Origin of the sequence: Vibrio marinisediminis, assembly GCF_014050145.1 — a bacterium.
Taxonomy (GTDB): domain Bacteria; phylum Pseudomonadota; class Gammaproteobacteria; order Enterobacterales; family Vibrionaceae; genus Vibrio; species Vibrio marinisediminis.
The window spans coordinates 230,687-288,357 of sequence record NZ_JACFYF010000002.1 but is presented as its reverse complement, the minus strand read 5'-3'; the positions used below and the strand labels follow the sequence as shown (position 1 = coordinate 288,357).

Annotated in this window: 39 protein-coding genes and 1 other RNA gene; 26 read left to right on the top strand and 14 right to left on the bottom strand. The window is 43.7% G+C overall.

The features are described 5' to 3' along the window. Positions 1-105: 105 nt before the first annotated feature. Complete coding sequence (locus H2O73_RS05480) at positions 106-1,173, bottom strand: PLP-dependent cysteine synthase family protein (protein ID WP_182107422.1); 1,068 nt, start codon at positions 1,171-1,173, stop codon at positions 106-108. Positions 1,174-1,372: 199 nt separating this feature from the next. Next, positions 1,373-2,233, bottom strand: coding sequence for an acyl-CoA thioesterase II (tesB, locus tag H2O73_RS05475; protein WP_182107420.1), 861 nt, complete (start codon positions 2,231-2,233; stop codon positions 1,373-1,375). A 185-nt stretch (positions 2,234-2,418) separates the two neighbouring features. On the opposite strand from tesB, the gene H2O73_RS05470 reads away from it, so the two are divergent. Then, complete coding sequence (locus tag H2O73_RS05470) at positions 2,419-2,844, top strand: YbaY family lipoprotein (protein WP_182107418.1); 426 nt, start codon at positions 2,419-2,421, stop codon at positions 2,842-2,844. Positions 2,845-2,871: 27 nt separating this feature from the next. Here the strand turns inward: H2O73_RS05470 and H2O73_RS05465 are convergent, their stop codons facing one another. Next, positions 2,872-3,174: an MGMT family protein gene (locus tag H2O73_RS05465; protein ID WP_182107872.1), complete on the bottom strand. Its 303-nt coding sequence runs from the start codon at positions 3,172-3,174 to the stop codon at positions 2,872-2,874. 127 nt (positions 3,175-3,301) lie between these two features. Between H2O73_RS05465 and H2O73_RS05460 the strand changes: the two genes are divergently transcribed. The 3 genes from H2O73_RS05460 to ffs all read left to right on the top strand — a co-directional run bounded on the left by H2O73_RS05460 (position 3,302) and on the right by ffs (position 6,479). Next, positions 3,302-4,042, top strand: coding sequence for a VP0952 family biofilm-associated protein (locus tag H2O73_RS05460; protein ID WP_182107416.1), 741 nt, complete (start codon positions 3,302-3,304; stop codon positions 4,040-4,042). 142 nt (positions 4,043-4,184) lie between these two features. Continuing rightward, complete coding sequence (locus H2O73_RS05455; protein ID WP_182107414.1) at positions 4,185-6,209, top strand: diguanylate cyclase; 2,025 nt, start codon at positions 4,185-4,187, stop codon at positions 6,207-6,209. Positions 6,210-6,382: 173 nt separating this feature from the next. Further along, an RNA gene (ffs, locus tag H2O73_RS05450) (signal recognition particle sRNA small type) lies at positions 6,383-6,479 on the top strand. A gap of 76 nt (positions 6,480-6,555) precedes the next feature. Here ffs and H2O73_RS05445 read toward each other — a convergent pair. Then, positions 6,556-7,647: a substrate-binding periplasmic protein gene (locus H2O73_RS05445; protein WP_182107412.1), complete on the bottom strand. Its 1,092-nt coding sequence runs from the start codon at positions 7,645-7,647 to the stop codon at positions 6,556-6,558. A 249-nt stretch (positions 7,648-7,896) separates the two neighbouring features. On the opposite strand from H2O73_RS05445, the gene H2O73_RS05440 reads away from it, so the two are divergent. After that, the gene (locus tag H2O73_RS05440; protein ID WP_182107410.1) at positions 7,897-8,523 is read left to right on the top strand and encodes an HD domain-containing protein; all 627 of its coding nucleotides are present in this window, start codon (positions 7,897-7,899) and stop codon (positions 8,521-8,523) included. 650 nt (positions 8,524-9,173) lie between these two features. Beyond that, positions 9,174-13,592 carry an SslE/AcfD family lipoprotein zinc metalloprotease gene (locus tag H2O73_RS05435; RefSeq protein WP_182107408.1) on the top strand — a complete coding sequence of 1,473 codons (4,419 nt, stop codon included), beginning with the start codon at positions 9,174-9,176 and terminating at the stop codon, positions 13,590-13,592. Positions 13,593-13,766: 174 nt separating this feature from the next. Here H2O73_RS05435 and H2O73_RS05430 read toward each other — a convergent pair whose 3' ends face one another. From H2O73_RS05430 to H2O73_RS05415, 4 genes are all read right to left on the bottom strand, one after another. Continuing rightward, positions 13,767-15,392 carry a response regulator gene (locus tag H2O73_RS05430; protein ID WP_182107400.1) on the bottom strand — a complete coding sequence of 542 codons (1,626 nt, stop codon included), beginning with the start codon at positions 15,390-15,392 and terminating at the stop codon, positions 13,767-13,769. Further along, on the bottom strand, positions 15,392-17,131 hold the full coding sequence (locus H2O73_RS05425; RefSeq protein ID WP_182107398.1) for an EAL domain-containing protein: 1,740 nt from the start codon (positions 17,129-17,131) through the stop codon (positions 15,392-15,394). The genes H2O73_RS05430 and H2O73_RS05425 overlap by 1 nt, the downstream gene beginning before the upstream one ends. A gap of 2 nt (positions 17,132-17,133) precedes the next feature. Further along, positions 17,134-20,589, bottom strand: a complete 3,456-nt coding sequence (locus tag H2O73_RS05420; protein ID WP_182107396.1) for an ATP-binding protein — start codon at positions 20,587-20,589, stop codon at positions 17,134-17,136. Between the two features lie 280 nt (positions 20,590-20,869). Then, the gene (locus H2O73_RS05415; RefSeq protein WP_182107394.1) at positions 20,870-21,781 is read right to left on the bottom strand and encodes a LysR family transcriptional regulator; all 912 of its coding nucleotides are present in this window, start codon (positions 21,779-21,781) and stop codon (positions 20,870-20,872) included. A gap of 157 nt (positions 21,782-21,938) precedes the next feature. Between H2O73_RS05415 and H2O73_RS05410 the strand changes: the two genes are divergently transcribed. From H2O73_RS05410 to H2O73_RS05345, 14 genes are all read left to right on the top strand, one after another. Further along, the gene (locus H2O73_RS05410; protein ID WP_182107392.1) at positions 21,939-22,658 is read left to right on the top strand and encodes an SDR family oxidoreductase; all 720 of its coding nucleotides are present in this window, start codon (positions 21,939-21,941) and stop codon (positions 22,656-22,658) included. A gap of 532 nt (positions 22,659-23,190) precedes the next feature. Continuing rightward, entirely contained in the window at positions 23,191-24,813 is a 1,623-nt protein-coding gene (locus H2O73_RS05405) for an ABC transporter substrate-binding protein (protein WP_182107390.1), read from the top strand. Positions 24,814-24,915: 102 nt separating this feature from the next. Further along, positions 24,916-25,836, top strand: coding sequence for an oligopeptide ABC transporter permease OppB (oppB, locus tag H2O73_RS05400; protein ID WP_182107388.1), 921 nt, complete (start codon positions 24,916-24,918; stop codon positions 25,834-25,836). A gap of 15 nt (positions 25,837-25,851) precedes the next feature. Then, positions 25,852-26,754, top strand: coding sequence for an oligopeptide ABC transporter permease OppC (gene oppC, locus H2O73_RS05395; protein WP_182107386.1), 903 nt, complete (start codon positions 25,852-25,854; stop codon positions 26,752-26,754). A gap of 28 nt (positions 26,755-26,782) precedes the next feature. Continuing rightward, a complete protein-coding gene (locus H2O73_RS05390) occupies positions 26,783-27,754 on the top strand; it encodes an ABC transporter ATP-binding protein (protein ID WP_182107384.1) in 972 nt (323 codons plus the stop codon). Then, on the top strand, positions 27,751-28,743 hold the full coding sequence (gene oppF / locus H2O73_RS05385) for a murein tripeptide/oligopeptide ABC transporter ATP binding protein OppF (protein WP_281364211.1): 993 nt from the start codon (positions 27,751-27,753) through the stop codon (positions 28,741-28,743). Before H2O73_RS05390 ends, oppF begins: the two co-directional genes overlap by 4 nt. A 222-nt stretch (positions 28,744-28,965) precedes the next feature. Beyond that, complete coding sequence (locus tag H2O73_RS05380) at positions 28,966-29,994, top strand: ABC transporter substrate-binding protein (RefSeq protein WP_182107382.1); 1,029 nt, start codon at positions 28,966-28,968, stop codon at positions 29,992-29,994. Further along, positions 29,994-31,028 (top strand): histone deacetylase family protein, encoded by a 1,035-nt coding sequence (locus tag H2O73_RS05375; RefSeq protein ID WP_182107380.1) that lies wholly within the window; start codon positions 29,994-29,996, stop codon positions 31,026-31,028. The genes H2O73_RS05380 and H2O73_RS05375 overlap by 1 nt, the downstream gene beginning before the upstream one ends. A gap of 169 nt (positions 31,029-31,197) precedes the next feature. Next, positions 31,198-32,142 (top strand): glutathione S-transferase family protein, encoded by a 945-nt coding sequence (locus tag H2O73_RS05370; RefSeq protein WP_182107378.1) that lies wholly within the window; start codon positions 31,198-31,200, stop codon positions 32,140-32,142. A gap of 253 nt (positions 32,143-32,395) precedes the next feature. Beyond that, positions 32,396-32,896: a pilus assembly FimT family protein gene (locus H2O73_RS05365; RefSeq protein WP_182107376.1), complete on the top strand. Its 501-nt coding sequence runs from the start codon at positions 32,396-32,398 to the stop codon at positions 32,894-32,896. Further along, entirely contained in the window at positions 32,883-33,410 is a 528-nt protein-coding gene (locus H2O73_RS05360; protein ID WP_182107374.1) for a type IV pilus modification PilV family protein, read from the top strand. Before H2O73_RS05365 ends, H2O73_RS05360 begins: the two co-directional genes overlap by 14 nt. Beyond that, positions 33,410-34,210, top strand: coding sequence for a PilW family protein (locus H2O73_RS05355; RefSeq protein ID WP_182107373.1), 801 nt, complete (start codon positions 33,410-33,412; stop codon positions 34,208-34,210). Before H2O73_RS05360 ends, H2O73_RS05355 begins: the two co-directional genes overlap by 1 nt. Continuing rightward, on the top strand, positions 34,185-34,574 hold the full coding sequence (locus H2O73_RS05350; RefSeq protein ID WP_182107371.1) for an MSHA biogenesis protein MshP: 390 nt from the start codon (positions 34,185-34,187) through the stop codon (positions 34,572-34,574). The genes H2O73_RS05355 and H2O73_RS05350 overlap by 26 nt, the downstream gene beginning before the upstream one ends. Beyond that, a complete protein-coding gene (locus H2O73_RS05345; protein ID WP_182107369.1) occupies positions 34,571-41,482 on the top strand; it encodes a GEVED domain-containing protein in 6,912 nt (2,303 codons plus the stop codon). The genes H2O73_RS05350 and H2O73_RS05345 overlap by 4 nt, the downstream gene beginning before the upstream one ends. 60 nt (positions 41,483-41,542) lie before the next feature. Here the strand turns inward: H2O73_RS05345 and H2O73_RS05340 are convergent, their stop codons facing one another. Further along, a complete protein-coding gene (locus H2O73_RS05340) occupies positions 41,543-42,136 on the bottom strand; it encodes a TetR/AcrR family transcriptional regulator (protein WP_182107367.1) in 594 nt (197 codons plus the stop codon). A 190-nt stretch (positions 42,137-42,326) separates the two neighbouring features. Between H2O73_RS05340 and H2O73_RS05335 the strand changes: the two genes are divergently transcribed. Together H2O73_RS05335 and H2O73_RS05330 are read left to right on the top strand one after the other, a co-directional pair. Then, positions 42,327-43,415, top strand: coding sequence for an efflux RND transporter periplasmic adaptor subunit (locus H2O73_RS05335; protein WP_182107365.1), 1,089 nt, complete (start codon positions 42,327-42,329; stop codon positions 43,413-43,415). Continuing rightward, positions 43,415-46,465, top strand: a complete 3,051-nt coding sequence (locus H2O73_RS05330; RefSeq protein ID WP_182107363.1) for an efflux RND transporter permease subunit — start codon at positions 43,415-43,417, stop codon at positions 46,463-46,465. Before H2O73_RS05335 ends, H2O73_RS05330 begins: the two co-directional genes overlap by 1 nt. Positions 46,466-46,585: 120 nt before the next feature. Here H2O73_RS05330 and H2O73_RS05325 read toward each other — a convergent pair whose 3' ends face one another. After that, positions 46,586-47,125, bottom strand: a complete 540-nt coding sequence (locus tag H2O73_RS05325; protein ID WP_182107361.1) for a ferredoxin-type protein NapF — start codon at positions 47,123-47,125, stop codon at positions 46,586-46,588. Further along, complete coding sequence (locus H2O73_RS05320) at positions 47,125-47,709, bottom strand: molecular chaperone TorD family protein (RefSeq protein WP_182107359.1); 585 nt, start codon at positions 47,707-47,709, stop codon at positions 47,125-47,127. The genes H2O73_RS05325 and H2O73_RS05320 overlap by 1 nt, the downstream gene beginning before the upstream one ends. Positions 47,710-48,016: 307 nt before the next feature. On the opposite strand from H2O73_RS05320, the gene H2O73_RS05315 reads away from it, so the two are divergent. Genes H2O73_RS05315 through H2O73_RS05305 form a run of 3 tightly spaced genes read left to right on the top strand, consistent with a single transcriptional unit; the run spans position 48,017 to position 51,935 of the window. After that, positions 48,017-50,464 (top strand): DmsA/YnfE/YnfF family dimethyl sulfoxide reductase, encoded by a 2,448-nt coding sequence (locus H2O73_RS05315; RefSeq protein WP_182107357.1) that lies wholly within the window; start codon positions 48,017-48,019, stop codon positions 50,462-50,464. Positions 50,465-50,473: 9 nt separating this feature from the next. Then, on the top strand, positions 50,474-51,088 hold the full coding sequence (locus H2O73_RS05310) for a DMSO/selenate family reductase complex B subunit (protein WP_182107355.1): 615 nt from the start codon (positions 50,474-50,476) through the stop codon (positions 51,086-51,088). A 1-nt stretch (position 51,089) separates the two neighbouring features. Further along, positions 51,090-51,935, top strand: coding sequence for a DmsC/YnfH family molybdoenzyme membrane anchor subunit (locus tag H2O73_RS05305; RefSeq protein WP_182107354.1), 846 nt, complete (start codon positions 51,090-51,092; stop codon positions 51,933-51,935). Positions 51,936-52,073: 138 nt separating this feature from the next. Here the strand turns inward: H2O73_RS05305 and H2O73_RS05300 are convergent, their stop codons facing one another. After that, positions 52,074-52,325, bottom strand: coding sequence for a DUF3081 domain-containing protein (locus tag H2O73_RS05300; RefSeq protein WP_182107352.1), 252 nt, complete (start codon positions 52,323-52,325; stop codon positions 52,074-52,076). Between the two features lie 193 nt (positions 52,326-52,518). On the opposite strand from H2O73_RS05300, the gene H2O73_RS05295 reads away from it, so the two are divergent. Next, the gene (locus H2O73_RS05295; RefSeq protein ID WP_182107351.1) at positions 52,519-53,793 is read left to right on the top strand and encodes an MgtC/SapB family protein; all 1,275 of its coding nucleotides are present in this window, start codon (positions 52,519-52,521) and stop codon (positions 53,791-53,793) included. 135 nt (positions 53,794-53,928) lie between these two features. On the opposite strand, the gene pta is transcribed toward H2O73_RS05295, so the two are convergent. Together pta and H2O73_RS05285 are read right to left on the bottom strand one after the other, a co-directional pair. Continuing rightward, positions 53,929-56,091, bottom strand: coding sequence for a phosphate acetyltransferase (gene pta, locus H2O73_RS05290; RefSeq protein WP_182107349.1), 2,163 nt, complete (start codon positions 56,089-56,091; stop codon positions 53,929-53,931). Between the two features lie 141 nt (positions 56,092-56,232). Beyond that, positions 56,233-57,429 carry an acetate kinase gene (locus tag H2O73_RS05285; protein ID WP_182107347.1) on the bottom strand — a complete coding sequence of 399 codons (1,197 nt, stop codon included), beginning with the start codon at positions 57,427-57,429 and terminating at the stop codon, positions 56,233-56,235. Between the last annotated feature and the right edge of the window lie 242 nt (positions 57,430-57,671).

The window sequence follows — 57,671 nt, the reverse complement described above, 5'->3', positions numbered from 1 at the left end:
TCTAATGTGAGCAAAGAGACAACATTAGAAAATGTGGCGGTGAATATAGGAAATGGGCATCAATTGATGCCCATTGTGTTATTTGATTATCAGATGGCGCAAATATTAATCAATAGACCCTGTGCTTTCAAAAGCTTCTAGTTGCGCTAGGTGTGACTGTAAGTCACCAATGTTGTTTGCGACCCATTCAGGGTTGTAATAGGTATCTAAATAGCGCTCGCCGCTGTCGCAAAGTAATGTGACGATTGAGCCACTCTCACCACGCAGCTTCATTTCGCTGGCAAGCTTTAGTGCGCCGTATACATTCGTACCGGTTGATGCTCCAACTCTACGACCTAATACCTTCTCCAGCCAATGAGCGGTTGCAACGGATGCCGTATCGGCAACCTTTCGCATTTCATCAACCACTCCTGGAATAAAGCTTGGCTCTACGCGAGGGCGCCCAATCCCTTCTATTTTACTGCCCAATTCACTCGTTAACTCAGTGTTTCCGGTGTGGTAGAAGTCGTAGAAAACGGAATTGTTAGGGTCGACTACGCATAACTTTGTGTTGTGTTTTTGGTAGCGAATAAAGCGACCAATCGTGGCTGATGTACCACCAGTGCCTGCACTCATAACTACCCATGTTGGTACCGGGTGCTCTTCTAGCTTCATTTGGCTAAAAATTGAGTTAGCAATGTTGTTATTACCGCGCCAGTCAGTTGCACGTTCTGCGTAGGTGAACTGATCCATATAGTGGCCATTGAGTTCTCGCGCTAAGCGATGTGACTCTGCATAGATTTGGTCAGTATGGTCAACTAGATGTGCTTTACCACCGTAAAATTCAATCTGCTCTATTTTTTTGCGTGCGGTCGATTTTGGCATTACTGCAACAAAAGGTAAGCCAAGTAGGCGAGCAAAATAGGCTTCAGATACGGCTGTACTACCTGAGGATGATTCAATGATAGTTGTTTTTGGTCCGACCCAGCCATTACAAATTGCGTATAGAAAAAGAGAGCGAGCTAGGCGGTGTTTGAGAGAACCTGTTGGATGAGTGCTTTCATCTTTAAGATAGATATCAATACCGTTTATGCACGGCAAATCAAGCTTGATTAAATGTGTGTCGGCTGAGCGTTGGTAATCGGCTTCAATCTTGCCAATAGCATTGTTGATCCAGTCATGATCAGTGCACATAGATTATCTCCTAACATGTCTTATGGTAATAATTTACCTATAAAACGGGAGAAAACCTTCACTAAATTGGCGCTAATTTGCGCTGATAGGAGAATTATTTTCTATAGCTGATGGGTGTGATGGGGTATGACTGAATAAGTTTACTATGTGAGGAGCATTGAAATGCTCCTCTTAAAAAGTGCGGAGAAAAGGCTGGAGGTTAATCAGTAAAGCGCATCACGCCTTCTTGTATCGCACTTGCAACGAGATCACCTTGGCGGTTATAAATTTCGCCCCGTACTAATCCGCGTGTATTACTGGCGGTAGGACTTTCAATCACGTAAAGCAACCATTCATCCATTTTAAACGGGCGATGGAACCAAATTGAGTGGTCAATTGTGGCGACTTGCAGTTTCGGAGTCAGCAGTGATACCCCATGTGGGTGCAAGGCGGTAACCAAGAAACCCCAGTCCGATGCGTAGCCAAGTAGATATTGGTGAATCAGTTGGTTGTCTGGCAATTCACCGTTGGCTTTAATCCACAGATATTGCTTTGCTTCAACTTTCTCAGGCTTCAATGGATTTACGACAGTGACAGGGCGCATTTCTATTGGTTTTTCACCACAAAAGATTTTTTGTATCTTCTCAGGCAGGAAGTGGGCAATTTTGGCAGCTAATTCAGATTCCGAGGCAAAATTTTCTGGTCCGGGAATGGTTGGCATGCTGTTTTGATGCTCAAACCCTGGAGCTTCGCCATGGTAAGAAGCGGTGAGATAAAAAATAGGTCGACCATTTTGTATCGCTTTCACTCGGCGAGTACTGAAACTTCTACCGTCGCGCAGGTTCTCTACATCGTAAATGATTGGCTTCTCAGGATCGCCAGGGTAGAGGAAGTAGCTGTGGAATGAGTGAACTGTGCGATCTGGGTCAACGGTATAGCGGGCAGCCGAAAGAGCTTGTCCAATGACTTGACCGCCGTACACTTGCGGCAAGCCAAGGTTTTCACTTTGCCCTCTGAATAAGCCTTCTTCTAGCTTCTCCAATTGCAGCAAGCTAAGTAGCTCATTTAATGGTTTGCTCATAGTGTTGTTATCCAATAAAAAAATCTGAGTCTATTCTACAAAAATAATCTTCAGTGTAGATCAGTTATTAACAAAAACTAACATAGTCAAGAATCGGTTAAGAATGGACGAATCACAATGACACTATGCATGAACGCGATTATAATTTCACAGAACACCGTTTTTTATTCTCATAGAGAGGCAATATGAAAAAAGCACTGATGTTAATGGCGTCGGTTGTATTTGGGACAGTACTAATGGGTTGCCAAAGTGAACCAACTTCTCAACAGCAAATGCAACAGTCGGTGACTGGTACCGTGGCTTACCGTGAGCGCATTCTTCTACCTGACAACGCAGTGGTTACTGTTCGTTTACAAGATATTTCACTGGCAGATGCACCTGCAACCTTGATTGCAGAACAAGCTATGGAAACACAAGGCTCTCAAGTTCCATTTGCATATAACCTTAGTTACGATGCAAATACGATCAAGCCAGGGCACACTTATGCAGTGAGCGCTCGTATTGAAGTGAATGGTAAATTACGCTTTATCACAGACACGGTTTACGCAGTGATTACTGATGAAAATCAAACTCAACACCGTGATCTGATGTTGGTTGGTGTTGGTCAATAATTGACGACTTAACACTTAATGGCAGTCTTAGGGCTGCCATTTGTATTTTTTAAGGTTAACTTTCCCCAACTCACTACATTCGACTCCTTCCTGTGTGAGTTTTTTACGCTGTCTTTGTAAGTCATCGCCTTTTAATGAGATTTTTCCTTGGCTGTTTAGCACACGATACCAAGGCAATTTTGAACCTTCAGGTAAACGGCTCAGCGCTTTACCTACTTGGCGTGCATAGCCTGGGTAGCCAGCCATTTTGGCAACTTCGCCATAACTAGTTACTTTTCCAAAGGGAATTTGGTGAATTACTGCAAAGATTTGTGGTAAAAACTGGTCCATACTTGTCAATAATGTTGAATATAAAGTGTCGGAAAAAGCAAAGGGATGCTTCGATACTATTTTGCAACGATTGCAAAGTAAATCAATATCCGATTTCGACAATTCCAGGATGGAATAAGGAGTGGGAATGCTGTTTTCTACGATACAGTTTTTCATAGCGGCGCTACTTTCTGTGGTGTGCGCTCGAGTGCTTGGCGTGAGTGAGGGAGATATTCCGCTTGTCGCTGTATTAGTCCCCGCACTTTGGTTGATTCAAAAGCGCAGCGTTGCCTCTGTTGTGTTCTTTATCTCCGTTCTAGCCTATGGACTTACCTTGCCTCATCAACCTATAACACTCTCGGTCAGTGTATGGATCCTGTTCCCATTAATGATGGTTATTTTCTCTAAACGGTCGAATTTAATCGCCGTGGCGGTTGCAATGTTAATTGTCATTACGTTACAAGCCGGGATTATGACGACACAAGATGCAGGCAAGTTAGAGGGCTCTGCAATGATGACTCTACTCCAAACGGTGTCGGTGATTATGATGTGGTGGTCAGCAAGTCATTGGAAGCCGAGAACCCAGCATCGTTGGTGGGTATTATTGTTGCTGCTTCCGCTTTGGGTAGCACAGTTTACCTACGGGATTTTGTTTGCCCTTGCCGTCATTGGCATCATGTCAACATTAGATAATTTATTAAAAATCAAAACGTTCAAATGGGGTAATCTTCTGTGCTGGACGCTGCCAACCGTCGGTTTTGCTGCATTGGTGATTAGCCCTCAAGTTGAAGTCCCCAACTCAGTCTTTGTGGTTTGGTTGTGCCTACTCGGTACCGCATGGATAACAGATTATATATTACAAAGTGCGGAATATAATGAGGAAATATGAATCATATTGCGTTTAATATTTGTTGTTTATAACAAAATTATGACACAATCGATTCGTATTTACTCAAATGGACTTGGCGTATTTGTTTTTTAAAAGAATAGAGCGAGCCTGTGCCAGTAAAAACCACAACGATAATTCGCAAATGGTTAGGTTAAGATTGCTACGATTTTTATTCACTTTGATTGCTTTATTGGGTTTTGTTACCCCTGTTTATGCTGACAATAGTATTAGAGTAGGCATGGAAGCAGATGATATTGTCACGCGCACTCTATTTAATTCGATTGCAGAGCAGTTTCAACTCCCTGTTGAGTACATTTATTATCCAAGTTTCAATGACATACTCACTGCAGTTGAGAGCGGTGAGAGTGATTTTGCCGCGAATGTCACTTATACCGATCACCGTGCCGAGCGTTTCGACTTCTCAAGGCCGACCAATATTGAATATACCTATCTTTATAGCCTGACTGGTGCAACCCTTGACTCTATCGAGCGTGTTGGTGTGCCTCATGGCACTATCTACAGTGAGTTGATTGCAAAGAACTATCCTGAATTAACCTTGGTTGAGTACAGTGGGCATATCGAAGCGCGCCAATTACTTGAGCAAGGAAGCGTTGATGGCGTGGTTGATGCTATAAACCAACTGAAGCCAATGTTATTAGGCGGCTTTGATGCTCAATTGCTTAACCACCAACTGTCAATTAAACCTGTTTCATTGATTGCGACAAAGAACAAACATCAGCAATCTTTGCTTGCGTTCCAAGAGTTCATACACTCGGCAAAAGTACAAAAATCCTTGCGTGAGTCAGTAAGCCAGTATCAGTTCGAGTTACGCCGCAAGGCGCTTAGGGGGATGGTTACGCAAGCTGGAATTGACCGATCTAAACCACTTAAAGTAAAAATTGAGCAAATAGGGCAATACGCGCAATACCATGACAATGGCAAAGTCACGGGTGTCACGCCAGAAGTCCTTTTTTCAGCCTGCGATATTTTGCAAGTCAACTGTCAGTTGGTGAGTAATGCTGATGAGACGTGGGAAAGCATGTTTGGTGATTTTCTAGCAAAAGATATTGATATACTTTCACCTCTAGCAATATCAGAACCGCGCAAGAATGTCGCTTACTTTTCTCAGCCATATTATACCTCGACTGCGATAATGATTAAGCGAGAGGGATACAAAGACAACGTTTATAGTAATGTTTCTGAATTGATTGTTGAGCGAATTGGTGTTGTTAAAAATGATATTTATCATGAAGTGTTAGCGGACCTATTACCGCAGAAGAAGCTGTACACTTACAACAGCAATGCTGAGCGAGTGACAGCGCTGCTCAATAAAGAGATAGATTATGTCGTAATCAGCCGATCCAGTTTCAATAAGGTACTTAGAGAATCTCAAACCTTGTTACCCATTGTTGAAGATAAATTTATTGGTGAGTTTTATTCTACCAATATCGCAATAGGTTTCAGCAAGACGGAAATGGGCAAGACGTTGGCGCCATTATTCACTCAAGCGATCACTATGCTCGACCTAGAACGAATAGTGAGGCAACACTATATTTTGCCTGATTGGAGGGCAACACTTCAAAGTGAACAACGGCTAGCTCGCTTGAGTATTTCTATCATTATCATGGTGTTGATTGCCTCGATATTGGTTAGTCTCTATTTAAATCACCAATCAAAAACCGATAACTTAACTCGTCTGAAGAACCGTCGAGCACTCAAACGTCGATACAGTAAAGGTATTCCTCCTGAACAAACACTCGTGTATTTGGATGTGAACAAATTCAAGCCAATCAATGATACTTATGGGCATGAGATTGGTGATCAAGTTTTAAAAGAGATAGCCAAAAATATAACGCGCTATTGGAAAGGGCAGAGTTATCGAATTGGCGGTGATGAGTTTATTTTAACTGGTGTCGCAAGTGGGGTGGAGTTAAGTTACGCTCTGCTTAACTTACAAAAGATAGCATTCACTTCAAATGAAAATGCCATTGCTCTTGATATTTCTCTTGCTTTTGGTGTTTCACAGCCTCGTGGTGGATATATGTCGTTAGAAGATGTGATGCACGAAGCTGATTTGTCCATGTATGCGAATAAGCGCAAAGTGAATGTGATGGAATCATTCCGAGATTTAGAAAGTAAGGTTGAAGAAAGCGCCAGCGTTAGCTAGTGAGCTGAATTGTAAGCTGTATCTCTTCGCTGAGAGTGAATTTTGTACATAATCGTTTAATTGCTAGGCAGTTGATTTAAAAACTGCATTTTTCTCGGCTGTTGAGCTTGCAATGCCTGCACCAATGCCAGATAATCGCCTCACTCTCTGGTTAACAGAGATGCTCTATGGAGGCCTGGTCCTCCCGCAACAATAACTCGTGAACTCGGTCAGGTCCGGAAGGAAGCAGCCGCAGCGGGCGACTTGTGTGCCGGGATGTGGCTGGGTCTCCACCCAATTTAGAAAAGCCGCTTTTATAAGCGGCTTTTTGCTATCTGCAATATTTTCACGTTTATCACCAGCGTTTTTAGTTCTCCGCAAAATACTCATGCAGTGCTTGTTGCCATTCTTGACTGTGGCGAATTTTTAGCAAAGCTCGGTTAATCTGTTCTCGATAAGGGCTATTGTTTTCAATCGCAAGCCCATAGTTTTGCTTTTCAAAACGATAGGGTAATACCATCAGTTGCTCGAACTCACCTTTTTCTTTCGATTTTTTGATCAAATATTTTAGTACAGCATCATCGGCAACGATCGCATCAATGTCTTCATTATCGAGCGCTTGCAATAGGTGCTCTATATCGGGATAAGTGCGATGCACTATGGCTTGAGAAACGAGGTAATGAGAAGAAGTCGATGCTCTTTTAGCGCCAACGGACATGTTGGTAAGGTCGTTGAAGCTCTTTACTTCGCTACTTAGCAACCCTAGCGTAAAGCTACTGGCTAGAACCGCAGTGACACTGGCAATAAAAAAGGTGGTAAATATCGCTAGGAACACAGTGAGAACCCGTCCGGGTAACGTTTTAAACTCGAAGTAGTTAAACGGTCCTTTTGTGATAAAGAGCAAACCGAGGATAAATCCCTCGAGCATTTGCGCTTTTTTGCCTGGCATAGAATAAAGTTTGTCGTTTATGCGATGCTCAAGTAAGTAATAAATGATCCCGACACATGCTGCTAACACGAAGACGACAGCAATGACTAAAAGCAATTTAGTATTGAGAAAAACGTTCTTGATTGAGGATAAATAGCCTTGTTGTTTAACGGCAATTGCGAGGTGTGTTTCGTAAAAAGAGTGAGAGAAGTCGAGAACTTCTTCTCTTTCGGGTGTAATGGAGAGGCAAGTTACCCCCACATTTAGTGAGCCGTCTTCAATGCTGTTGAGCAGTTCTGTTAGTCCATGATTGGTAATGGTATAACGGACATTCATTTCCAAAGCGATCTTTTCCCAAAGTAAAATACTCAACCCTGAGTAACTTTTGTCTTCATTTAGCATGGCAAAGGGAGGGCAGTTGTAACTGCCAATATTGAGTTCTGTTATTGTGTTGTCTTCAGCAAGTGTTGGAGTGGCTAAGGCGCACAATAAAAGAATGATGAGTGCTCGTGGTAGCGCTGTTATTCTCATTATTTAAGCCTCAAAATGAATACCAAGCTCAAAATAGTGGTGTCTATATGAGTATAGCGGCACTTTAGCGCGTGCAGTTTCAACCGCACTTTGAATTCGTCTTCGTTCTTTATTGTACGTCTATCAGAATTGTTCCTTGGTGTGGAAGGGGTGCGACGCGGCGTAAGATAATGACAATAACCGCTGTATCTAGATGAGTTATTTTTGCTAGATTAGGTTAGTTTTTTTGCAACCGCAATAGGTGGTTAAGTGATTGAAAAATTTGAAAAGATGTTATTGGGGTTTGTTCAAGTTGAGATGGGACAAGATCAAGCTCATGATGTAAACCATATACTACGTGTAGTGAAAACGGCTAAGAACTTGTGCGAAAAAGAAGACGCAAAACTTGAGGTTGTTTTACCTGCGGCTTATTTGCATGACTGCGTATCAGTACCTAAAAATCACCCAGATAGAATAAAAAGCTCACAGCTTGCGGCAGATAGAGCCGTTGAGTTTTTACAACAAATTGGTTACCCAAGCGAGTTTTTTCCGGCGATACACCATGCGATTCATGCTCACAGTTTTAGCGCTGGTATTGAACCCAAGACGCTGGAAGCGGAAGTGGTCCAAGATGCCGATAGGCTAGATGCGCTGGGTGCGATAGGGGTGATCCGCTGCATTCAGGTGAGTTGCAGTTTAGGCGTTGAACTCTATAACGACATTGACCCATTTTGCCGTCATCGTCAGCCAGATGACCGTCAATACACAGTGGATCATTTTTATACTAAGCTGTTCAAATTAAAAGAAACCATGCGCACGGCTTCTGCTCGAGATGAAGCTAAAAAGCGAACGGTTTTTATGCAGGAGTTTCTAGAGCAATTTGCCCAAGAGGTATAGAAAAGGCTACCCAAGGTAGCCATTAAACTTCATCTCTAAACTTCATATCTAAACTACAGAATATCAGTGGCGGTGTTCTGGTCGTGCGTCAGGGTGCGCCAATCAACGGTGATTAACTTCTGATGCACCATATTATATTGAGAATATTACGAGAAAGACCACGACCATCAAGCATGATAAAAGCTGTAGCATTATTGATGCTCTAAATAGCAGCGGTAGTTTATCTTGTTGCGAATGTTTTCTGCCTCTCACCAATAAACCTTGTTACTTGCAGATATTTCGAGCTTTTCTTGATTAATAAAAGAGCGGTTTGGGGTGTTGCTGCCAAAGATTGCAAAATCTTCCCCAATGTCAGAAAGTTCTTACACGCCTACCAGTTGATAAGTTCATGATTTAAAGCTAAAAAACCATCCTGATTTAGTTAGTAAACCTTACCTAACTTAATGTTTGAAAACCGTAACTTATTCGTTAGCTAAAGTACCAACCTACGTCTGTTTTCTGTTCAAATTGCAACCAATAAAGAGCTCTGTTGTTAATGAAGGCGGGGCTATAAAAAAGTACATGCGTTCAGAAAATGCCAGCCTAGTTCCTAATTAAACAAAATATGTTTTTACCGTGATACCAAGCACGGCTTAATTGAGAGAAACCAAGTGAAGAAAACTCTTCTTTTTACATCGATTCTACTTGCTATATCGGGTTGTAAGGATGATGTTAGTTTAGATTTAACAACGCCAACCCCTGAGCCAGAAGTACCTACAACTCAATACCAAGTGAACTTAACTTCTTTAAGTAAAGAGGTTACAGGAGATGTTTATTGTAATGGGCAAAAAATGGAAGGTGCATACCCTCTAACAGTAGATGCTGGCGATTCGGTCTCCTGTTTATTGGGAGGTATTGCTCTGGGTGAATTTGAAATACCGGAAGATCCGAAAGAAGAAATTGGAAAAACATTGGTAAAAGAGCATTCCTTAAAAATTGTAATGGGTCATGAAACCAATGCACATCTTGTATTAGATAGTATTAGTGATTGCAAAAGTGATAGCCAAATCTGTTTGGCAGAAAAAAGCACATGGGAAATAGCAAGTATCTTCAACGAATCTTCTTTAAGTAATCAAGAAGAAGTAGATTTGTTCTTGAACACTAAAAAAGATGAGTCGACGGATGAAGTTGGTAAAGCGCCAAGTTCACACGACGATCCTACTTTGGCTCCAGTGCCATCTGGTGGCAGCTCGGACTTAGGTTCTAATTTTGTTTCCGCATCTGCAGAAGCTAACTTGTCGTATAAGCCGAGTGGCAATAATAAAACGCTAACTAAAAGTGTACTCACTGACATTGATGGCAACACTATTTCGGGCATTCAATATTACTCAGCGAATTCAACCGGCGTAACAGGAATTGATGGTGTTATCGAATTTCTTTGGGGTGACAGTATCTCATTGGGTATCGATACGTTTGAAATAGGTACGCTTAAGGGCAATCAATTAAGTTACAAGATCACCGATGTAACAGAAAACGAGATTAAGAAAGAAAACATTCAATCGCTACTTGAGCGTTACAGTGACCTTAGCGGCAAATCGTTGATTGTGAAAGACAACGTAGATGACGTATTTGCCAATTACCCTAACGTTATTAATGAATTGATTAATTTAAACTTACCAAATGGCGGCACGCTGGAAGGTGCGATGGATGCCAGCGGTGAACCTTTAAAAATACCGAGTGAGTTTGATGAGCAGTTTAAGCAAGGTCTCGCATTAGTTATTGATACAGAAATTAATGGCGAATCTCTTCAAGGTCGAAATGGCAGTAATCGTTCATTGGTTTATTCTGTCGATGACAATGCCACTCTAGTAACGGATACACTAAACAAGCTTTATTCTGACGTTAACGTTTTTCACGTATTCCATAACGCACAAGGCGGATATGCGAACTCTGGTGAAGCTATCGGCACGAGAACGCTGAACATGTCCAATCGCGCGTTTCCTTTGACGATGGATCGTGGTGATATTAACCACCAGTTAGCGCTTGGCGAAAAAGAGGTGTGGTCTCGTGAGGGGAATCCGCACATCGCAGAGCACCCTGATGCGGCTGATGGCGTTGATATGTACGCGATGATTCCAACCGTATCGAGCGACAACACCACTTACAAATTGCCTTTTGTAGCCGCGGGTGAAATTGGTCAAGGGAAAGTCGTCTTTATGGGCAACTCTATGTACCCGTCAATTCTGTCTTGCCCTGATACGTATTGGGACGTTTGGGGTAGAGTTAATTCGGAATCCAAGAGTTGTACATCTAATACCTCACCGGATAACAGTCATTCCGATAAAGGGAGTATGAAGCGCTTTTTTGTGAATCTTTTCTCTTGGATGACAGGCAGCTCAAGCATTTATCCTGATGCGTTAAAAATCAATGTGGCTACCAACATAGACCAAGCGCTTTACCATAACCACAATAGCTACGGCAATCTTTACGATTTCTTTATTGACGACCAATTTAGTATCAACTTAGAGAAGCTACAGAAAGATGGGTTTAATAACTTATCCGCAGCAGATACGCCGTTATTGATCCTCCAGGCCTATGAGCCTAAGCGTGATTTAAACAACAATTTTGCGGATATTTCAAAACCTAATCTATCGATTGACGATGTCACCAACATAATTCACTACATTAACCAAGGTGGTAGTGTTTTATTTATGGACGCATTACCGCAAGTAAACCCTGAGCCAATTGGTCGCTTAGCGGATGCAGCAGGGCTTGCTGTCGGTGGTCAAAATGTGGTGAGTACCTTTACTAACGCTTGTGGTAACTCTGCCAATAAATGGTGTGACGATAATAAAAATCCCGCGGTTCAAGTGCGCCACGGGAGAAACATTGTTGTTTTAACTCGTTTTGATGATGTCAAAGCGGGTGAGCAGCCATTTACGGTTAAGCCAGACGGCACAGTTGAATGGGTTAAGCCTGAAGACATGACCGATTTTTATGTTCCGAAGTTTGAACATATTGATGAGTCTGGCAATAAAACCATGAAGAGCGCTTTGATTCGCTACGATACTGAGTCAGAGAAGCAAGCTGCAATTACAGAGCTACAAGCCGCTTTTCCATCAACACCGCTTTGTACCAATGATAAGTATGAGTTTGAGTTTAACTGTATAGAAACTCGAAAAGGGACTGGCTTTACCGAGCAATCTTATGGTCGCCGTGACTTTGAGCGAATTCATGTTGATGTAAAAGGCATGGTGAAGGCTGCTAACCTTGGTGATAACGTTGAGAAACTGCTTAACCATGAGGTTTACTACACGACAGAAGGTAAGCAAGGTATTCGTTTGTCACTGACAGAACTAAACCAAACTTATGATAATTTGTCAGTGTGGTTTACTAATGACAATGAATATTACTTTGATAAAACCGCAAGTACTGATGAGCTAGGCTTTAAGAAAGTGGTAGAGATGCTGAACTGTTATACCAATGGTCAGCACGGCGCGAGCGCGGGTGGGACACCGGTGCCATGTTCAACTGAGCTAGAAGATAAGCTGGTTAAAAATGGTATGTTGATTGGTAGTGCAGGTAATTATGAGCTAAACCCAAATTACCCACTTAACTATCAAATTCGTCCATTAACACGCATTATGCTTGGCCGTTCATACTTCGACTACGATATCAAAGTGGATACGACTCAATACCCAACAAAGCCGGATGTTGCCGAAAACCAAAATGTGTCGATCGAAATCGAAACGGATGGTAAAGCTGTCACTTTCTCTGCTGGCAACATGCAATCTACAGGTGCATGGGCGAATCAACTACAACCATTTACGATAGATGGTGACGTGTCTGCGACGATTACTGTCATGCTAGCGGACGATCTCACCGGTCGCCCACAACATGAGGTGAGCTTGAAACGCCCGCCAAGGCTGCAAAAGAGCTTCACTTATGTTGCAGGCAGTAAAGATCAATATGAGGTGCCATATGGTGGTTTGATTTACGTAAAACCGCTGGGAAGCACGGAATCAGGTAAAGCGAACTTTACTTTCACTAACGTATCTCGTGCCGCATTATGGCAAGACGGTGACTGGGTAATTTCACCACAAGATGCGGCTGCGAAAGTGGGTGAAATTGACACAGGACATTTTGTGTACACTGCGCCATCGGAAAACTTTATCAATGCTGACATTGACCAATTTATTGCTGATATGAACCGATTCGCAAACGCGGCAAGTGATTTCTATGGTCGTGACGGCATCACAGAGGAGTCTGCTCACCGTCGATTTACTTATGAAACGACGGTTGATGTGAAAGGTCTTGAAGGTTTCGCCCATCGCTATTTTGAAGATGTTCAAATTTCTATTGGTGCCGCTCACTCTGGTTACCCAGTGATGAGTTCAGGAATGGACAAGAATTCGTCAGTGATTAAATTAGATTCGGTCGAAAGTGGCTGGTTATTGTGGCATGAAACTGGGCATAACTTAGCGTCTGCACCGTTTCTAGCGAAAGGCAGTACAGAAGTTACGAATAATATCTTAGCCTTATACATGCAAGAACTGGAAGGTCGCAAAAATCCAAAGATGAATCGAATTGAAACTGCGATTAAAAATGCGCCAACTTGGTTAAGCGACAATAACGGTCACGCATGGGCACATGGTGATGCAGGTATTCGTCTAGTGATGTTTGGTCAGTTAAAAGTTTGGGCTGAGAGCCACTTTGATATCTCAGATTGGTATGTTTCTAATGTGCCAGATATCTACAATGCTGATCAAGGTTGGAATATGTTCAAGTTGATGCATCGTAAAGCGCGCGGTGATGTCATTGGTGACGAGAGTGGTAAGAACTATTGCAGTACTGCTGATACCCAATTATCGGGTGCTAATTTGATGATGACCTGTGCCTCTTACGTTTCTGGATACGATTTATCAAGCTTTTTTAGAGCTTGGAATGTGGGAGAAACGTCGATGACACCACCAGAAGGGGAAACAGAATATACCCCTGAACTTACTCAGCAAGCGTTTGATATGGTTGCTGGCATTGATGGCTTAAAGCAACCGAAAGTTAACCCATTAACGATCAACTACGTGAACTAGAAACAAAGTTTACGTCATCTATTCGTATAAATGGATTTGATTGATGTAAATTCGAAAGCCAAGTCGTAAATGACTTGGCTTTTTTCGTTCTTAGTCAACCTGTCAAAATCAGATTGAAACAAGCGTTTTGTTTACAATATCAAGTTAATGCAGAGAGAGAAACGGGACACGGACTTAAACTTCGGTGTAATTATCAACAATAGAATTATACAGCTGGTCATAGTCTGCTTTTTCTAGCTCGCTGGGTTCGACCAGTTGGCGGATGACCGTATCACATTGATTGACAACCCTAAGTAGCATCTTTATATCGGCATCTCTCGGTAGTCTACGAGCAAGTAACTTGATAATACTCATGCAAACTGACTGTAAAAATGGACAACGATTATTAATCTCAATGTATATTTTTAGCAGTTCAGTCAAGGTCATTTTATTGGCCTTGATATATTGGTGTTTGCTCTCGAGCCACAGCAGTTTTTCCGTATTGGCTTGTTGAAGCTGGTTGAGCATTGTTATCTGGCTGGCATAGACATTTTCGCTTTGTTTACGCTGAATGATCTCACTGCATTTTGGTATGATTTTGGTGAATTCAGTGTCAAAGTTCATATGGTTTAAAAGCCAAGCAAACTGATGAAGCGGATAAAAATGCGCTAAGTTCAGTTGGCGATGAACTTGGTTTAGCTTACCAATGGCTAAGCTGTACTGCTTCTCTTCCATCGCTATGTGCGCAAGAATTAAATCTAACTCTACTTGCAGCTTCGCCGCTTCCTTCATTCCAATTATCTGGCTGTAAAGGCTCTTCGCTTCATTTAAACGAGCAACATTTTCTTCCGCTGAGCAGTTGTAACATGAGTACAAAATGACACGGATTAAATTGATTTTCGCGAATACCGTATTTCGATAGGTCTCTTTGTTGATCTCCATATAAATACGGTAACGCTCAAGCGCGTTTTGATAGTCGCCAACGGCTAGGCATAAGTTGCAAATCACCAACTCACGTTCAGAGTTGCCACGAACAATCTTACTGGCTAACTCAAAATGGCGAATCGCTGTCGGAATTTCATTATTGATCAGGCTTAAATTTGCAGCCGCGGTACGAAGCACGGTGCTGTTAGGCTTAGAGGCGAGCAGCTTGTTTATCATCCCGTGAGCGGCTTTTTTCTCACCTAAATGCATCAATGAGTTTGCAAGACCAATGGTAGCCCAGTCGTAGTCTTTACGCTCAAGAATACTCTCATAGAGTTTCTTTGATTCGTCATGCAATTGCAGGCGGTTTAGAAACTCACCTTTGAAGCGAGCTATCGTAAAATGGTACTCGGGATAAAAGGGGAGCAGTTCATCACACAGTTCAACGCCTTCTTCGTAAAGGTGTTTAGATTGTGCATGATAGAGTTGATATAAAGCATGTTTGCGACTTATCGCTGCACTTACGCGCTCTTTTAATGACAATACATTAAATGGTTTGAGTAGATAATCGTCAGGTTTTAGTTCGATGATCGAATGCACAACCGTCGAGGAACTCTCGCCAGTGATCAGAACAAACGTTGATTTCTCATGCAGTAAGTCATGGTATTTCATTTCTTCAAATACTTGCTTACCGTTCATACTACGCCCTAAATTATAATCACATAATATTAAGTCGTAGGATTCTTGACGAGCGAGTTGAATACTCGCTCTTGAGCTAGAGCAGTAGCTAATCAATCGGTCATTGAAGCCAATCTTGATCAGCATGCTTTTTAATGTCACAACAACAATAGAAGCATCATCAATGATTAATACTTTTAAATGTGAGAAGGTTTTCATTACTTACTAAATTGCGCCAATTCAACAATAGACTGAATGTCTAGTTTCTTAAAAATACGGTTTTTATAGGTGCTAACTGTCTTTTCGCTAATTTCCAAGGTAGCGGCAATTTTTTTATTGTTCAGTCCATTTAGAAGCAGGTTAGCTACGTTAATTTCTTGGGTAGACAGAATTTGGTAAATTTTCTGAATACTGGTTTTATCTCGGTCTAGCAGTGTAGAAGCAATCGTTTTGATATAACGAGGGTTCTTGTTGGCAATAAAACAGTAATAAGGTTGGTTAGTCAACTCGTTTTGTATTGGGTTATTGCCTTCCAATAAACACACTGAGCCAATAAAGTTGGTTGAACTTAATTGGGAAAGTATGTCGTTAATATCCACATCGATAAAATCGATATCAAGCACCAGTAAACTGACTTGTTGGATGTCGTTATAGTCGAGTAATTGTGGTACTGATTTTACTAAGCTTATGGCACCAAATAGACCATCTTTTGCCATTGTTTTATGAATAGCATGCGCAGAGGAGACATTCGGGCTTAAGATGATGGCGTCATATTGCTCTTCGACTTCATCGAGTGCGCTTAGCTCAATAGATTGGCTGACATATTCCCATAAGGCTGAGATTGGTAAAGGCTTACAGGCATAGAAACCTTGATAGCAATCGACACCTAATCCCACCAAATACTGTAATGTGGCTTCGTCTTCGATACCTTCAACAACGCAGTTCAACCCAAGTGAGTTCGCCAACTGAACACACATGCTAGTGAGTTGCTGGTTGCGGTAGTTTGTGGTGAGGTTTTTTACAAAACTTTGGTCAATTTTTAATTCAGTAAACGGTAGCAGGGACAGTTGGCTTAATGAAGCATGTCCTGTACCAAAGTCATCAATTGAAAGGCATATTCCGTGCATGCGTAGGCGTGCTAAATTCGCCAGAGAATTGCGTGAATAAGCGTAGGCTTCATGTTCGGTCAACTCGAGCACTAAGCGTGATGGGGCGAAACTGTGTCGACGACAAAGTTCAAGCAAATCATCACACATATCTTGTTCGAAGTTTGATTGACTCAAGTTGATTGAAAGGCTGATGTTGTGGCCAAACAGTGCTATTGCTGAAATCGCCTTTTCAGCGACATGCCAAAATAAGCGATTCGACAAATCGAGTTGGTGGATTGTATCAAGGAAACTTGCTGGCGTTAAAACACCATATCGAGGGTGAATACAACGAATTAGAGCCTCTACTCCCACGATTCGTCGAGTTTGAGCATCAAATTGAGGTTGATAAAAATTCGCGAACCAGTTTTGTTCAAAAGCGCTTTCAATTTCTTGCTCGGTCAACGTAATGTGTTTTGCATCTTCTGTTGAACTCTCAGTCCCTGTCTTGAAGCGTTCAAACATTTGCTCCAATACCGCCAGCGTATGAGGTTTGTGAATCGTGTCTACGAATTTAAACCCCGCAGCGATACACATATTACTGGTCAGTTCGATCACGTCTTCTTTCATCGCACTGTGGATAGCGATACCGACATTGGTTGAGAATGCTGATAGCTTAGACAAGATCTGAATGCCATCCATGTCGGGAAGGTTAATGTCACAGATAATGAATTCAGCTGGGTCATTTTGACAGATCTCAAGTGCCGTGTTTGCATCTCTTGCAATTGAAACGAGCTGGTAGCCTAAAGCGTTAAGAGATAACTTCAGCTTTGTTGCTTGAATAATATCATCTTCAATAATCAGTATTTTCATTGTTATTGCCTTTCGTTAAGCCACAGCGTGATTTTATTTTTTATAGTGCTTAGTTCTGAGATGACAGACTGCTTTATGATGTTTTTTTGCTCGGCATCATCAGACTTTTCATATTGCTTGCTCAAGGTTGTCAAAGTCGTCATGTTTAGCAAAGAAGATGACCCTTTGATACGATGAATGACAGTGTCATCCTTGCTATTCGAGTCGTTAAGAAACTGCATTTCTTGGCTAAATGACTGTAATACAACCGACGCCATTTCTAGTTGCTCATGGCTTGGATGAGTAGATAACCAACCTAAATGTTCATCTTGCACGACAATTATTGGCTCTTCAGTTTCAGATAAGTAAGGGCTCAACACTTGTCGCAAACCTTCTAGAGTGTATGGCTTATACAGTACATCATTCATTCCACAGTGATGAGCTTTTTCTGCAACCACTCGCGAATCTTCAGCGGTGCATCCTATAACCGGCAATAACCCAAACATTTGGTAGTGCGTTTTAATCGATTTTGTGAGCTGAAAACCGTCAACATCAGGCATGTGGCAGTCGGTAAGCACCAAGGAGATATCGCTCTTGTGTTCGACTAAGTAGTCGAATGCTTCTTGACCGGATTCAACAATGTGGAAATCGACCCCAAGCAATGTCAATTGCTTGTGTAACAGCATTTGGTTGATTCTGTCATCATCGGCAACTAACACTTTGCCCTTTGGCTTCTCTATCGTGAGCGATTGCGTTTCGCCTTGTTTTGCAGCCTCGATTTGATGCAGATCGTATAACTTATCAGGGTAGAAGTTCTCCTGAGTATGACGGTCTTCATTATGTTCTATCAATGGCTGGTGTTGCCAAGCAGCAAGCCAACCCTGCACATGAGAAGATGACATATTGCTGGGGTTGACTTGAGCCTCGTGGAATGGTGTCTCGACCATGACCAAAGGAATAGTACAGCTAACTAACGTCCCTTGTGACTGCATACTCGAAACATCGATTGTTCCCCCCATTAGCTCAACGAGGTTTTTGGTTATGCTCATACCAAGACCAGTTCCGCCATAGCGACGAGAAATCCCTTTATCCGCTTGAATAAAAGGTTCAAAGACGCTGTTTATTTGCTGCTCGTTCATACCACAGCCACTATCTTGGACTGAGATAGTGAGAGTGCTCGTCGTGGCATGAATAAATACTTCAATGCTACCAATATCGGTAAACTTGAGTGCATTAGAGAGCACATTACCCAATATCTGATTGGTACGTAGCGCATCAAACTCTGCTCTTATCACTTCACTAGGCACCCAATTGAGGACGAATTTTAGACCTTTCAATTGTGTTGCAGTTTCGTAGCCTCTCAGAGTAGGGCATAGTTCGCTGTATAAATTGTGGCAGCGTATATCGATCTGTAGCTGACTGGCTTCAATCTTTGAAAAATCCAATATTTCATTCACTTGGGTCTTAAGACGCTGTGCAGATTGAATTGCGTTTTTAAGTAGCTCAATATCTTGCTGATTGCGTAAGTTAAACTGCAATAGCTCCATAAGACCTAACATAGCGGCAATCGGCGTGCGCAACTCATGGCTAACTACGGCCAAAAACTCGTTTCTAGCCGAAATGGCCTTCATTGCACGCTGATTAGATATCTGCAGTTCTTCTTCTTTTTGCTTATCTTCGCTGATGTCATCAATCACCGTCATATGATGTTTTGAACCATGATCTGGATGGGTAATGATCTGATGGCGAATGTTAAAATGACGATTGGCTAACAGGCAATCACAGTTGGGAAACTGGAAAACGGCAGAGTTTTGTTGCGCTAATGCTTGAGCAATAAAAGGGCATCTTTCATGCTTACTTTTATTTGGCTCACAGCGACACTGCTGAATGGTATTGATATACGCACTATTGGTGAAAACCACTTTGCCATGACGGTCGGTGATGAGAATCATACTTGGCATATTATCTAATAACGTAGAAAGCCAGTTCACTTCATTTTGTGACAGTTGGTTAATTTTCTGCGTACGTTTTAACAGCTTAGATAGTGTGTAAAATAGAATCACAGCACCTAACATCATTATTGAAGAGGCGATGACAATCCATACTACATAAGAGTTGATGGTCTCTTTATCATAACCGTAATTGATAATGAGATTATTGTGTAGACTCTTTAACGTATCAATCTCTGTACCGGATGTAATAGACAATGTCCGCGATAGCATGTTGTGCAGTAGTTCAGAATCTTTTCTGACCACCATTGTTAACGGCGTGGTGAAATCCATGTATCTAGGTTTGTCGATCGTGCGGAAATACGGTTCACGATAGTGGTTTATATAGTTATCGATAATCGTTTGGTCGACGAGTGCGTGAGTGATATCACCAGAGTTTAACGCCTCTAATAATGCTGCCGTGTTGGTGTAGACGGTGAGTGGTTCATATAGACGGATTCTATCAATATAACGACATAGCACGTTGGTTGGGTCTAATATTCCGAGTTTACGCTCGCTGTATTGATCTCGCGTTTCAATTAAGCCGTAATCGGTAGATGTATATGCCTGAGTTGTTAGTACACTTGTATTATCCAACTGATGGGTATAGTGACCAGGCAGTAGATCAACTGTACCATCTTTCAGCATATCCTCGACATTTCTTCCTTTGGTAGGGACATATTCGAAGCTAAAAAGTGTTTTCTTTTCTAATAGATCCAATAGGTCGTGAATATAGCCTTCAACACGTTGAGTTTTAGGGTCGTAATACGACAGAGGGTAAGCTTTTGAAGAAATGGTATATCGTATGGTTTTACTTTTCTGTTGGTTTTGTAATAGCTCCCATTGAGTGGACTCATTCAAAAGGTGGATATTAGACAATCGTGAGCTTTTTAATGCCAATTGATTGGTTTGGATAGCCTTATCCAAGATGGCTTTAAGTTGAATATTTTCTTTTGCCACCATTAGCCCAATTTTGACGGTACCAATATTTTTGTTGAGAATTAGTCGACCTTTAGAATGGATAGGGTCGTTAATATACTGCTCAACTTCCATAATGGTAGTTAGTGCAGCATCGGCAGCACCTTGCTTGATGATCTGCGAAACGATACCAATTTTTTCAGACGTCGTTATTTTAGTCGCACCTAGACCTTGAATGACTTCGCAATCAAGCCCACCTTCAACACACACCCATTCCCATTCTGAGAATGGTTCTTCACGTAGTGCATCATCACGCAACCAAATTACTTTCTTCAGAGATAACACTGGCTCGGTGAAATTAAAGTTGCGCTTACGTTCTCCGTTTCGTACAAATCCAATAGTCGCGTCGACCTGATTATTTTCGAGTGCTTGGAATATCTCGTCAAACGAGTCATAACCGCGATAAATAATTGTATAATTCAAACTATCCGCGATGGTGTTCAATAGCGAATGATATAGCCCAGATGGGTTTTCGACGCCTCCCCAATATGGTGCCCATTTTTCTGTAGGCATAGCAATGACCAAAACCTTGTCGGAAGTGCTGGTGGCATAACTAGAAACAGAAAAGAAAATTGTATTAAGGAAAAACAGTGCGATTAATACCAATCTGAACACGGTAGGAGTTGCTTGTAAAATGATAAAGGCGGCGATTTTATCAGCATTAGTTATGCTGTCAAAAGAAAATGTGACCCGAATAAAACTCTTTATTATTCAGTAGGATAAAATGTAAGATTTATCCTGCAACACGGGATTTTCCGTTGGTCTTTGGTTGACTCAACTGCTGTACAAGGGGCTATGACATTGAACTGAGCCGGTTTTGAAACCATAGGGAGACAAAATCCACGAAGACTCGAATTCGTTTTGGTTGATAACGATCTTTATGGAATATGGTTGAGAAGGGAACACTGGCTATTCTCCAGTCGGGCATAACTTCGACCAAATTGCCTTGAGACAACTCCTCTTCACAATAAACTTTTGGTACTCGAATGAGACCATTGCCAAGTGTTGCCGCTTTTATTAGAGCACGCCCGTTTTTACAAGTGAATTTCCCTTTTACGTGAATGTCGTAATGTTTTTTTTCGCTATCAGCGCTAATGAAACTCCATTTAGTGACAGACCCTGTCAAAGTTCGGTGCTGCGATAGCTCTTTTGGGTGGAGTGGTGCGCCATACCTGTCGACATAACAAGGGCTGGCAAGTGTCACCATATCAACATCCATCAAGTGTTTTGCAATAAAACCAGCATCTTCTAGTGTACCCATGCGAAAGGCGACATCGAATTGGTCTTCTATTAAGTCAATTCTTGGGCTGGAGAAATCAAGGTCAACCGTGACTTGTGGGTATTGCAGCATAAATTCCGCTATAGCTTGTGCAATCATCTCTTCGCCAAGATACCCGCCAACACAGTTTACTCTAATCAAACCTTGGACTTGCTTGGTGTCATCAGCAGCAGCAATAAGTGCTTGGTCTATTTGTTTTAAAGCACTTTCACATTGGTGGAAAAAACGTTCACCAGCTTGAGTCATACGGAGTGTTCTCGTGGTCCGAGTAAGAAGCGTTACCCCCATCTGCTTTTCCAATGCGCTTATCTGGCGAGAAACGTGAGAACGAGACACTTCGAGTGCTTCGGCCGCCTTAGTAAAATTGCCCAATTGAGCTATTAGTATAAACGAGCGTATATCAGACAGGTTGATATTGTTCAGCATTTAAGTGCCTCCGAGTTTTATTGGAGTATCGCATATTGTTGCAGCTGTGCAACAGTGATTGAACTTAAATGCTATATATCAACGATCAACCTATGAGTAAGATACCGTCATTGCCGCAGAGAATGCTCGGCTATTCAAATGATTATTGGAGATTAAAATGAAAAAGCTAATTGTAATCACAGGTGCAAGTTCAGGTATTGGTGAAGCGATTGCTCGTCGTCTAAGTAGTGCAGGTCACCCATTACTTCTTATTGCTCGTCGCATGGAGCGTCTTGAAGCACTTAATTTGCCAAATACATTATGTGAAAAGGTTGATGTATTAGATAAGGCATCATTTGAAGCGGCAATTGAAAAAGCAGAAGCGCAATTTGGACCGACAGATTGTATCGTAAACAATGCAGGCATGATGTTGCTGAGCGAGCTTGATGTACAAGACCCAGCAGAATGGAAAAGCATGTTTGATGTAAACGTGATTGGCTTAATGAATGGTATGCAAGCGGTACTGGCACCAATGAAACAGCGCCGTAGTGGTACCATCATCAACATTAGCTCAGTTGCTGGTCGTAAGACTTTCCCTAACCACGCGGCATACTGCGGAACCAAATTTGCGGTACACGCTATTTCAGAAAACGTACGCGAAGAAGTTGCAAATTTTGATGTACGCGTAACGACAATTGCCCCTGGTGCGGTTGAAACGGAACTGTTGTCTCACACTTCATCAGATGAGATTAAAGCGGGTTACGATAGCTGGAAAGATGAAATGGGTGGTGTATTGGCAGCCGATGACATCGCACGAGCGGTTGAATATGCTTACAACCAGCCACAAGGCGTTTGTGTACGTGAAATAGTGATTGCTCCAACGCGTCAACAGCCTTAATCGAAACATCGCTTAACAAGCCCCTTATTTGGGGCTTTTTTTGTATTTGCTGTTTAGAGGTGCGAGGCGATTCCCTGTAAAAAGAAAGCGAAACATAAGTGGATAATTTTGAGTGTGAGCTTTATCGCATTTACCGTGAGTCCAGGTAATGGATTATGTTATCTGTGATGTGCAATGTAAGAGCGATGTTAATTTAATTGCTATCATATCGGCATAAAATGCTGCAAAAAAGTATCAAGCCAGCAGATTCGGTAGTTCAAACTATTGGTTTTGTTGATGGCGATTAATAATATCAATCATTAAATAATATTTAGTGTTATTCACTATTCATTGGTTTTATTAAAAGAATTATTCTTTTTTTTAATACATTTTAATGGCAAATTACTTCGATGATTGATAATGTGTGCGGCAATCTCTGTATGAATTTAGAGTTATCTGTTTGAAAGATGAGCAAGGTAATTTTTTGATCGCTGCCGTTCAGTGATCATGCAGAGAAGTCATGGATGCAAATGAAAAACTTGGAGTTTTACGCATGTATAAGAATAAAATCACTCAGGCCCTTCTTTTAGGTGCTGGTCTAGCAATGGCCTCTACCGCAACTTTTGCTGCTGAAGTTCCAGCTGGCGTTCAGTTAGCGGATAAACAAGAACTTGTTCGTGGTAACGGTACGGAAGTTGCCACAATTGACCCGCATAAATCTCAAGGTGTTCCAGAGTCTCACGTTATTCGTGATCTTCTAGAAGGACTAGTGAACCAAGATGCTGACGGCAACACAATCCCTGGTGCTGCTGAAAGCTGGGAAACTACCGATAACCAAACCTACACTTTCCATATCCGTAAAGACGCTACATGGTCAAATGGTGACCCTGTTACAGCGCAAGACTTTGTGTTTAGCTTCCAGCGTTTAGTTGATCCTAATACCGCGTCTCCGTACTCTTGGTACATGGAATACACCAAAATGAAGAACGCGAAAGCGATCATCGCAGGTAAAGCTGACAAAGAAACGCTAGGTGTAAAAGCACTTGATGACAAAACTCTCGTCGTTGAACTTGACTCTCCAGTACCATACTTCGTTATGATGATGGGACACCAGTCAACGTCTCCTGTACATCAAGCGACCGTTGAGAAATATGGTGATCAATGGACTAAACCGGAACACTTCGTTGGTAACGGTGCCTACACGGTTGATAAATGGGTTGTGAATGAGCGCCTAGTGCTTAAGCGCAATGAGAAGTACTGGGACAATGATAAGACAGTTATCAATCAAGTAACTTTCCTTCCGATTGAAAACCAAGTGTCAGAAATGAACCGTTTCTTATCGGGCGAAATTGATTTCACAATGGAATTGCCAGTTGAGCACTTTAAGCGCTTACAAAAAGAGCACCCTGAATCAGTTTCAGTTGTCGGTAACCTGTGTACCTACTACTACCTATTCAATACTAAGAAAGCGCCATTTGACGACGTTCGCGTTCGTAAAGCGATCTCTTACGCGATTGACCGTAACGTAGTTACTGATCTTATTCTTGCTCAAGGTCAAAAACCTGCTTACTTCCTAACGCCTGAAATTACCGCTGGCTTCGATCCAGAAGCGCCAGCGTATGGTCAAATGACTCAAAAAGAACGTAATGCAGAAGCGGCACGTCTATTGGCTGAAGCGGGTTACGGTAAAGACAACCCACTATCGTTCTCTCTACTTTACAACACATCTGAAAACCATAAAAAGATTGCTGTAGCACTTGGCTCTATGTGGAAGAAGACCCTTGGTCTTAACGTCACACTAGAAAACCAAGAGTGGAAAACATACCTATCAACGAAAGACTCAGGTAACTTCGAAGTCGCTCGTGCTGGTTGGTGTGGTGACTACAACGAAGCTTCATCGTTCTTAACGCTAATGAAGAGCGGCAACACCACTGGCGGTATTCACTACGATAGCAAAGCATACGATCAAGTGATGGAGAAAGCGATTCAAGCTACTTCAGAAGAAGAGCGTACTGCGTTATACCGTGAAGCGGAAATCATGCTAGCGAACGATATGCCACTGGCGCCTATCTATCAATACGTGAAATCACGTCTTCTTTCTCAAAAAGTTGGCGGTTTCCCAGATGGAAACGCTGAAGAGAAAATCTACTCTAAAGATCTATACATCATTAAGTAATCGATCGAATAAATAGAACTATAACAATATAGGCACTGCACGTGATTTTTCACGTGCAGGGTCTTGTTACATTTAACTGTCACAGACTGAAAGAGCGAATTTATGTTTAAATTTATCGCAAAAAGGATATTTGAGGCGATCCCAACAATGTTGGTTTTGATCACCGTATCTTTCTTTCTCATGCGTTTCGCACCGGGTAACCCATTCTCAAGTGAGCGTCCTTTACCACCAGAAGTAATGGCGAACATTGAAGCAAAATACGGGCTTGATAAGCCAGTATCAGAGCAGTACTTCACGTACTTAACCAATGTTGTCCAAGGTGATTTTGGTCCTTCATTTAAGTACTTAGATTATTCAGTAAATGAACTGATCTCAGTAGCTTTACCGGTTTCGGCTAAAATTGGTGCCATCGCGTTTATCTTTACTGTATTACTTGGTGTGTCGATCGGAACCATATCCGCACTCAAGCAAAATACTTGGGTGGACTACACCGTTATGTCTACCGCCATGTTAGGTGTTGTGCTGCCGTCCTTTGTTTTGGCACCCGCACTTATCTACATTTTTGCCCTTAATCTAAAGGTGCTCCCTGCGGGTGGTTGGAATGATGGAAGCTGGCAATACATTGTTCTGCCCGTGATTGCAATGTCATTGCTCTACGTCGCGACGTTTGCCCGTATTACCCGTGGTTCAATGATTGAAACCCTAAACAGTAACTTTATTCGTACCGCACGAGCGAAAGGCTTAAGTTACCGCTATATCATTATTAAGCATGCTCTTAAACCAGCATTGCTTCCTGTTGTGTCTTATATGGGGCCTGCGTTCGTTGGCATCATTACCGGCTCAGTTGTGGTTGAGACTATTTTCGGTCTACCTGGCATCGGTAAATTGTTCGTCAATGCAGCCTTTAACCGCGATTACTCGCTAGTAATGGGTGTCACCATTTTGATTGGTTTCCTATTCATTTTGTTCAACGCTATCGTTGATATCTTACTAGCAATGATCGACCCGAAAATTCGCTACTAACAGGGACGTATGGTTATGTTAACTAAAAAAGAAAACCTTGAAGCGATCGAGAAGTTCTCTGAGAACTTAGAAATTGAAGGTCGCAGTTTATGGCAAGATGCTCGTATCCGCTTTATGCGCAATAAAGCAGCGATGGTGAGCTTATTTATTCTTGTTTTGATGACATTGGCAGTAATTATTCTACCAATGATCGCGCCGTATGCATTTGATGACACTGATTGGTACGCGATGCATGTAGGTCCAAACGCTGAGCATTGGTTTGGTACTGACTCGCTGGGTCGTGATCTCTATGTACGTACACTCATTGGTGGCCGTATCTCTCTAATGGTCGGGGTGATGGGTGCATTGGTAGCGGTATTGATCGGTACACTTTACGGTGCAGCTTCTGGCTTTATCGGTGGTCGTACTGACCGTGTCATGATGCGTATTCTTGAAATACTTTACGCAGTGCCATTTATGTTCCTTGTTATCGTACTCGTGACATTCTTTGGTCGTAATATCATTTTGATCTTCGTTGCTATTGGTGCCATTGCTTGGCTAGATATGGCGCGTATTGTACGTGGTCAAACATTGAGCCTGCGTAGTAAAGAATTTATCGAAGCGGCACATGTATCGGGCGTGAGTAATTGGAAGATTATTACTCGCCATATCGTACCGAACGTTTTGGGTATCGTAGCGGTTTACTCAACGCTGCTTATTCCAAGCATGATTCTGACTGAATCATTCCTTTCATTCCTTGGTCTTGGTGTTCAAGAGCCGATGACAAGTTGGGGCGCGTTACTTCAAGAGGGTGCGCAAACAATGGAAGTTGCAATTTGGCAGTTAGCATTCCCTGCGCTGTTCATGGTAGTAACTCTATTCTGCTTCAACTACGTTGGTGACGGTCTGCGTGATGCGCTTGATCCGAAAGACAGATAATTAAAATTCTAAGATTAAGGAAGCAAAGATGAGCTTATTAGATGTTAAAGATCTGCGCGTAGAGTTTACCACTCAAGATGGTATTGTCACCGCAGTCAACGATCTGAACTTCTCTCTAGAACAAGGTGAAACCTTGGGTATTGTCGGTGAGTCAGGTTCAGGTAAATCACAAACGGTTTTCGCTATCATGGGTTTGCTTGCCAAAAACGGCATCATTTCCGGTAGTGCGAAATTTGAAGGTCGAGAAATTCTCAATCTGCGCGAGAAGGAACTGAATAAAGTTCGTGCTGAGCAGATTGCGATGATCTTCCAAGATCCAATGACTTCATTAAACCCATACATGAAAGTAAGCGATCAGCTTATGGAAGTGTTAATGCTACATAAAGGCATGGGTAAAGCAGAAGCATTTGAAGAGTCAGTTCGCATGCTGGAAGCGGTAAAGATTCCAGAAGCGCGTAAACGTATCACCATGTACCCACACGAGTTTTCTGGTGGTATGCGCCAGCGTGTAATGATTGCAATGGCATTGCTATGCCGCCCTAAATTGTTGATTGCTGATGAACCGACCACGGCACTAGACGTGACGGTTCAAGCGCAGATTATGGACCTACTAAACGAACTGAAAAGTGAGTTTAATACTGCGATTATCATGATCACTCATGACTTAGGTGTGGTTGCAGGATCGTGTGACAAAGTGCTGGTAATGTACGCTGGTCGTACAATGGAATATGGCACTGTCGATGAAATATTTTACCAACCGAGTCACCCATACGCGGAAGGTCTGTTGAAAGCGATTCCTCGTTTGGATACGGAAGGTGAGGTACTTCCAACCATCCCAGGTAACCCGCCAAACTTATTACGTTTGCCACCGGGTTGCCCGTACCAAGAGCGCTGTCATCGCGCCTTGGATCAATGTAAACGTGAAGCACCAATTTTGACGCCATTTGGCGATGGTCGCCAGCGTGCTTGTTTTTCTGAATGGGAGGCTTGGAGCAAATGAGTGTCGATAAAAAATTACTGTTAGATGTTAAAAACTTAAAAGTACACTTTAGCATTGCAGCTAAGTCTGCTTGGCCATGGAGCAAACCATCAAACCTAAAAGCGGTAGATGGCGTTGACGTTCGCTTATACGAAGGCGAAACCCTTGGTGTTGTTGGTGAGTCAGGCTGTGGTAAGTCAACGTTTGCTCGTGCAATCATTGGTTTGGTTGAAGCAACAGATGGTGAAGTGGTTTGGTTGGGTCAAGATCTAACCAAAATGAAAGCGGTTCAACGTCGTGAAACTCGCAAAGAGATTCAGATGATTTTCCAAGACCCGTTGGCATCACTGAACCCACGTATGACGGTTGGCGACATCATCGCTGAGCCTTTGGAAACCTTCTATCCAGAACTGCCAAAGCAAGACGTGAAAGACCGTGTTAAAGAGATGATGGCGAAGGTGGGTCTACTGCCTAACGTAATTAACCGTTACCCGCACGAATTCTCTGGTGGTCAGTGTCAGCGTATCGGTATTGCTCGTGCATTGATCTTGAAGCCAAAGATGATCATTTGTGATGAACCAGTATCAGCACTGGATGTATCGATTCAGGCTCAGGTTGTTAACCTTTTGAAAGAACTTCAAAAGGAGTTGGGCTTATCGTTGGTATTCATTGCTCATGATTTGTCGGTAGTGAAGCACATTTCTGACCGAGTCTTGGTAATGTACTTGGGTAATGCGGTAGAGCTGGGTGAGTCTGAAGCGCTGTTTGCTGATCCTAAGCACCCATACACGCGTGCGTTAATGTCAGCCGTACCGATCCCTGATCCTGCTCTTGAGCGTAAGAAGAAAATTCAAATGTTGGAAGGTGACTTACCGTCGCCAATTAACCCTCCATCAGGCTGTGTTTTCCGCACTCGATGTCCAGAAGCAACCGAGTTGTGCTCAAAACAGAGACCAACCATTCAAGGTACAGATGTTCATGCTGTTTCTTGTTTGAATGTAATTATCTAAACTAATTCAGCCTGTGACGGGCTATAGCGCGGCTTCTTAGTAGGTCGCGCTTTTTTTATATCTGAATAAAATAATGGCGGCTATTTTCTGGGCACTAAAGGCAGAATGTTGATTTGAGTCAGTTGTATATGGCACGTCGTCTTGATTTAGAATTCCGTATGCTATCTAATCCCACTTGGCGTAATCCTGCGTCTTGACCCACTGATAGTATGTTAACGTAAAATGAAAAAATCACTTGTTTCAATGGCTGTATTTGGCCTTATTGCTTCCTCTCCAGTTTTCGCTTCAACCACACTGAATGTGTATAACTGGTCTGAATACCTACCTCAATCGATCATCGAAGACTTCACCAAAGAAACCGGCATTAAAGTTAATTATGCGACCTTCGAAAGTAACGAAACCATGTATGCCAAGCTTAAATTGCTAAACGGTCAAGGTTTCGACATCGTTGTTCCATCCACTTACTACGTTTCTAAGCTGGCGAATGATGATTTGCTGCATAAGCTAGATAAATCGAAAATCAAACAATTCGCTCAGTTAGATTCGACGATTTTGAACCAAAACTTTGACCCTGAGAACAACTACTCAATCCCATATATGTGGGGCAGTACGGCGATTGCGTACAACGCAGATGCCATCGACGGTAGTCAAATTGATAGCTGGGCAGATTTGTGGAACAGCGAATACGCGGGTCAGCTATTACTGACAGACGATGTTCGTGATGTTATGGGTATGGCACTCATTCTTGATGGTCACAATGTGAACTCTCAAGATGCCGCGGAGTTGAAACAAGCATTTGAACGTTTACAAAAGATTAAACCAAACGTGACTGTGTTCAATTCAGATGCGCCACATGTACCACTGGTTACGGGTGAAGTGAATGTTGGTATGCAGTGGAATGGTACCGCTTATCGCGCACAAAAAGAAAACTCAGCAATTCAATTTGTTTACCCAGCAGAAGGTGCCATCTTCTGGATGGACAATATTGTTATTCCTAAGCAGTCAGAGAATAAAGAAGCGGCATACGCGTTTATCAACTTCCTGCTAGAGCCAGAAAACCAAGCCACTATCGTTAAAGAGATTGGCTATGCTGTGCCGAACTTACATGCGATGGAGTTTTTGCCAACAGAGATCCGCGATAGCGAAATTATTTTCCCACCTGCAGATGTGAAGCAAAAAGGGCAATTCTTAGGTAGTGTTGGTGAAGCAGTGAGTGTTTACGAACGTTACTGGATGGAGCTTAAGAAATAGTGAAAGTTATCTACACCGAAAAACAACGACTTCATCGCGTGAAGTATGAGTTTCTCTCAGGCGAACCAACGGCGTGTTTTGAAAAACCAGAACGTGCTGACATGGTGCTTAATGCGATAAGTGAGCATGGTGGCTTTACGGTGAGTGAACCAGAAAGCTTTGGCATTGCGCCAATGCTTTGGGTTCATACTCAAGATTATGTAGAGTTCTTGCAATCGGCTTGGTCTGAATGGGAAGAGCGCTTTGGTGATGAGCATGACGCATCGCCATACTGCTTTGTTAGCCCGCGCTACTTACGCCATCGAATTCCTAAAGATATTGAAGGCAAGCTCGGTTATTACAGCTTTGATATGACGGCTGCGATTACCAAGACCAGTTGGCAGGCAATCCAAGCCGCGGCAGACTGCGCTCTCACGGGGGCCAAAATGATCACCAATGGTGAACATTCGGCGTTCGCTTTATGTCGTCCGCCTGGGCATCACGCCGCTCCCGATATGATGGGTGGCTACTGTTATATCAACAACGCTGCGATGGCGGCAGAATCACTGCGCCGAAATGGCAAAGGGAAAGTGGCGATTTTGGATTTGGATTACCATCACGGTAATGGTACGCAGAGCATTTTCTACGACCGTGACGATGTGTTGTTTGTTTCCATCCATGGGGACCCAGATTACGACTATCCACACTACCTAGGTTTTGCTGATGAAACTGGCGAGGGCAAAGGCAGAGGTTACAACCTTAACTTACCGTTGCCACAAGGCAAAACGGACTGGTCTCTGTACGCACCAGCATTGACTACCGCACTTGAAAAGATTCGATCATTTGGGGCTGAAGCCTTGGTCATTTCGTTGGGTATGGACACTTACGAACATGATCCAATTAGCTACTTCAAGCTTAAACGTGAAGATTATCAATCAATCGGTGAGCAACTGAGTACGCTAGGTATTCCAACTCTGTTCGTGTTTGAAGGAGGTTACGCAGTTGATGACCTCGGATACAACACCGTTGCCGTTCTTGATGGCTTTATGAGTTAATTTAATCGCCCTTGCAGAATCCATGCAGGGGCGATTTTTATATGGTTGTTAGAAAAATTAGAACAACTTCTGCAATTTATTCCCCTTAACTGAATCACGCTGCGCTCTATACTGGATTGAGATTAAATTAATAGAATCATTAATTGGTTAGACTGAAGCGGAGGCAGAGATGGGAAAGCTAGTTGAAGGTGTATGGCATGATGTTTGGTACGACACTAAGTCAAACAGTGGCAAATTTGTCCGTGAAGATGCCGGTTTTCGTGGTTGGATAAAGAACCAACCTAATGCTCAGTTTCAGCCTGATTCAGGTCGCTACCACCTTTATGTTTCATTAGCCTGTCCTTGGGCGCATCGAGCTCTAATTTTCCGCAGCCTTAAAAGCCTTAAACAGCATATTGATGTAACGGTAGTTTGCCCAGACATGCTGACAGAAGGGTGGCAGTTAGGGTTACCAGAGCCATTATTTGGTCATACTCGACTTCATCAAATATATACCCAAGCGAAACCAGATTACACAGGTAGAGTGACCGTTCCAGTATTGTGGGACAAGAAGACTAACACCATCGTCAGTAACGAATCTTCAGAAATTATCCGTATGTTCAACTCGGAATTTAACCAGCTTACCGACAATAATCTTGATTTTTATCCAGAACATCTACGTAGCTTGATTGATGAATGGAACGATTTCATTTATCCCAATATCAATAATGGTGTGTATCGATGTGGCTTTGCGACCACGCAAGAAGCGTACGATGAAGCTCATGATAATTTATTTGAGGCACTGGACAGAGTTGAGCGCCATTTGGAAACGCATCGCTACCTAGCGGGTAACCAAATTACTGAAGCTGACTGGCGCTTGTTCACCACACTAGTACGTTTTGATGCGGTTTATGTGGGTCATTTTAAATGTAATAAGCAACGTATCGCCGACTATCCTAACCTGCAAGGCTATTTAAAAGAGCTCTATCAGGAACAAGGGATAAAAGAGACCACAGACTTTTATCATATTAAGCGTCATTACTATTTCAGCCATACCGGAATCAACCCAACTCAAATTGTTCCTAAAGGACCTGAACTCGACTTAGATTCTGCGCATGGTCGTGACGCCCTATAGCTCAAATCTATTATTGAACTTTCTCATTTGACCTCGCTATTTAGCGAGGTTTTTTTATGGTCAATCTCAGTGGTTAGCCAAAAGAAAAATTTCAAAGAGTGGAATAGTGTTAGCGCAGGCACAATTAGAGAAATTGTTTTAGAGAAAGTGACTAACAATGTGATATTTACCGAAAAACAGAATGTAAGAGTTTACAAATGAGAGTAATATTGGCAGCAAAAATAAGTCTAAAATAAAGCTCAATTAGTTGCTTATGCTGTCTATTCGTCGATGTACCACTGGTTTTACTCTGGTGGAGCTGGTTGTAACCATAATCATCCTGTCGGTGATTGGTGTGGTTGCGTATGCAAAATTTCCTTCATTTTCTGGTTTTACGATTCCTGGTTATTGCGCCTCGACGAAATCAGCGCTTCGTCGCGTACAAACTCAGGCGATGAATGATGTCGCCACAACGTCAGCTTACCAAGTTGTCGTGAACTCAACGAACGTGCAATGGCGGAATAGCAGCTTAAATCTCGACAATAGTAATAACTGCACGGGTTCAAAATGTAGCCAACTTGTGCGGCTAAGCGAAGAAGACATCAATCGAGGCATTCGTTTCTCACCAAACCAATTTTATTTTGACTCTATGGGGCGCTACGTCAGTGCGGCCACTCAAAGCAATCAAACCGTCACGATTACCATCTCTGCACCGCAACAAAGTCCGCAGCAAGTCACGCTGTATCAAGAGGGTTATATTGATGGTTGCAACTAGAGTTCATGGTTTCTCTCTTATCGAAAATGTTATTGCCATTACGCTAGCGGGTTTTCTGATGTTGGCATTTTCATCTTTACTCGCGCCTACCTCGGTTCAAACAGCGGATGCACTTACTCAGCAGCGCGCGTCACAAGTGGCAACTTGGCTGCTGCAAGAGATGTATTCGCGTGAGTTTGATGAAGCTAATATCGGAAATCTTGAGCGCTGTGGCAGCGAGGATATACCTTGTTCCACTGATCTCGGTTTCGACAAGGATGAGCTTATTCGTGATGACTTTGATGACTATGACACATCAGGTGATGTCAAATCCATTGCTGATTTTGGCTTAGATATGAGCGCGCCTTTTCGGGATTTTCTTGTGACTATTACGGTGCGCTACGTTGATGATCAATTTCAAGTGTTGCCAACAGGAAGTAAACAGACGACGCCTACGAAGCAAGTGACACTATCTATCCAACAGGGAGCAAGTGGGCAGCCACTTACTTTCAATGCCTTTCGGAGTAATTACTAATGCGAGCGAAAGGTTTTACGTTGATTGAGATGGTGGTCAGTATGATCATCATTGGTATTGTTTCACTGGGTCTGATTAATTTTGGTGTGATCAGTTCATCGATATTTGTTGAAAACAAATATCGGCTACATGCCTTAGAAGAAGCTCGATTTGTATTAGCTCGATTTGGTCGTGAGTTAGCCAACACGGTACCCATGAGTACACGAGTGCTTGATGAAGGGCGCTGTTTGGAATACATACCATTACAGTATGTCGGCGAGTTTGCCCCAGAACAGCTGGAACTTGATATCAACAATGATGACACTGTTTTCCCTATGGCTCATCCAGTGGGAGAGCAGTTTAGCCAGTGTTTTACTGACCCCGCGCAGCCTTGTTTAGTCAGTGTTTACCCTAGAGCATCTGCCGACCTCTATTTGGGCGCTGATAATGCAAAACAAATCTATACCTTAAAGTCAGTGAGCACTCAGTCAATAACTGTGGAGGAGACGTTAACGCGTTTGCCTTTAACTCCGTCTAACCGCTTGTTTATTTATCTTCCTTTTGCGCATCAGTTTTGCGTTGAGAACCAACAAATTCGCTACTACCCAAGCTACTCCCTCAATGAGCAAGGGCTGGGCATGGCAAATAGCCAGCCTTCGGTGAAATTTGCTCAAGGCGTAAATGAAACACAGAACGTATTTTCTCTTGGGTTTAACGGCACTTATTCAAGCACCGCAAACATAAAATTTTCACTCAATGTTAACCGAGGCAAAGAAGCCGTGGAGTTTATGCAGAATGCGCAAATTCTCAATAGCCAATAAGGCGCAACAGGGCAGTGCTTTGGTTGTGATCATGTTTGTCATGATCATCGGCACTTTCTTTGCCGCACAGCTTATCAATATGAACCAACAAAGTGCGCAAGCGAACACTTATGAAGTGCTTAGCACCCGTGCTTATTGGGCATCCCGTTCATTGGTAGAGCGCTTGGTGTATGAGTTGGTGCCTGTTGAGGGCGCACGAATCGCATCGTGTTTGCCATCCTATCAGTTAGATGCCTTTCCTAGTTGCCGTATTGAGGCAACATGTACTCCCAATGGTGAGGCAACCATTGTGACATCGATAGCAACCTGTTCAGAACAAGCCTACCGGGTAAGCCGTAAATTTGAAGTAGAGGTGAGACCATGAGAAACCAATGGATTGTATTCGTTTTAGCGCTACTTGTTTCCAGCTATGTACAAGCGGATCCATCGAAGTTTTGGGTGGGTGGCTATGTTTTTGAAGATTATAACTACGGTGGTGAGTCTCGAGATTTTTATCCAGGGGCTTCTGGAATGTCGACGATGAGCCTGAATGACATCGATGTTGTGCTCACCAATATTTATTATCCTTATCAAAGCTACTCGGGTAAAACTAAGCATGATGGTCAGTTTTGGATTAAAAAAGTACCGAATGGTACTTATCGTTTAACGTTACCTAATGCCCGCCCAATTGGTAATGACTTAGATGGTCAACTCTATTCTGAGCGGGGCGACTGCTATGACTGTTTGCCAGTACAAGTTTGGCCATATGTCAGTGAGAACTATCAACGTACTGTCGAGGTCCGAGGACAAACGGTTTATGACGCAAATATAGGTTTTAGCTATAGCGTTGTAAGCAATCATCATGATCGAGGCGTTGGTACATTACGCCAATTCCTAATCAATACCCGATATTTAATAAAAGGGCGTAAACATAGCTATCTAACCAAAGAAAAACTTCGTCAATCTGGGCATCCATATGGTGTTGACAATGCTATTTTTGTTAACCAAATCAATGACATTGTTCTGCAATCTAAGCTGCAAATTATTGATACTGAAGATACTTATGTTGATGCAACGGTAAGGCTAGGAGGGGAACGACCACTTACCATGCGAAATGGTCGAACCAATCCACTTGAAGGTGATTATGGTTTAGAAATCATTGGCAGTGAAGACATACGCATTTCAGGGACTAATTGGGACTACTTTGATGATGCCATTTATATAAATGGCAGTGATGAAATAGAGTTGATTGAGAATAGCTTTAATCACACGAAAGATTCTGGCGTAAAAATTGTGGACGGCGAAGACAATATCATTGCCCGCAATATTTTTAATGATACGGTTAACAATGAAACATCGCCGCATGAAGAAGCGGCGCTGTTTATATATAGTGGCTCAGGCAATACCATTGAAGGAAATGCGTTCTATTATACCGGTACAGGTGGTGAAGTGGTGGGTAAACCGTTCCCCGTTGCATCTGCTGTTCGCGTGTATTACGGAGCTGAACAACGGATTAGTCAAAACACATTTTTGGATACCAGCGGTCTAGCCATTGATTTGCGTATGTACCATATGATTGGTCATCACTCGCCAAATGATGGGCAATATAACTGGGGGGGTGCTGTCAGTAACCACGGTATTGATTATCCAATCTTACAAAATGTTTCTACTGATGGCAGCGCAACTGGTCGAGTCAGCTTGTTTAACATTGACCATTTTACAAAAAATTGTAATGGAAGCTACGAAGACTTCAGAATTGAACTTTACAAGGCTGACGGTCAAGCGAGTAACAATACGCTCGAGGGCACCGCTTTTCTTGGCACTTGTAGTTTAGATAATAAAGGTAATATCAATAGCTGTAATTTAGATACCTCCCGTTTCAACGATGGCGATTCAATCACCTCCATTGCGATTGATAAATGCGGTAATACCTCAGAAATGGGGCAGACGGTCATCGCGGGCGGTGATGGTCCATATGACTACGGTGATGCGCCAAACGAAGACCTACTTACTGGTTGGGATGATGCTCGATACGAAGTGAGCAAACATGATGACGGTGCGAGACATATTGTGACACCGGGCGTGTGTTTGTTACCGATGGCAGCAAGCTATTGTGCACCTCATATTACTGAAGAGATTGATGCGGTACCTTCGCGTTATGCAACAAGCGATGCCGGTGATGATGGCGTTGTCATTAACCCAAACCATTCAGAGCTTCCACCTTTTGATGATGAGTCAAACTCACCCTCAATGAGAGTTCTGGTCACCGGCTATTTTGACCAAAACGGTGTTGAACAACCAGTCGCTAACCAGATTTCGGTGAGAGCATCACAAGCGGGTTATGTTTCAATTTGGCTAGATAAAAACCAAGACGGTAGCTGGCAAGGTTTTCAGCGAAATCAGCAGTTTGTTTCGGAAAAAATTGTTGATCGTTTAGCGATCCATAAAGGTGACAACCTAATTGGTGATATCAATCTGTCCGCTTATGACGTTCATGGCGAAAGCTTTTTGAGAGTCCGTTACTCAACAGACAAAAACGCTATTTCGACGCCGACAGGTATGGCACCTGATGGTGAAGTGGAAGATTACCAAGTCTGGATTGCAGCCCCTTCTTTAGAGGTGGCAGGTTGTGAAGCGGGTTTACAAAATGGCTCATTTGAACGTTTTTATCAAGAGCATGACCACAATGGTTGGGATACGCCAGAAAGCTCTGTCGCAGGTTGGTCTATTCAACAATTAGATCCTAAGGCATACCCGCAAGACTACCGTCCACCTCAGCCGCGCCGCAACCATATAGAGTTTAATCGCTATGATTATTACGTAGCTGCACCATCTTCTGATGGCAGTACTAACGTGGCTGAAATGAATGTTTATAACCCGACAATGATGTATCAAGACATTGTCACAAAACCGGGCGATAAGATTCGTTGGTCATTTGACTACTCAAACCGTACTTACCCAAATCGCCGCGATAACGATCAAATATCCTTATTATTTGGTAGCCCAAATAGTGAATTGACTGAAAATCAAACCATAGATGGTCAAGACCGTTGGGTTAATCACACTGGTGTTTATACCGTTCCTCAAGGTCAGTACGTCACGCGTATTGCTTTTAGAGGCAACCTGCCTGATAGCAGCTCGTCAGGTAATATTATTGATAATGCCAAATTTGGTTGTGAATTAGGTTTAGATTACGGTGACTTACCGAGAGATTACCGTGATGAATTGTCGCTAGGGTACCGTGTTGTTCCCAACTTATATATTGGTGAAGAGGCTCCCGATGTTGAGCGATTCGCTCATAGTTCTGAATATGCCATTGGAGATAACCAAGCTGGCTTTAATGATGAACTGACCTTTGAATCTCCAATCATTATTAAAAGGCAAAACGCAGTAGAGATTAAAGACATCAAAGTCTTTAACAATACAGGGCGTAACGCTCACCTTCGTGCATGGATTGATTTTGATTCTGACAAGAAAATGAGTCCAAACGAAATGAAAGACGTGGTCGTTCTTTCACGTAGTCATATGCAGACCATTTCTGTTGCTTGGAGTGGCAATCATAAATGGGCGGATAACACACAAAGTACCTATTTACGCTTGGCTTTAGGATTTACCGACAAACAAGTCACATACGGTGAAATTGAAGACCATCTAGTCTATATCACTGATGGTGATTTAATGCCTCAACCTGGTCGATGTGATGGTTTTGTACAAGTAAAAGCCCCAGAAGCCGGCAACTACCAGTACGCGAGATGGGTGACAAATAAAGGCGAGTTGGACATTGAAAATATCAATCCATCACTAGCAACCGATGAAATCAAAGTGGTTGGTTTAAGCCAAGCGGATGGTTTGACTTACGGTGTCGGTGCTGACAACAACTACGCTTGCACCTCGGGTCGCTCAATGAGTTGCCAGCATCTATTTGTTGCAGACCAGCAGCAAGGCGCAGAGTTTAATTACTTAGCACCGATTAGAGCGGCGCATAACGGCATCGTCATTCGAGATAGGTATGGTAACAACTACACCTTTAATAAAAATGAAGTGCTTAACACCCAAAAACGACCTGACCATTGCTCGCGAGCACTATCACCGGGTGGCGATTGCTCGCGATCATTATCACGGGCCAACTCGGGTGATGTCAGTATCGATGGGCGCTATATGGTCATTGGGCGCGGTACTTGGCATACATTAGTCCGCATCGACTTAGCCACAGGGCTATTTGATACGATTCAGCTGAACAATATTCAAGGGAGTACACCTTGGAGTGCCGACTTTGCTTTCAACCCTAAAGATCCAACTGGGTCGTATGTGTATGCGTTGAAACAAGATCTTACTCAACTCTATCGCATTGCTATCAAAGACGTTTCTAGCTCAGAACCTGCGGGCAGTTTCCGCACGATAGATTTACAACTAAAGCTTAATTCAAGTGCGGATGGCAAAAAACCCGTCTGGCCCGTTCGTGATGCAGATAAAAAACTAGGTGCTGGAGGCGTAGCGATAAACAAAGGTGGGATCATGTTTGCCATGACGAATGGTGGTCGACATGACTTAGACCAGGATGGTGATCTCAGTAATTATGAGCGAAATCATCCAACCACAGCGCTCTACTCGATTGACCTTGAGAAGGAAGAAATTCGCTTTGAACTAAAAGGTGTCGACAAAAGTACGACCAGCAATGATGCTGGTGGGTGTTCAATCCATGCCGATTATGGCGATGTACCAGAATCGTTAGAAGGTGGAAATCCAGCTCGACACCTTGGCGGTTCAGAGTTTTTGAAGCTGGGCAATACGTGGTCTGCGGATATTGGTCCAGGACATGATCCAGAGGCTGCTTCGGATTTGTCTGATGATGGTGTGTTTATTCGTGATCGAGCCACTAATACCATTATTAATATTGCTGAAGAGCCGTTGATTCCTGGTCGCTCCTATTCAATACATCTTGATAAACGCGGGGGCGGTTATGCCTCCGTTTGGGTCAACTGGGGTAATGACAGTGAATGGTATAAGGTTAATGATTTAAGTAGTGGCATTAGTGTGCCATCAATACCTACAAATCATGGCAACCGAGGTTACCTGCGTGTTCGATACTCGAGTGCACAAGTGCAAAGCCCCTATGGCGAAGCCCATGATGGAGAGGTGGAAGACCACAGTTTTGAAATTGGCAACCCCGTCAAAGGTATTGAGGTGAAAGCACCGGGCTCGCCGTTAACCTGTGAAGTGGCACAATACAAGATCCTACTTGATGTCGACGGCGGTCAGCTATCGGAAGATGTTAACGTAGACGTCAGTTTTGATGTGCCTCCAACGGGTTGTTGGTTTAATGCGACGGCATTTGAAAGAGGCAATGCCAATTCACAAACGCGTTGCTCTACAGGCAAAACAATCTTGTTTAGCAAAGGAAGTAATTTAGAACGCACCATTTGGGTTGCTACCGATTCTGAGTTGCAAAACGTAACCCTCACAGCTAATGCGGTTGATGTGGGGTCTGATAGTGACTCTGCGTTGTTCAGTAAAGAAGGCTTCAAGATAGTGCTTTACCAAGCCCCTAATTACTATAAAGCGGGCGAGGAGTTTCAGATTCAGTTGGTCCGTAATGTAGCCTTAGAAGATCAAACTCAATGCAGTGTAGACCCTGACTACCAAGGCGATAAAACCTTTACTTTCCGCTATAACAAAGGATTAGAGAAAGTGTTGGGCAACCTTGCTCTTAAAGGTAAAGCATTGAATGCGAGTGGTGAAGACCGCACGGTTTCATTCTCCAATGGTGTGAGTGAAATTTTGCCAGCAAGCTACTCAGAGTCTGGAAAACTAAATATTGAGGCTGACTATTTGCCGACAGAAGGCAAATTAAAAACCAGTGAGTTTAGTGAAACGTTCACGCCTTATGCACTGGCAGTAAGGCAAAACTATAAGGCAGATGATGAGAGCGTGGTGAGCCAGTTTGGTTCTGCGCCTTTTGTTTCTGCTGGAACACCGTTTATGGTCGAAGTTGATGCCGTAAACAAAGCAGGCATCATTACACAGAACTTTGATGGGCAATTGTCGTCTGGCTCAACCGGCTATAGTGCCAGTATTGTCGTCCCTGCAAGTCAGTCAACAGTTACCCCCTTACTCAGTTCGCCAAGCGGTTTGAACCGACAATTCGTTAGCGGTGTATTGCTGAACAAATTTGAGTATGACAACGTTGGCTCAATCAAAACGCGTTGGGTCGTCGATAGTTATCGTGGTGAGAGTCAGTTAAAGAGTTTTCTTGATACCAGCAAAGTGACTGACTTAGCCAATCATGATGTGGTGGGCTATTTCTACCCTGATCACTATTCAATGACTCGCCGTTATCAAGTACCAATGAAACATGATAATGGTGAACCGTGGACTTATTTTGGCAAGCCTGATGTAGACGTGGCCTTTACCTTGCAAGCAAAAAGCGCAAACAACCGAGATTTGAGTTTTTATGATGCATCTAAATTGGCCAGTAACGAGCTACCTGCTCTAGCAGATCTCAGTTTTGATTATGGCGACTCTACTTTGCCCGCTTGTAACCAATCTCTATTGGTTGATGAACAGATGAAGTCGATCGAATTTGATGATACTTGGTCAAATGGACAGTGGCAGCTACCGGCACAACCATATCAGTTCTACCGTGACTCTGAGTGCAAGCAAGAACTGGCTGATATCCAACTTCAAGCCAGCGTAGAAGATAACATCGTAGGCGTATCAGTACCGGTTTACGAACAAGGTGACGTGACAGAAAACTTTGCTGGTACAGCAATCACATTGGGCGAGCCTATCGATGTGCGTTTTGGGCGCTTGGTGATCAAAAATGCCTCGGGTCCGATTAACCAATTGTTCCCTATGGCCATTCAAACTGAGTACTGGCATAACAATAAGTTTGCTATCAATGCTTGGGATGATGCAACTCAGATAGGACTTGGTAATGAAGCGGAGTTGCCAGAAGTCAGTGACATTGTGACGGAGCCTTCTGTTACGGGGCAAAGCTCGCCAGTGTTAATTGCCGATTCCATGAAAGTTGATGAACCTAAATTGGAGGCTGGAAAAACGAGCACAGTTATAGGAGCTGATGCACCGGGCAGCGTGTTAGTACCAATGCAGTTTAGTCAGGGTGTTGAAAAGTGGTTGGGTTACTGTTGGGAGATAGATAACGATCCAAGTACGAGCGCACCGAGCAAATGTGGTAGCCAAAGTAGCTTCTGGCAACCGCCCAAAGCGATAGCAACATTTGGTGTGTCAGGCGGTTCTAATAATGTGATTTACTTTATGGAACGCTATCAATAAGAAAAGCCCTTCGGGGCTTTTCTTATTTTTGGGTTTGCTAAGTTGGTGTGGGGTTTGAGCTTAGGGAGCAAATGCACGCAAAATGGTGCTGACGATCGTCGCCACTTTTTTCTCAAGCTCTTCTCCCTCAGGTTGAGGCAGTAAGTCGAGCACTTGCGGCCAAAAGAGCAAACCTTGGAAAATACTAATGTAGACGCTGGTGATAGTTTGCACATCTTCTGCGACAAGCATCTTGGCGTCGATGGCTTGCTCGAACCAGTTACTGACAGCGCGTGTGCGGTACAGCCGTTGCGTCATACTTTTTGCCAGCTCAGGTTGGCGGAAAAACTCCATCACAATGGTGCGCGAAAGTGCAATCCCATAGGTGCTATACATCACTTCAGCTTCGCGAAGTGTTACGGCTCTAAGTTGTTCTTCTAACGGTCGTTTGGCATCGAAAGGGTAGTGGGTAATTCGAATCGTACTTTCTTGTACCTCTGCGAGCACCGCTTCAAACAACAATTCCTTACTCTCAAAATGTCGATACAAGGTACGTTTGGAAACCTCGGCGGCTGTACAGATGTTATTCATATTAGCGGCAGAAAATCCATTCTCTATAAACTCTAATTTTGCCGCATTGATGATAGCTAGCTGCTTCTGTTCTGAGCGCGTCATGGGGTTCTCCTTGTTAATTCTGTGCATAGTTTAGCAATAGCGCTCCAAAAGGTAAACTTGAGAGTTTACTTTGTGCGAATCCTGAAATAGAATCCAAAACTACACTCATGAGTTTACTTTTTGGTTCTCTCAGAGATAGAGCCCATCAATGCTTTCCTAATTGGAGAATACTGTGAATAACGCGCATAAAATGTCTGCGAAAATTTCATTAAAAACACTGGCTATGGCGGTGAGTTTGTCTCTCACAGGTTTGATGTTGACCGGTTGTGGCGAAGAAGCCAAACCCGTTGTTGTCGCGCCTGTCGTTAAACCTGCGCTAACTGAGGTTGTAAGTGCCAGTCGAGGTGACAGCTTAAGCTTTAATGGTGTGGTGCGAGCGGCAGAGCGTGCTGATCTCTCGTTTCGTGTTGGTGGGCTATTAACAGAACTTCTAGTCAATGAAGGTGATCGCGTTCGCGCTGGTCAATTATTGGCACGCTTGGATTCTCGTGATGCGCAGACAGCGTTAGCTTCTGCCCAGTTGGAACTGCAAAACAGTGAAGTGGAGTACCAACGTGGCAAGGCGATTTATGAGAAGAGCAAAGCTATTTCGAAAAGCCAATTAGATGAAATAACAACCCGTTATAACTTGGCAAAAAACCGCCGCGATGAGGCTCAGCGCCAACTAGATTATACCGAAATTAAAGCCCCATTTGATGGCATTGTTGGTCGTCGATTTGTTGATAATTACGTACAAATTCAAGCCAATGCTCCTGTATTTGCTCTGCATGATCTCGAAGACTTGGAAGTGGTTATCTACATCCCAGACAGTGTCATGCTTTCATCGGTGGCGGGCACTAAAGCAAAAGCTGAAATAAGTGCCATCCCAGACCACCTATTTGATTTAACACTGAGAACCTATGCCACTCAAGCTGATCCAATTAGTCAAACTTATGCGGTTGTATTGGGATTCAAAGAGTTAAAAGGCTATCGCGTACTGCCGGGGATGACTGTCAAAGTGATTCCTGTTGATAACAGCAATGCGAAAGCGAACGTCAATATTACTTTACCGATCGTCGCGGTTGTACCAGATAACCAAGGCAAACAATATGTTTGGGTTGTCGGTACTGACAACAAAGTGAGTAAGCGCTACGTTGAAGTGGGCGCTTTGAGTCGTGACCGAGTGGTGATTAAAGACAACCTAAAAGTGGGTGAACAGGTTGTGATTGCCGGTATGTCGAGCTTACAGGAAGGAATGCAAATCCGCCCTATGAGCAATGGTAACAACGAGGCTCAATAATGAATATTGCTCGTTATACGATAGCTAAGCGCACTAGTGTTTGGGTTCTTATCGCGCTGATCTTGATCGGTGGTTACATCAGTTATCTGAAGCTGGGTCGTTTTGAAGATCCGGAGTTTGTTATTCGCCAGGCTGTTATCAATACCCCTTACTCCGGTGCGACAGCGCAAGAAGTGTCGGATGAGGTAACCGATGTCATTGAAGGTGCCGTGCAATCACTGCAAGAGCTTAAAGAAGTCAAATCAGTCTCTAAACAAGGAATGTCTGAGGTAACGGTTGAGATTAAGCTTGAGTTTGCGAAAAGTGGTGCCGAATTACAGCAAGTTTGGGACAAGTTACGCCGAAAAGTAGCGGATGCACAGCGGCAGCTACCACCGGGGGCGGGCGCATCAATAGTCAATGATGATTTCGCCGATGTATACGCTCTGTTCTTTGCCGTCACTGGCGAAGGGTACACAGATAAGCAACTGCAAGACTACGTTGATGGTTTACGTCGTGAATTGGTATTGGTACCGGGCGTGGCGAAAACAGCGACGTTAGCAGAGCGCCAAGAGACGATCTTTGTTGAGATCTCCAGTGAGCGCTTGGCAAGCTTTGGTGTTTCTGCTCAGCAAGTGTTCCAAGTGCTGCAAAAGCAAAACTTGGTGACTGTAGCTGGGGCAGTTCAAACCCATGATATGCGCATTCCGGTGATCCCAAGTTCCAGCATTAGCTCGTTTAAAGATTTACGAAACCTGCAAGTAGGCGTTGGTCAAGACAATACGGTGATGCGCCTTGGTGATATCGCCACAGTTACCCGTGGTTACCAAGAGCCTGCAAGTATGTTGATGCGTTACAACGGTCAGCGTGCTGTTGGATTTGGTATTTCCAATGTGACAGGGGGCAATGTTGTCGATATGGGCGATGCGGTTAAAGCGCGCCTTGCAGAGCTTGAGGGGCAACGTCCTTTAGGGGTGGATCTTAATATCATCTCAATGCAGTCTGATTCGGTACGGGCTTCAGTCGCCAACTTTATTGATAACCTAATAGCCGCAGTGGCAATTGTATTTATTGTTCTGCTGTTATTTATGGGTGTGCGTTCAGGCGTGATCATTGGTTTTGTATTGCTACTGACCGTAGCGGGTACCTTGTGCATCATGTTCATTGAAGATATTGCGATGCAACGTATCTCGCTGGGGGCGTTGATTATTGCGCTCGGTATGCTGGTGGATAACGCCATTGTGGTCACGGACGGCATTCTTGTTCGTTTGCAGCAAAACCCTGAGGAAGATAAAGAAAAGATTGTTTCAGATGTGGTTAACGCAACCAAATGGCCACTGCTTGGCGGTACCGTTGTGGGTATTTTTGCCTTTAGTGCCATTGGTTTATCACCTTCAGATATGGGCGAATATGCGGGCTCACTATTTTGGGTCATTCTTTACTCAATGTTCTTGAGTTGGGTATTCGCGGTTACCGTAACCCCAATGTTGTGTTTCGACTTCTTGAAAGTGAAGGCGATAGAAGGCGAGATAAAAGATGGTCGTATGATGGCGATGTACAAAGTGCTACTGGCATGGGTACTCAGACATCGTGTTGCTAGCTTGATGATGATATTGGCACTGATGGTGACGGCAATTTATGGCTTACGCTATGTGCCGCCGGGCTTCATGCCTGACTCACAACGTCCTCAGTTTGTCGTGGATGTATACTTGCCGCAGGGCTCGGATATCAGCCGCACTGAGCGCTATGTCGCTGCAATTGAAAAAGATGTTAGAGCCAAAGAAGGTATCACTAATATCACTAGCTTTATCGGTGGTGGTGGTCTGCGCTTTATGCTGACTTATGCGCCAGAAGCTCGTAATACTAGCTATGGTCAATTGCTGATTGATATCGAAGATTATAAAGATATCGCCCCGTTATTGGTTGAGTTGCAAACTGAGCTATCAGCGAAATACCCAGATGCGTCGATCAAAGTATGGAAGTTCATGCTAGGTCGTGGGGGCGGTAAGAAGATCGAAGCGGGCTTTAAAGGACCCGATAGTGATGTTCTTCGCCAATTGTCTGAGCAAGCGAAAGCGATTATGCACGCCGACAGTCATTTGATTGCGGTACAAGATGACTGGCGTCAACAAGTACCAGTACTTCGCCCTGTTTATTCGGCTGAAAAAGCACAGCGTTTGGGTTTAACCACGCAAGAGATTAACCAAGCAATCGCGCAAACACTGACAGGACGTAACGTGGGTGTTTACCGTGAAGGTGATGACTTGATCCCGATTGTGGTTCGTGCGCCTGAAAACGAGCGAGATCATCAGCGAGCAGTTGAAAACACTGAAGTTTATAGCGCGACAGTGGGTGGGTTTGTTCCCGTTAGCCAAGTGGTTGATTCGGTTGATGTCGTTTGGCAAGACGCCATCTTACGTCGAATCGACCGTATGCCAACGATTTTGGTTCAAGCAGACCCTGCCCCTGGCATTTTGACGGCGGATGCCTTTAAAGATGTACGCAGTAAGATTGAAGCGATTGAACTACCGCCAGGCTATAAGCTGACATGGTATGGGGAATTCAAAGCCTCGAAAGATGCCAATGAAGGTTTGGTAATTTCAGCGCCTTACGGCTTTGCGGCGATGATTTTGTCGGTGATCTTTATGTTCAACGCGGTTCGTCAGCCATTGGTTATTTGGTTAACAGCGCCATTAGCCGTCATTGGTGTGACGGTGGGATTAATCGTGTTCCAAACGCCATTTGAATTTATGGCTATTTTAGGCTTCCTCAGCTTGATTGGTATGATGGTGAAAAACGCCATCGTACTGGTGGATCAAGCCGATGTAGAGATAGCGCAAGGTAAACTGCCGTACTTTGCGATTATCGATGCGGCGACAAGCCGCGCGCGCCCAGTATTACTTGGCGCATTAACCACTATTTTAGGGGTTGCTCCACTTCTTATTGATCCGTTCTTTAAGAGTATGGCGGTGACAATTATGTTTGGTTTGTTGTTTGCAACCATTCTAACCCTTGTGGTTATTCCATTATTCTATGCTCTCTTTTTTAGAGTCAAAGTAGAGAACCAATAAGGTTGATAGAATAAGGAAAAGAAAAGCCACCGCATTTGCGGTGGCTTTTTCTATTGGCTGACGGTCTGGTATTGATGCGTGTTTACATGATGAGCTTGAATGCGCCTGAGACCCTTATAATTAGTGCTTTTCAACTAAGGTAATCGAACCGATATAACAGCTAGATAAGCATTCACCACAGCCGTTACAGTTGTCTGAAAGAGACGGCACACTATTAGGCGCTAGTGTTAATGCTTGGTTTGGGCAGTCATCCACACACTCTTGGCAGTTACCAAATAGGCGTGCATTACAACTTTGGTTTATGGTTGGTCGCCAACCCGTATCGGTGGTGTTGAGTGTGTTTAATGCTTGAGTTTGGCAAGCAGAAATACATTGCTGGCAGAAGGTGCAGTGATTCAGGCTCAAATCCATTATGGGACCATTACTGCCCATGCTTAATACACCTTGTGGGCATGCGTTAATGCAATCACCACATTGATTACATAAGCGTGAGAACAGAGCTTCTTCGACAGCACCAAGTGGTCTACCCGGATTCACATCACTTACTTTGGATTCTTCCATTGAGTGAGAGACTCCACGAGATACTGCACGAAAGAAGCCTCGGCGGCTGCTGTTCATCTCAGCGAGTTCAAGAACTAACTCAGTACTGTCAGGCTTCATTATTCGTTCTCTTGCCAGTAGTTACGGCGCTCAGCAACCGTCAGTTGATGTTCTTCGCAGTAAAACTCCAACCAGCCCAGCGTGAAAGCCGCCAATTGTTGGTAAAAGGGTTGAGTCGCATGACGTTGCATACCTTCTAGCATGTAAGGTGCGAAAGGCATTAGGTGCTCAGATAACAATTGGTTGACTGCGGTTTGATTGTCTTGTTCGAGCAGTACCGATACTAACATCAGCATTAAACCAATGTGGTCTTCAGGTTCACGCATGCCAGTATCACAAGCTAAACCATGCGCACGCGTAAACTCGCGATACTCCATAGTTGATGAGCCAAAAAGAGCATTCTCTTTATCTAAATACGTTGAGCCCCATGGTGGGCATGGCATATCACCACTGCCTTGGAGTAGGTTGAAGTAATCCGCTTCCAACTCGTCACTGTCGATACCATCGGTTAGTAGAGCAAGTCTTTTTAATAATTCGTCATCTTGTGACGCAAATGCACTGAGGATGGTTTTGCCATTTTCTGAGTTTGGTGAATAGAAGAAGAGACCGCCAAGTAGGCGAAATAGCGTAAATTCGTTATGCATTGTTTTAACTTAGTGGCGTTTTTAATGAGAATACCGAGTTCATCAAAGCAAAGAAATGCGCTTAATCAAAAAATAAATGCAATGACCATCATTTAATAATGCGAACGATTTCTATTAAATATTTCAAAAAGTGTTAACTAGTTCAAAAATATGATCTACATCTCATTTGTGAAATTGAATGGGTTATATTTCGAGTGGCACATGAAAATTGTTGATTAAGCGCAATATTAACCCTACTACTTAAGGGGTAAAAGAAGGACAGCAAAGACCAAAGAGTCTTTTCTCACAACCAATGAGAAGTTGTCCTATGAAAAACACACTGAAAGCATTAATGACCGGTGGACTGACGAGACGTGATTTTATCAAGTCTTCAAGCGCTGTCGGTGGTCTGGCTGCGACAGCCAGTGCAATCTCACTTCCTTTTAAATCTAGCCCTGTAGCCGCTGCTACCAACGAAGCACTAGAAGAAAAAGTGGTTTGGAGTGCGTGTACCGTTAACTGCGGTAGTCGTTGCCCGCTACGCATGCACGTTGTTGATGGTGAAATCAAATGGGTAGAAACAGATAACACGGGTGATGACGTTTATGGCAATCACCAAGTTCGTGCTTGTTTACGTGGTCGCTCTATGCGCCGCCGTGTTTACAACCCTGATCGCTTAAAATACCCGATGAAGCGTGTTGGTAAGCGTGGTGAAGGCAAGTTTAAGCGCATTACGTGGGAAGAGGCGTACGATGAAATCGCTAACAATATGAAGCGAATCATCAAAGATCATGGTAATGAGGCTATCTACCTAAACTACGGTACAGGTACGCTTGGCGGCACAGTGACTAAGTCATGGCCTCCTGCGGGCTCTTTGATTGCGCGCATGATGAACCTAAGCGGTGGTTACTTAAATCACTATGGTGATTACTCGACCGCTCAGATCACTGTGGGTCTTGATTATACATATGGTGGTGGCTGGGCTTACGGCAACTCATTCTCAGATCTAGAAAATACCAAGTTAATTGTTCAATTTGGTAACAACCCAGCTGAAACACGTATGTCTGGTGGTGGTTTGATTCACCATTTGATGGAATCTAAAGAGCGCTCTCAAGCGCGCATGATCATGATTGACCCGCGTTACACCGATACAGCCGGTGGTCGTGAAGATGAGTGGATCCCGATCCGTCCAGGTACTGATACGGCATTTATTTCTGCAATGGCTTACGTGATGATCAAAGAAGACTTGGTTGATCAGCCATTCCTAGATAAATACTGTGTTGGTTACGATGAGAAAACGTTGCCAGCGTCAGCGCCTGCAAAGAGTGACTACAAATCTTATATCCTTGGTCAAGGTCCTGACGGCATTGAAAAAACGCCTGAGTGGGCAGCTAAAATCACTGGTATTCCAATCGATACCATCATTAAGACCGCTCGTGAGATTGGTTCAACTAAACCTTGTGCGGTTCTTCAAGGTTGGGGTTTACAACGTACCGCAAACGGTGAGATTGCTTCTCGCGCTATCGCGATGCTTGCGTTGCTAACTGGTAACGTTGGTATTAATGGTGGTGGTACGGGTGCTCGTGAATCGGATTACAACATCCCATTTGTACGCTTCCCAACGCTATCAAACCCAGTTAAAGCGTCAATTCCAATGTTCTTATGGACGGATGCGATTGTACGCGGTACTGAAATGACAGCAACTCGCGATGGTATCCGTGGTGTTGAACAGCTGCGCGTGCCAATTAAAATGATTTGGAACTACGCGGGTAACTGTCTGATTAATCAACACTCAGACATCAACCAAACTCACGATATTTTGCAAGATGACAAAGCGTGTGAATTGATCGTTGTTATCGACAACCACATGACATCTTCTGCGAAATACGCCGATATCGTACTGCCAGACTTAACCACCTCTGAGCAAGCTGACTTCTGTATGGATACTAAAGCAGCGAATATGCCTTACTTTATCTTTGCTGATAAAGCGATTGAGCCTCAATTTGAAGCTAAAGGCATCTACGAGATCTGTTCAGAAATCTCGAGCCGTATGGGAGTGGGTGAGCAGTTTACTGAAGGGCGCGATCAAGAAGGTTGGTTACGTCATCTGTATGCATTAACTCGCGAGCAAGATCCAACCCTACCGGATTTTGAAACCATGCGTGAGCTGGGTATCTACAAGCGTCGCGATCCAAATGGTCACTTTGTGGCCTACAAAGATTTCCGTAACGACCCAGAGAAGAACCCACTTGGTACACCTTCTGGCAAGATTGAGATCTACTCTGAGCGCCTAGCAAACATCGCTGCGACCTGGGAACTGAAAGAAGACGAAGTGATTCATCCGCTGCCTATCCACGTGTCAACGTTTGATGGTTGGGATGATAAGAAGCGTGAAAGCTTCCCGCTACAGTTGACGGGTTTCCACTACAAAGCACGTTGTCACTCGACTTATGGCAACGTTGATATTATCAAAGAGGCGGCTCGCCAAGAGATGTGGATTAACCCAATTGATGCGCAATCTCGCGGTATCGAAAATGGTGATTTAATTCGTATCTTCAACGATCGTGGCGAAGTGCATATTCCAGCTAAAGTGACGCCACGTATTCTACCTGGAGTTGTCGCTCTCGGTGAGGGGGCATGGTATGCACCAGATAAGAACAAAGTGGACAAAGGTGGCTGTATTAACGTACTGACAACGCATCGTCCAAGCCCACTGGCTAAGGGTAACCCTCAGCATACAAACTTAGTGGAAGTTCAACTGGTGAAGAAGGCATAAGGTTAAACCATGAAACAATACGGCTTTTATATTGATTCAAGTAAGTGCACCGGTTGTAAAACTTGTCAGCTTTCTTGTAAAGACAACAAAGATCTCGATGTAGGCGTTAACTTCCGTCGTGTATATGAATACGCAGGTGGTAACTGGGTAGAAGACAACGGTACTTGGCGTCAAGACGTGTTCTCGTACTACGTATCGATGGCATGTAACCACTGTACTAATCCTGCGTGTACCAAAGTGTGTCCAAGTGGCGCAATGCATAAACGTGAAGATGGCTTCGTTGTGGTTGATACCGATAAATGCATTGGTTGTCAGTACTGCTCAATGGCTTGTCCTTATGGCGCACCACAATACAACGCAGCAAAAGGTCACATGACCAAGTGTGATGGTTGTTATGAGCGCGTAGCGGAAGGTCTACAGCCAATTTGTATCGAGTCATGCCCATTGCGTGCACTAGAATTTGGTCCAATTGACGAACTGCGTGCGAAGTACGGTGACAATGCTGAAGTGGCTCCATTGCCAAAAGCATCACTGACTCAACCTAATATCGTGATTAAACCAAACCGCCATGCTCGACCATGTGGTGATACCACTGGTTACTTGGCTAACCCGAAGGAGGTCTAATATGGCATGGCATGAATGGCCGCTCATCGTTTTTACGGTATTGGCTCAAACTTCAGTTGGTGCTTTTTTAGTGTTAGCAACAATGTTGCTGACAAAACAGCTATCGACAGGCGCTGAAGAGCGCCTTCATAAAGCAATGTTCGGTCTTTGGGCAGTAATGGGGCTAGGTTTCTTAGCATCTATTATGCACTTAGGTAGCCCATTGCGTGCAATGAATGCACTGAATATGGTCGGTAGCTCGTGGCTGTCTAACGAGATTGCTTCCGGTAGCGTATTTTTCGCTTTAGGTGGTCTGTTCTGGTTGCTATCAGTGCTAGATAAAGGCAGTGAAGCGATTCGCAAAGGTCTGATGATTGGTGCGATGGTCGTTGGTATTGTGTTTATGTACGCGATGGCAATGGTATACATGATTGATACCGTGCCTACTTGGTACACAAGCCTTACTCCAGCAGCATTCGTTGCCACTATGGTGGTTAGCGGAGCGGCATTAGCGCAATTGCTTCTAGCGGTGGCTAAGCACGATAGTGCTGGCACAGATAAAGCGCTACCAATCATTGGTCTCGTTGGTCTGTTTGCTGTTGCGATTATTGTTATGCAGCTTTCTACGCACCTTGGGGCGATTGAAACCAGCGTAACAAGCGCATTAGCCGTCGTCCCTGATTACACATCGCTACAAACGACGCGCTTAGTGCTGCTTTCTGCTGGTATTGCGCTGTGGCTGCTACCATTGGTGCGCCGAACTCAAATGACAGTTGCACCAATGCTGGTTGCTTTTGTACTGATTGTGGGATCTGAATTGATTGGTCGTGGCGTATTTTATGGTATGCACATTACCGCGGGTATGTAACCTCTCATAGCCCATAAGCAAGACCCATATAGGTAAATAAAAGCGTTAAATAGTTCCCTATAGGACAAAGCCCCAGACACGTAAAGTGCTGGGGCTTTTCTTTTTGTTAACTTTCTCTTGCTGCTTGAGTGCTAGGGGCTATTTAGCAAGCATCGTTACTTTTTTGAGAAAGCTATCTTTTAGGTGTTCTTGGTCGTATTCAAGGTGATAAGTGTTATGGAAGCCGACTTTAAGTTCCACGCCGTTGCCTCGCATAAAAACGTTGTAGCCGTCATAATCTGAAAACGCTTCAACACCCTCGTAAATTTTGCCATATTCAGTTGGTGTGCCGTTACTCATTACACACTCATACGCCTGTAATACAATTCCCGGATCCAGCTCATTTTTCATGGTGATCTCCTCGCCAAAACACATACATTAAGTATGGTTAATGATTGGGTGACATGCCAATCAAAAGCGGAACTACGTTCTCTCCATTGAGATAAATTATTAACTAATTCACAGTTCGTTGTGTGGAACGGCTTAAACTGTCTATAGCAACAGAGTTTTTCCTTAGGAAACAGCGTGAATCAGCGAGGTGGCTATGGAATTAAGTACATTTGTTAGTGAGCAACACACTATCTGGAACCTCTTTATTGCTTTGCTGCTTGGCGCAATCGTGGGTACACAGCGCGGTTGGGTGATGCGAAACAACGAAGAGGGCAGCCGAGTTGCCGGGATTCGCACCTTTTCACTTGTTGGCTTATTGGGTGGTTTGGTCGGTATACTCGCTCATCATTATTCACCACTGCTGATTGGTTTTGCTCTCATTGCCTTAGTGCTACTCGCGTGCATTGCGTTCGTGATTCAGCAAAAAAAGAGTCAGGATATTAGCATTACTGGTGTGGTTAGTTTGATTGTGACCTATGTGCTTGGCACATTAGCAGTCACGGGGGAAGCAGTATTAGCGGCTGCGGCTGCTGTGATCACCGCCGTGGTGTTGGATAACAAAAAAGAGCTGCATCAAGCGTTACAAAAACTGCAAGAGTACGAGTTAGATGCGGCATTAAGGCTGTTGCTTATCTCCATTGTGTTATTGCCTTTACTGCCTAATCAAACGTACGGTCCGTGGAGTGCACTAAACCCCTATGAAATCTGGTGGATGGTCGTATTGATTGCCAGCATCTCTTTTGTTGGCTATTTCGCTATTAAGATTGGAGGGGCAAAGCGGGGCATTCTATTTACTTCTGTTTTTGCCGGCTTGAGCTCTTCAACCGCGTTAACATTGCAGTTTTCTCACCTGTCACGTGAGCAGCCTAGTATTAGCCCTTTACTTGCTAGTGGAATATTGATCAGTTGCGGCACCATGTTCCCGCGTTTATTAATTGTCTTGACGGTTATAAACCCACAATTGGTTAAATTGCTGTGGCCGATTGTATTGACCATGATGGTTGCACTCTATTTGCCTGCTTGGTGGATATGGCGAACAAGTGATATCAGTACGGTCGAACAACCAAATCAGAAATCGAATCCGTTAGCATTGCAATCCGCTCTCTTTTTTGGCGTTGTTTTAGCGGCAATCATGCTGCTCTCTCATGCTCTGTCTGATTGGTTTGGTAGTGCTGGTACGCTGATTCTTGCTGCGGTCTCAGGTATTACCGATGTTGATGCGATTTCTTTGGCACTAGGTAGACAAAGCACGCAGATGTTAGATGTTACCACCGCGGCAATTGGTATTTTGATCGCCGCGTCAGTCAATACCATTGTTAAAATGGGCATGGTGGTGGCGATAGGAGACAAAGCGCTTTGGTCTAAAGTTGCGCCAGTAATGATTGGTTGCGTGATATCAGCTGTCGTGATGTTTCTTGTCGTCTATTAAGACCTGCTGACTTGTGAGGTGATTGCGTTCCTTTTCAAGCAGTTCACCCATGATGAGGTAAAGCAATAACGTTGTCTTCGGAAATAAAAAAACCCTCGCAGAGCGAGGGTTTCGTATTTATGCAGAAGCAATTAATTAGTTAACCGCTTTTTCAGCTTGGTCAGCTTGATCTGCCTGAATTGCTGTTAGAGCAACTGTGTACACGATATCGTCAACTAGAGCACCGCGAGACAGGTCATTTACTGGCTTGCGCATACCTTGCAGCATTGGACCGATAGAAACTAGGTCTGCTGAACGTTGTACCGCTTTGTAAGTCGTGTTACCAGTGTTTAGGTCTGGGAATACGAATACAGTTGCTTTACCAGCTACTGGAGAGTTTGGTGCTTTAGAAGCAGCAACGTTTTCCATGATAGCAGCGTCGTACTGTAGAGGACCGTCGATGATTAGATCAGGACGTTTCTCTTGAGCAAGTTTGGTTGCTTCACGTACTTTATCAACGTCTGCACCCTTACCAGATTCACCAGTAGAGTAAGAGATCATTGCTACGCGTGGTTCGATACCGAATGCCGCTGCAGAGTCAGCAGATTGGATCGCGATTTCAGCAAGCTGTTCTGCTGTTGGATCTGGGTTGATCGCACAGTCACCGTAAACCAATACTTGGTCAGGTAGCAGCATGAAGAACACAGAAGATACGATAGACGCATCAGGAGCAGTTTTGATGATTTGGAACGGAGGAACGATAGTGTTCGCCGTAGTGTGAACAGCACCAGAAACTAGGCCGTCAACTTCGTTGTTCTCAAGCATCATTGTGCCTAGGAATACTGAATCTTGTAGCTTCTCACGAGCAACAACTTCAGTCATACCTTTCGCGCCACGTAGTTCAACTAGGCGAGCTACGTAGTTTTCACGAACTGCATCAGAATCGATGATAGTTACGCCAGCACCTAGCTCAACACCTTGCTGTGCAGCAACGCGACGAATTTCTTCAGGGTTACCTAGAAGCACACATTCTGCGATACCGCGCTCAGCACAGATTGCAGCAGCTTTCACTGTACGTGGCTCATCACCTTCTGGAAGAACGATGCGCTTAGCCGCTTTACGAGCAAACTCAGTTAGCTGGTAACGGAATGCTGGAGGGCTTAGACGACGAGACTTTTGAGTGCCTTCAGTCATAGACTCGATCCAGTTGCCGTCGATGTGACCTGCAACGTGATCGTTGATGAACTCAATACGCTCTTTATCGTCAGCTGGAACTTCTAGGCTGAAGCTTTGTAGGTTCAGCGAAGTTTGCCATGTGTTGCCTTGTGCTTTGAAGATTGGAAGACCAGTATCAAATGCAGGCTTACATAGACCAGCGATTTCAGCAGGGATGTCGTAACCGCCAGTTAGCAGGATCGCACCAATTTCAACGCCGTTCATTGCAGCTAGAGAAGCGGCAACGATTACGTCTGGACGGTCTGCTGAAGTAACAAGTAGAGAACCTGGCTTGAAGTGCTCAATCATGTGCGGTAGAGAACGTGCACAGAAAGTGATGCTCTTGATACGACGAGTATTTAGGTCACCTTCATTGATGATGTCAGCATTTAGGTGCTGTGCCATATCAATTGCACGAGTAGCAATTAGATCGATAGACCAAGGCACGCAACCAAGTACGCGGATTGGGCTAGTGTTGAAGATCTGCATTACTTCAAGTTGGTTTTGGCTCGCAACATCTGCATCATCAAAGATTTCAGAAAGATCTGGACGAGTACGACCAGCATCATCAACAGGTGCATTTAGCTTGTTGATGATAACACCTGAGATGTTTTTGTTCTTAGTGCCGCCGAAGTTAGAACATGCTACTTCGATACGCTCTTTTAGCTGAGATGGGTTATCTGTGCCAGGCGTTGCAACTAGAACAATTTCAGCGCCAAGTGTTGCCGCGATTTCCGCGTTCACTTGGTTAGCGAATGGATGTTTACGAGTAGGTACAAGACCTTCGATTAGCGTTACTTCTGCATCTTTATTGATTTGGTTGTAACGTTCAACAACCGTTTCTAGCAGCTCATCCATGTTGTCAGCGCCGATCATATGTTCAGCAACAGACATCATCATTGATTCGCCAATCTTCATATCGCTGTTAAAGCCAACGATAGTTGAAGTTAGATCTGGTTGGTCACCGCCACTACGTGGCTGTGCGATAGGCTTGTAGAAAGAAACTTTTACGCCTTTGCGCTCCATCGCGCGAAGTACGCCCATGCTTACGCTAGTTAGACCAACACCAGCGCTAGTAGGGATAAGCATAATAGTACGAGACATTCGTATAGGTACCTTTTGCTATTGTGATCAAAGCTTAAATATGCATTCCATGCGTGGGATCAAGTAAGAGAAACGCTTGTATCCCCGTTACCTTCCATCATAAGAAAAACTGGCTAGCCAATGGCTAGCCAGTTAATTCGATTAAAGACCTGCTAGACGAGCAGTGTCTTCTGCAATAACCAACTCTTCGTTAGTAGAGATAACCATTGCTGGGATACGGCTGTTTGCTGAAGTGATAGTACCTTCGCCGCCGAAACGTGCTTTAAGGTTAGCTTCGCTGTCTACTTCGATGCCGAAGATAGCTAGACGGTTAAGAACCATTTCACGGATTGGACCAGAGTTTTCGCCGATACCGCCAGTGAAAGTGATTGCGTCTAGACGACCTTCTAGAGAAGCAGTGTAGCCCGCTACGTATTTAGCTAGGCGGTGACAGAATACATCCATCGCACGAGTTGCAGCTTCTTTCTCACCGTAGTTGTCTTCAACGAAACGACAGTCAGAAGTCACTTCAGTTAGACCTAGTAGACCAGACTCTTTAGTTAGCATGTTGTTGATTTGCTCAACAGAGTAGCCTAGAGCGTCATGTAGGTGGAAGATGATCGCAGGATCGATATCACCACAACGAGTACCCATTACTAGACCTTCAAGAGGAGTTAGACCCATAGAAGTATCTACAGATTGACCGTTCTTGATAGCACATACAGATGCGCCGTTACCTAGGTGACAGTTGATGATGTTAACTTCTTCAACTGGCTTGTCTAGTAGAGCTGCAACTTCACGAGTGATGAATAGGTGTGAAGTACCGTGCATGCCGTAACGACGGATACCGTGCTCTTTGTATAGGTTGTATGGAAGAGCGTATAGGAAAGACTCTTCAGGCATTGTTTGGTGGAACGCAGTGTCAAATACAGCAACGTTTTGTAGACCAGGGAAGTTTACTTTAGCCGCTTCGATACCGATAAGGTGCGCTGGGTTGTGAAGAGGTGCGAAAGTCGCAGCGTCTTGAATACCTTTTAGTACTTCATCAGTAATAAGTGCTGATTGAGTGAACTGCTCGCCACCGTGTACGATACGGTGACCGATAGCGCCAAGGTTAGCTTTAAGCTCAGGCTTAGAAGCAAGAATAGTTTCTACCATGAAAGATAGTGCTTCTACGTGAGCTGCGCCTTCACCTAGTTGAGCTTCGTGCTTGCCATCAAGTTTCCACTTCATGCGAGCTTCTGGAAGACCAAGACACTCAGCAAGACCGGTTAGGTGCTCTGCACCAGTTTCTGCATCAACAACAGCAAATTTAAGAGAAGAACTACCACAGTTTAAAACTAATACTAGCTTAGACATGTATGACTACCTGTTTATCGTCTGGAATATCCGAGGCAATAGATTTCATAACTTGGCAAACATCAGTGAGGTCCACAACCAATGGTGTGCATCTGCAAATTTGTTGACCAGTTTTGATTCCGATTACGTTGGATATCAAAATCAGTTGGAATGAAAAATTATCACAAGAATAGTCGAGTCTCATATCAACTGCGTACCACTTGTGACTTAAAATCTTTAAAATCCGTATGTAAAAAGAGGTT

What these genes read in the sequence shown, in the direction of transcription:
- H2O73_RS05480 (WP_182107422.1), bottom strand. Translation starts at nt 1,173, where the DNA reads ATGTGCACTGATCATGACTGGATCAACAATGCTATTGGCAAGATTGAA.
- tesB (WP_182107420.1), bottom strand. Translation starts at nt 2,233, where the DNA reads ATGAGCAAACCATTAAATGAGCTACTTAGCTTGCTGCAATTGGAGAAG.
- H2O73_RS05470 (WP_182107418.1), top strand. Translation starts at nt 2,419, where the DNA reads ATGAAAAAAGCACTGATGTTAATGGCGTCGGTTGTATTTGGGACAGTA.
- H2O73_RS05465 (WP_182107872.1), bottom strand. Translation starts at nt 3,174, where the DNA reads ATGGACCAGTTTTTACCACAAATCTTTGCAGTAATTCACCAAATTCCC.
- H2O73_RS05460 (WP_182107416.1), top strand. Translation starts at nt 3,302, where the DNA reads ATGCTGTTTTCTACGATACAGTTTTTCATAGCGGCGCTACTTTCTGTG.
- H2O73_RS05455 (WP_182107414.1), top strand. Translation starts at nt 4,185, where the DNA reads ATGGTTAGGTTAAGATTGCTACGATTTTTATTCACTTTGATTGCTTTA.
- H2O73_RS05445 (WP_182107412.1), bottom strand. Translation starts at nt 7,647, where the DNA reads ATGAGAATAACAGCGCTACCACGAGCACTCATCATTCTTTTATTGTGC.
- H2O73_RS05430 (WP_182107400.1), bottom strand. Translation starts at nt 15,392, where the DNA reads ATGAAAACCTTCTCACATTTAAAAGTATTAATCATTGATGATGCTTCT.
- H2O73_RS05425 (WP_182107398.1), bottom strand. Translation starts at nt 17,131, where the DNA reads ATGAAAATACTGATTATTGAAGATGATATTATTCAAGCAACAAAGCTG.
- H2O73_RS05420 (WP_182107396.1), bottom strand. Translation starts at nt 20,589, where the DNA reads ATGCCTACAGAAAAATGGGCACCATATTGGGGAGGCGTCGAAAACCCA.
- H2O73_RS05415 (WP_182107394.1), bottom strand. Translation starts at nt 21,781, where the DNA reads ATGCTGAACAATATCAACCTGTCTGATATACGCTCGTTTATACTAATA.
- H2O73_RS05410 (WP_182107392.1), top strand. Translation starts at nt 21,939, where the DNA reads ATGAAAAAGCTAATTGTAATCACAGGTGCAAGTTCAGGTATTGGTGAA.
- H2O73_RS05405 (WP_182107390.1), top strand. Translation starts at nt 23,191, where the DNA reads ATGTATAAGAATAAAATCACTCAGGCCCTTCTTTTAGGTGCTGGTCTA.
- oppB (WP_182107388.1), top strand. Translation starts at nt 24,916, where the DNA reads ATGTTTAAATTTATCGCAAAAAGGATATTTGAGGCGATCCCAACAATG.
- oppC (WP_182107386.1), top strand. Translation starts at nt 25,852, where the DNA reads ATGTTAACTAAAAAAGAAAACCTTGAAGCGATCGAGAAGTTCTCTGAG.
- H2O73_RS05390 (WP_182107384.1), top strand. Translation starts at nt 26,783, where the DNA reads ATGAGCTTATTAGATGTTAAAGATCTGCGCGTAGAGTTTACCACTCAA.
- oppF (WP_281364211.1), top strand. Translation starts at nt 27,751, where the DNA reads ATGAGTGTCGATAAAAAATTACTGTTAGATGTTAAAAACTTAAAAGTA.
- H2O73_RS05380 (WP_182107382.1), top strand. Translation starts at nt 28,966, where the DNA reads ATGAAAAAATCACTTGTTTCAATGGCTGTATTTGGCCTTATTGCTTCC.
- H2O73_RS05370 (WP_182107378.1), top strand. Translation starts at nt 31,198, where the DNA reads ATGGGAAAGCTAGTTGAAGGTGTATGGCATGATGTTTGGTACGACACT.
- H2O73_RS05365 (WP_182107376.1), top strand. Translation starts at nt 32,396, where the DNA reads ATGCTGTCTATTCGTCGATGTACCACTGGTTTTACTCTGGTGGAGCTG.
- H2O73_RS05360 (WP_182107374.1), top strand. Translation starts at nt 32,883, where the DNA reads ATGGTTGCAACTAGAGTTCATGGTTTCTCTCTTATCGAAAATGTTATT.
- H2O73_RS05355 (WP_182107373.1), top strand. Translation starts at nt 33,410, where the DNA reads ATGCGAGCGAAAGGTTTTACGTTGATTGAGATGGTGGTCAGTATGATC.
- H2O73_RS05350 (WP_182107371.1), top strand. Translation starts at nt 34,185, where the DNA reads ATGCGCAAATTCTCAATAGCCAATAAGGCGCAACAGGGCAGTGCTTTG.
- H2O73_RS05345 (WP_182107369.1), top strand. Translation starts at nt 34,571, where the DNA reads ATGAGAAACCAATGGATTGTATTCGTTTTAGCGCTACTTGTTTCCAGC.
- H2O73_RS05340 (WP_182107367.1), bottom strand. Translation starts at nt 42,136, where the DNA reads ATGACGCGCTCAGAACAGAAGCAGCTAGCTATCATCAATGCGGCAAAA.
- H2O73_RS05335 (WP_182107365.1), top strand. Translation starts at nt 42,327, where the DNA reads ATGTCTGCGAAAATTTCATTAAAAACACTGGCTATGGCGGTGAGTTTG.
- H2O73_RS05330 (WP_182107363.1), top strand. Translation starts at nt 43,415, where the DNA reads ATGAATATTGCTCGTTATACGATAGCTAAGCGCACTAGTGTTTGGGTT.
- H2O73_RS05325 (WP_182107361.1), bottom strand. Translation starts at nt 47,125, where the DNA reads ATGAAGCCTGACAGTACTGAGTTAGTTCTTGAACTCGCTGAGATGAAC.
- H2O73_RS05320 (WP_182107359.1), bottom strand. Translation starts at nt 47,709, where the DNA reads ATGCATAACGAATTTACGCTATTTCGCCTACTTGGCGGTCTCTTCTTC.
- H2O73_RS05315 (WP_182107357.1), top strand. Translation starts at nt 48,017, where the DNA reads ATGAAAAACACACTGAAAGCATTAATGACCGGTGGACTGACGAGACGT.
- H2O73_RS05310 (WP_182107355.1), top strand. Translation starts at nt 50,474, where the DNA reads ATGAAACAATACGGCTTTTATATTGATTCAAGTAAGTGCACCGGTTGT.
- H2O73_RS05305 (WP_182107354.1), top strand. Translation starts at nt 51,090, where the DNA reads ATGGCATGGCATGAATGGCCGCTCATCGTTTTTACGGTATTGGCTCAA.
- H2O73_RS05300 (WP_182107352.1), bottom strand. Translation starts at nt 52,325, where the DNA reads ATGAAAAATGAGCTGGATCCGGGAATTGTATTACAGGCGTATGAGTGT.
- H2O73_RS05295 (WP_182107351.1), top strand. Translation starts at nt 52,519, where the DNA reads ATGGAATTAAGTACATTTGTTAGTGAGCAACACACTATCTGGAACCTC.
- pta (WP_182107349.1), bottom strand. Translation starts at nt 56,091, where the DNA reads ATGTCTCGTACTATTATGCTTATCCCTACTAGCGCTGGTGTTGGTCTA.
- H2O73_RS05285 (WP_182107347.1), bottom strand. Translation starts at nt 57,429, where the DNA reads ATGTCTAAGCTAGTATTAGTTTTAAACTGTGGTAGTTCTTCTCTTAAA.